Source organism: Gordonia sp. QH-12 (assembly GCF_001578675.1).
Taxonomy (GTDB): domain Bacteria; phylum Actinomycetota; class Actinomycetes; order Mycobacteriales; family Mycobacteriaceae; genus Gordonia; species Gordonia sihwensis.
In genome coordinates this window covers 113,960-169,949 of the sequence record NZ_KQ969286.1, presented here as the reverse complement: position 1 = coordinate 169,949, position 55,990 = coordinate 113,960, and the positions used below count along the sequence as shown (strand labels likewise).

General features: G+C 69.0%; 56 protein-coding genes (2 of these 56 cut by a window edge). 24 read left to right on the top strand and 32 right to left on the bottom strand.

From position 1 onward, the window contains the following. The 5 genes in view from Y710_RS06585 to Y710_RS06565 are tightly spaced (at most 2 nt apart) and all read right to left on the bottom strand, a layout consistent with a single transcriptional unit that may run on beyond the window. Nucleotides 1-253, bottom strand: the 5' portion of a protein-coding gene (locus tag Y710_RS06585; protein WP_062366846.1) for a MaoC family dehydratase. The gene continues 200 nt to the left of window position 1, outside the view; 253 of the gene's 453 nt are visible here — the first part of the coding sequence; its start codon is at nucleotides 251-253; the stop codon falls past the left edge of the window. Nucleotides 254-255: 2 nt separating this feature from the next. Next, nucleotides 256-1,011, bottom strand: coding sequence for a 3-oxoacyl-ACP reductase FabG (gene fabG, locus Y710_RS06580; protein WP_006896312.1), 756 nt, complete (start codon nucleotides 1,009-1,011; stop codon nucleotides 256-258). After that, a complete protein-coding gene (locus tag Y710_RS06575) occupies nucleotides 1,008-2,084 on the bottom strand; it encodes an NADPH:quinone oxidoreductase family protein (RefSeq protein WP_045538179.1) in 1,077 nt (358 codons plus the stop codon). The genes fabG and Y710_RS06575 overlap by 4 nt, the downstream gene beginning before the upstream one ends. Further along, nucleotides 2,081-2,911: an SDR family NAD(P)-dependent oxidoreductase gene (locus Y710_RS06570; protein ID WP_045538180.1), complete on the bottom strand. Its 831-nt coding sequence runs from the start codon at nucleotides 2,909-2,911 to the stop codon at nucleotides 2,081-2,083. The genes Y710_RS06575 and Y710_RS06570 overlap by 4 nt, the downstream gene beginning before the upstream one ends. Beyond that, nucleotides 2,911-3,678: an SDR family oxidoreductase gene (locus tag Y710_RS06565; RefSeq protein ID WP_062366844.1), complete on the bottom strand. Its 768-nt coding sequence runs from the start codon at nucleotides 3,676-3,678 to the stop codon at nucleotides 2,911-2,913. Before Y710_RS06565 ends, Y710_RS06570 begins: the two co-directional genes overlap by 1 nt. A 164-nt stretch (nucleotides 3,679-3,842) precedes the next feature. Here Y710_RS06565 and Y710_RS06560 point away from each other — a divergent pair, with 164 nt between their 5' ends. Then, nucleotides 3,843-4,466, top strand: coding sequence for a TetR/AcrR family transcriptional regulator (locus Y710_RS06560; protein ID WP_045538181.1), 624 nt, complete (start codon nucleotides 3,843-3,845; stop codon nucleotides 4,464-4,466). A 124-nt stretch (nucleotides 4,467-4,590) separates the two neighbouring features. Continuing rightward, nucleotides 4,591-4,776, top strand: a complete 186-nt coding sequence (locus tag Y710_RS06555) for a DUF7455 domain-containing protein (RefSeq protein ID WP_045538182.1) — start codon at nucleotides 4,591-4,593, stop codon at nucleotides 4,774-4,776. A gap of 50 nt (nucleotides 4,777-4,826) precedes the next feature. Here the strand turns inward: Y710_RS06555 and Y710_RS06550 are convergent, their stop codons facing one another. Next, nucleotides 4,827-6,575 carry a DEAD/DEAH box helicase gene (locus Y710_RS06550; RefSeq protein WP_006896305.1) on the bottom strand — a complete coding sequence of 583 codons (1,749 nt, stop codon included), beginning with the start codon at nucleotides 6,573-6,575 and terminating at the stop codon, nucleotides 4,827-4,829. A 188-nt stretch (nucleotides 6,576-6,763) separates the two neighbouring features. On the opposite strand from Y710_RS06550, the gene Y710_RS06545 reads away from it, so the two are divergent. Continuing rightward, nucleotides 6,764-7,873 carry a YihY/virulence factor BrkB family protein gene (locus tag Y710_RS06545; RefSeq protein WP_062366838.1) on the top strand — a complete coding sequence of 370 codons (1,110 nt, stop codon included), beginning with the start codon at nucleotides 6,764-6,766 and terminating at the stop codon, nucleotides 7,871-7,873. Nucleotides 7,874-7,880: 7 nt separating this feature from the next. On the opposite strand, the gene Y710_RS06540 is transcribed toward Y710_RS06545, so the two are convergent. Next, nucleotides 7,881-8,111: a DUF3039 domain-containing protein gene (locus Y710_RS06540; protein WP_006896303.1), complete on the bottom strand. Its 231-nt coding sequence runs from the start codon at nucleotides 8,109-8,111 to the stop codon at nucleotides 7,881-7,883. Nucleotides 8,112-8,146: 35 nt separating this feature from the next. Here Y710_RS06540 and Y710_RS06535 point away from each other — a divergent pair, with 35 nt between their 5' ends. Continuing rightward, on the top strand, nucleotides 8,147-8,563 hold the full coding sequence (locus Y710_RS06535) for a DUF3099 domain-containing protein (protein WP_062366836.1): 417 nt from the start codon (nucleotides 8,147-8,149) through the stop codon (nucleotides 8,561-8,563). Nucleotides 8,564-8,566: 3 nt separating this feature from the next. On the opposite strand, the gene Y710_RS06530 is transcribed toward Y710_RS06535, so the two are convergent. Further along, nucleotides 8,567-8,878 (bottom strand): helix-turn-helix domain-containing protein, encoded by a 312-nt coding sequence (locus tag Y710_RS06530; protein WP_006896301.1) that lies wholly within the window; start codon nucleotides 8,876-8,878, stop codon nucleotides 8,567-8,569. Nucleotides 8,879-8,956: 78 nt separating this feature from the next. Here Y710_RS06530 and map point away from each other — a divergent pair, with 78 nt between their 5' ends. Beyond that, on the top strand, nucleotides 8,957-9,742 hold the full coding sequence (gene map / locus Y710_RS06525) for a type I methionyl aminopeptidase (protein WP_062366893.1): 786 nt from the start codon (nucleotides 8,957-8,959) through the stop codon (nucleotides 9,740-9,742). On the opposite strand, the gene zapE is transcribed toward map, so the two are convergent. Further along, nucleotides 9,729-10,793 (bottom strand): AFG1/ZapE family ATPase, encoded by a 1,065-nt coding sequence (gene zapE / locus Y710_RS06520; protein ID WP_062366895.1) that lies wholly within the window; start codon nucleotides 10,791-10,793, stop codon nucleotides 9,729-9,731. The genes map and zapE overlap by 14 nt on opposite strands. 60 nt (nucleotides 10,794-10,853) lie before the next feature. Between zapE and Y710_RS06515 the strand changes: the two genes are divergently transcribed. Next, nucleotides 10,854-11,444 carry a TetR/AcrR family transcriptional regulator gene (locus Y710_RS06515; protein ID WP_006896298.1) on the top strand — a complete coding sequence of 197 codons (591 nt, stop codon included), beginning with the start codon at nucleotides 10,854-10,856 and terminating at the stop codon, nucleotides 11,442-11,444. A gap of 120 nt (nucleotides 11,445-11,564) precedes the next feature. Next, nucleotides 11,565-12,563 (top strand): sigma-70 family RNA polymerase sigma factor, encoded by a 999-nt coding sequence (locus Y710_RS06510; RefSeq protein ID WP_006896297.1) that lies wholly within the window; start codon nucleotides 11,565-11,567, stop codon nucleotides 12,561-12,563. Nucleotides 12,564-12,627: 64 nt separating this feature from the next. Here Y710_RS06510 and Y710_RS06505 read toward each other — a convergent pair whose 3' ends face one another. Continuing rightward, a complete protein-coding gene (locus Y710_RS06505) occupies nucleotides 12,628-15,288 on the bottom strand; it encodes a bifunctional acetate--CoA ligase family protein/GNAT family N-acetyltransferase (protein WP_231875692.1) in 2,661 nt (886 codons plus the stop codon). A 124-nt stretch (nucleotides 15,289-15,412) separates the two neighbouring features. Next, a complete protein-coding gene (locus Y710_RS06500) occupies nucleotides 15,413-16,657 on the bottom strand; it encodes an acetoin utilization protein AcuC (protein ID WP_006896295.1) in 1,245 nt (414 codons plus the stop codon). Between the two features lie 125 nt (nucleotides 16,658-16,782). Between Y710_RS06500 and Y710_RS06495 the strand changes: the two genes are divergently transcribed. Then, nucleotides 16,783-17,463, top strand: a complete 681-nt coding sequence (locus tag Y710_RS06495; RefSeq protein WP_006896294.1) for an iron-dependent transcriptional repressor DtxR — start codon at nucleotides 16,783-16,785, stop codon at nucleotides 17,461-17,463. An 11-nt stretch (nucleotides 17,464-17,474) separates the two neighbouring features. Here Y710_RS06495 and Y710_RS06490 read toward each other — a convergent pair whose 3' ends face one another. Both Y710_RS06490 and Y710_RS06485 read right to left on the bottom strand, forming a co-directional pair. After that, entirely contained in the window at nucleotides 17,475-18,587 is a 1,113-nt protein-coding gene (locus tag Y710_RS06490) for a DUF4192 domain-containing protein (protein ID WP_062366832.1), read from the bottom strand. 110 nt (nucleotides 18,588-18,697) lie between these two features. Further along, nucleotides 18,698-19,330: a hypothetical protein gene (locus tag Y710_RS06485; RefSeq protein ID WP_062366891.1), complete on the bottom strand. Its 633-nt coding sequence runs from the start codon at nucleotides 19,328-19,330 to the stop codon at nucleotides 18,698-18,700. A 142-nt stretch (nucleotides 19,331-19,472) separates the two neighbouring features. On the opposite strand from Y710_RS06485, the gene Y710_RS06480 reads away from it, so the two are divergent. Together Y710_RS06480 and Y710_RS06475 are read left to right on the top strand one after the other, a co-directional pair. Continuing rightward, entirely contained in the window at nucleotides 19,473-20,489 is a 1,017-nt protein-coding gene (locus tag Y710_RS06480; protein ID WP_006896291.1) for a proteasome assembly chaperone family protein, read from the top strand. Continuing rightward, nucleotides 20,486-22,630 (top strand): DEAD/DEAH box helicase, encoded by a 2,145-nt coding sequence (locus Y710_RS06475; protein WP_039867356.1) that lies wholly within the window; start codon nucleotides 20,486-20,488, stop codon nucleotides 22,628-22,630. Before Y710_RS06480 ends, Y710_RS06475 begins: the two co-directional genes overlap by 4 nt. Here Y710_RS06475 and Y710_RS06470 read toward each other — a convergent pair. After that, on the bottom strand, nucleotides 22,614-23,600 hold the full coding sequence (locus Y710_RS06470; protein WP_039867354.1) for a hydrogen peroxide-inducible genes activator: 987 nt from the start codon (nucleotides 23,598-23,600) through the stop codon (nucleotides 22,614-22,616). The genes Y710_RS06475 and Y710_RS06470 overlap by 17 nt on opposite strands. 138 nt (nucleotides 23,601-23,738) lie before the next feature. On the opposite strand from Y710_RS06470, the gene Y710_RS06465 reads away from it, so the two are divergent. Together Y710_RS06465 and Y710_RS06460 are read left to right on the top strand one after the other, a co-directional pair. After that, a complete protein-coding gene (locus tag Y710_RS06465) occupies nucleotides 23,739-24,326 on the top strand; it encodes a peroxiredoxin (protein ID WP_006896288.1) in 588 nt (195 codons plus the stop codon). Between the two features lie 55 nt (nucleotides 24,327-24,381). Continuing rightward, the gene (locus Y710_RS06460; protein WP_006896287.1) at nucleotides 24,382-24,921 is read left to right on the top strand and encodes an alkylhydroperoxidase, AhpD family; all 540 of its coding nucleotides are present in this window, start codon (nucleotides 24,382-24,384) and stop codon (nucleotides 24,919-24,921) included. A gap of 280 nt (nucleotides 24,922-25,201) precedes the next feature. Here Y710_RS06460 and Y710_RS06455 read toward each other — a convergent pair whose 3' ends face one another. Next, nucleotides 25,202-26,434 carry an aminotransferase family protein gene (locus Y710_RS06455; RefSeq protein ID WP_006896286.1) on the bottom strand — a complete coding sequence of 411 codons (1,233 nt, stop codon included), beginning with the start codon at nucleotides 26,432-26,434 and terminating at the stop codon, nucleotides 25,202-25,204. Between the two features lie 40 nt (nucleotides 26,435-26,474). Beyond that, the gene (locus tag Y710_RS06450) at nucleotides 26,475-26,936 is read right to left on the bottom strand and encodes an SRPBCC family protein (RefSeq protein ID WP_039867352.1); all 462 of its coding nucleotides are present in this window, start codon (nucleotides 26,934-26,936) and stop codon (nucleotides 26,475-26,477) included. A gap of 36 nt (nucleotides 26,937-26,972) precedes the next feature. Here Y710_RS06450 and hrpA point away from each other — a divergent pair, with 36 nt between their 5' ends. Beyond that, on the top strand, nucleotides 26,973-30,677 hold the full coding sequence (gene hrpA / locus Y710_RS06445; protein ID WP_062366830.1) for an ATP-dependent RNA helicase HrpA: 3,705 nt from the start codon (nucleotides 26,973-26,975) through the stop codon (nucleotides 30,675-30,677). Between the two features lie 53 nt (nucleotides 30,678-30,730). On the opposite strand, the gene nrdR is transcribed toward hrpA, so the two are convergent. After that, nucleotides 30,731-31,180, bottom strand: coding sequence for a transcriptional regulator NrdR (gene nrdR / locus Y710_RS06440; protein WP_006896283.1), 450 nt, complete (start codon nucleotides 31,178-31,180; stop codon nucleotides 30,731-30,733). A 22-nt stretch (nucleotides 31,181-31,202) separates the two neighbouring features. Further along, a complete protein-coding gene (locus Y710_RS19055; RefSeq protein ID WP_231875689.1) occupies nucleotides 31,203-31,823 on the bottom strand; it encodes a LysM peptidoglycan-binding domain-containing protein in 621 nt (206 codons plus the stop codon). Nucleotides 31,824-32,006: 183 nt separating this feature from the next. Here Y710_RS19055 and lexA point away from each other — a divergent pair, with 183 nt between their 5' ends. Next, entirely contained in the window at nucleotides 32,007-32,666 is a 660-nt protein-coding gene (lexA, locus tag Y710_RS06430) for a transcriptional repressor LexA (RefSeq protein WP_231650344.1), read from the top strand. A gap of 26 nt (nucleotides 32,667-32,692) precedes the next feature. Here lexA and Y710_RS06425 read toward each other — a convergent pair whose 3' ends face one another. Beyond that, on the bottom strand, nucleotides 32,693-34,411 hold the full coding sequence (locus Y710_RS06425) for a putative PEP-binding protein (protein ID WP_006896279.1): 1,719 nt from the start codon (nucleotides 34,409-34,411) through the stop codon (nucleotides 32,693-32,695). A 139-nt stretch (nucleotides 34,412-34,550) separates the two neighbouring features. Between Y710_RS06425 and Y710_RS06420 the strand changes: the two genes are divergently transcribed. The 4 genes from Y710_RS06420 (at nucleotide 34,551) to Y710_RS06405 (ending at nucleotide 38,739) form a co-directional block, all read left to right on the top strand. After that, complete coding sequence (locus tag Y710_RS06420) at nucleotides 34,551-35,321, top strand: DeoR/GlpR family DNA-binding transcription regulator (protein WP_006896278.1); 771 nt, start codon at nucleotides 34,551-34,553, stop codon at nucleotides 35,319-35,321. Then, nucleotides 35,318-36,265 (top strand): 1-phosphofructokinase family hexose kinase, encoded by a 948-nt coding sequence (locus tag Y710_RS06415; protein ID WP_006896276.1) that lies wholly within the window; start codon nucleotides 35,318-35,320, stop codon nucleotides 36,263-36,265. Before Y710_RS06420 ends, Y710_RS06415 begins: the two co-directional genes overlap by 4 nt. Before the next feature lie 96 nt (nucleotides 36,266-36,361). Then, nucleotides 36,362-38,425: a PTS fructose transporter subunit IIABC gene (locus Y710_RS06410; protein ID WP_006896275.1), complete on the top strand. Its 2,064-nt coding sequence runs from the start codon at nucleotides 36,362-36,364 to the stop codon at nucleotides 38,423-38,425. 56 nt (nucleotides 38,426-38,481) lie between these two features. Then, nucleotides 38,482-38,739, top strand: a complete 258-nt coding sequence (locus Y710_RS06405; RefSeq protein ID WP_006896274.1) for an HPr family phosphocarrier protein — start codon at nucleotides 38,482-38,484, stop codon at nucleotides 38,737-38,739. 13 nt (nucleotides 38,740-38,752) lie between these two features. Here Y710_RS06405 and hflX read toward each other — a convergent pair whose 3' ends face one another. From hflX to Y710_RS06385, 4 genes are all read right to left on the bottom strand, one after another. Then, nucleotides 38,753-40,231 carry a GTPase HflX gene (hflX, locus tag Y710_RS06400; RefSeq protein ID WP_045540414.1) on the bottom strand — a complete coding sequence of 493 codons (1,479 nt, stop codon included), beginning with the start codon at nucleotides 40,229-40,231 and terminating at the stop codon, nucleotides 38,753-38,755. Between the two features lie 63 nt (nucleotides 40,232-40,294). After that, nucleotides 40,295-41,209: a diaminopimelate epimerase gene (gene dapF / locus Y710_RS06395; protein ID WP_006896272.1), complete on the bottom strand. Its 915-nt coding sequence runs from the start codon at nucleotides 41,207-41,209 to the stop codon at nucleotides 40,295-40,297. Further along, a complete protein-coding gene (miaA, locus tag Y710_RS06390; RefSeq protein WP_006896271.1) occupies nucleotides 41,209-42,117 on the bottom strand; it encodes a tRNA (adenosine(37)-N6)-dimethylallyltransferase MiaA in 909 nt (302 codons plus the stop codon). The genes dapF and miaA overlap by 1 nt, the downstream gene beginning before the upstream one ends. After that, nucleotides 42,114-42,926, bottom strand: a complete 813-nt coding sequence (locus tag Y710_RS06385; protein WP_039867390.1) for a class III extradiol ring-cleavage dioxygenase family protein — start codon at nucleotides 42,924-42,926, stop codon at nucleotides 42,114-42,116. The genes miaA and Y710_RS06385 overlap by 4 nt, the downstream gene beginning before the upstream one ends. A gap of 201 nt (nucleotides 42,927-43,127) precedes the next feature. On the opposite strand from Y710_RS06385, the gene Y710_RS06380 reads away from it, so the two are divergent. Beyond that, complete coding sequence (locus Y710_RS06380; RefSeq protein WP_006896269.1) at nucleotides 43,128-44,507, top strand: DUF349 domain-containing protein; 1,380 nt, start codon at nucleotides 43,128-43,130, stop codon at nucleotides 44,505-44,507. A gap of 60 nt (nucleotides 44,508-44,567) precedes the next feature. Here the strand turns inward: Y710_RS06380 and Y710_RS06375 are convergent, their stop codons facing one another. Beyond that, the gene (locus tag Y710_RS06375; protein WP_231875688.1) at nucleotides 44,568-45,296 is read right to left on the bottom strand and encodes an Rv2732c family membrane protein; all 729 of its coding nucleotides are present in this window, start codon (nucleotides 45,294-45,296) and stop codon (nucleotides 44,568-44,570) included. After that, on the bottom strand, nucleotides 45,272-46,837 hold the full coding sequence (miaB, locus tag Y710_RS06370; protein ID WP_006896267.1) for a tRNA (N6-isopentenyl adenosine(37)-C2)-methylthiotransferase MiaB: 1,566 nt from the start codon (nucleotides 46,835-46,837) through the stop codon (nucleotides 45,272-45,274). The genes Y710_RS06375 and miaB overlap by 25 nt, the downstream gene beginning before the upstream one ends. Nucleotides 46,838-47,000: 163 nt before the next feature. Between miaB and Y710_RS06365 the strand changes: the two genes are divergently transcribed. From Y710_RS06365 to Y710_RS06350, 4 genes are read left to right on the top strand one after another with little or no spacing between them, the layout of a single operon-like run. Next, entirely contained in the window at nucleotides 47,001-47,729 is a 729-nt protein-coding gene (locus Y710_RS06365; protein WP_045540090.1) for an amino acid ABC transporter ATP-binding protein, read from the top strand. Between the two features lies 1 nt (nucleotide 47,730). After that, nucleotides 47,731-48,750, top strand: a complete 1,020-nt coding sequence (locus tag Y710_RS06360) for a glutamate ABC transporter substrate-binding protein (protein ID WP_006896265.1) — start codon at nucleotides 47,731-47,733, stop codon at nucleotides 48,748-48,750. Next, on the top strand, nucleotides 48,751-49,434 hold the full coding sequence (locus tag Y710_RS06355) for an amino acid ABC transporter permease (RefSeq protein WP_006896264.1): 684 nt from the start codon (nucleotides 48,751-48,753) through the stop codon (nucleotides 49,432-49,434). After that, nucleotides 49,431-50,330: an amino acid ABC transporter permease gene (locus Y710_RS06350; protein WP_006896263.1), complete on the top strand. Its 900-nt coding sequence runs from the start codon at nucleotides 49,431-49,433 to the stop codon at nucleotides 50,328-50,330. The genes Y710_RS06355 and Y710_RS06350 overlap by 4 nt, the downstream gene beginning before the upstream one ends. Nucleotides 50,331-50,339: 9 nt before the next feature. Here the strand turns inward: Y710_RS06350 and Y710_RS06345 are convergent, their stop codons facing one another. From Y710_RS06345 to pgsA, 7 genes are all read right to left on the bottom strand, one after another. Beyond that, nucleotides 50,340-50,849 (bottom strand): regulatory protein RecX, encoded by a 510-nt coding sequence (locus tag Y710_RS06345; protein ID WP_006896262.1) that lies wholly within the window; start codon nucleotides 50,847-50,849, stop codon nucleotides 50,340-50,342. Between the two features lie 7 nt (nucleotides 50,850-50,856). After that, nucleotides 50,857-51,900, bottom strand: a complete 1,044-nt coding sequence (gene recA, locus Y710_RS06340; RefSeq protein ID WP_006896261.1) for a recombinase RecA — start codon at nucleotides 51,898-51,900, stop codon at nucleotides 50,857-50,859. Nucleotides 51,901-52,113: 213 nt separating this feature from the next. After that, nucleotides 52,114-52,308, bottom strand: coding sequence for a DUF3046 domain-containing protein (locus Y710_RS06335; protein WP_006896260.1), 195 nt, complete (start codon nucleotides 52,306-52,308; stop codon nucleotides 52,114-52,116). A 58-nt stretch (nucleotides 52,309-52,366) separates the two neighbouring features. After that, the gene (locus tag Y710_RS06330) at nucleotides 52,367-53,545 is read right to left on the bottom strand and encodes a glycosyltransferase (RefSeq protein ID WP_006896259.1); all 1,179 of its coding nucleotides are present in this window, start codon (nucleotides 53,543-53,545) and stop codon (nucleotides 52,367-52,369) included. 50 nt (nucleotides 53,546-53,595) lie between these two features. After that, nucleotides 53,596-54,420 (bottom strand): PspA/IM30 family protein, encoded by an 825-nt coding sequence (locus Y710_RS06325; protein WP_006896258.1) that lies wholly within the window; start codon nucleotides 54,418-54,420, stop codon nucleotides 53,596-53,598. 48 nt (nucleotides 54,421-54,468) lie between these two features. Beyond that, complete coding sequence (locus Y710_RS06320) at nucleotides 54,469-54,804, bottom strand: helix-turn-helix domain-containing protein (RefSeq protein WP_006896257.1); 336 nt, start codon at nucleotides 54,802-54,804, stop codon at nucleotides 54,469-54,471. Between the two features lie 175 nt (nucleotides 54,805-54,979). Then, entirely contained in the window at nucleotides 54,980-55,573 is a 594-nt protein-coding gene (gene pgsA, locus Y710_RS06315; RefSeq protein ID WP_006896256.1) for a CDP-diacylglycerol--glycerol-3-phosphate 3-phosphatidyltransferase, read from the bottom strand. A gap of 74 nt (nucleotides 55,574-55,647) precedes the next feature. Between pgsA and Y710_RS06310 the strand changes: the two genes are divergently transcribed. Further along, on the top strand, nucleotides 55,648-55,990 hold the 5' portion of the coding sequence (locus Y710_RS06310; RefSeq protein WP_006896255.1) for an amino-acid N-acetyltransferase. Its footprint extends 191 nt past the window's final position; 343 of the gene's 534 nt are visible here — the first part of the coding sequence; it begins with the start codon at nucleotides 55,648-55,650; the stop codon falls past the right edge of the window.

The window sequence follows — 55,990 nt, the reverse complement described above, 5'->3', positions numbered from 1 at the left end:
TCGTGGTTCCGACCGCACGCCAGGCGCTCTGGCGCAGCACCGGAATCAACGACAGGGTCAGATAGCCGTGTGCGATGGTGGTGCCGAAGGGTCCCTTCGCGGCCCTCTCCTGGTCGACGTGGATCCACTGGTGGTCACCGGTGGCGTCGGCGAACAGGTTCACCTTCTCCTGAGTCACCTCGTACCAGTCGGAGTAGCCCAGATGCGTTCCGACGGCGGCGACGAGGTCTTCGGCACTGTTGATCTCGATCATCGTCAGGCCTTCGGTCCGCCGGCGACGTAGATGACCTGACCGGAGACGAAGCCGGCGCCTTCGCTCGCGAAGAAGCTCACGGTGTGCGCGATGTCGGCGGGCTCGCCCACGCGCTGGACCGGGATCTCCTTGGCCGCGGCGGTCTTGAAGTCGTCGAAGGAGACGCCGATGCGCTCGGCGGTCGCTGCGGTCATATCGGTCGCGATGAATCCCGGAGCGATCGCGTTGGCGGTGACGCCGAAGCGGCCCAGCTCCAGCGCCAGGGTCTTGGTGAAGCCCTGCATCCCCGCCTTGGCCGCCGAGTAGTTGGCCTGGCCGCGGTTGCCGAGCGCCGAGGTGCTCGACAGGTTCACGATGCGCCCCCAGCCCTCCTTGGTCTGGTACTGCTGCACCTCGCGCGACATCAGGAAGGCACCGCGCAGGTGCACCGCCATCACCGAGTCCCAGTCGGAGACGCTCATCTTGAACAGCAGGTTGTCGCGGATGATGCCCGCATTGTTGACCAGGATCGTCGGCGGCCCGAGTTCGGCCGCGACCCGGCTGACGCCGGCCTCCACCTTGACTTCGTCCGAGACGTCGACGCCCACACCGATCGCTCTGCCGCCGGCGGCGGTGATCTCGTCGGCGACGCTCTGGCAGGCCGCTTCGTCGAGATCGAAAACGGCCACGGCGTGACCGTCGTCGGCCAGACGGCGCGCCACCTGGGCACCGATGCCTCGAGCGGCGCCGGTCACGATCGCAATGCGCTGGGTGGTCATAGAGTTCTCTCCTTCGAGGACGTACTTGATTCGGATGTGCGGGATTCGGGTGTGCGGGATCGGGCGGAGCGGCCGGTGAGTCCGCTCGGCGTGGCCTGATACGCCACGCGTCCGACGGTATTGCCGTCGGCGAGCCGTTGCAGGCCGTCGGGGATTTCCTCCAGTGGCAGCCGCTCACTGACGAGGGGCGCGATGGCTCCGGAGTCGGCGAGCGCGGTGAGCTCGGCGTGGCATTCGCGGACGAGGTCGGGCGCGTACCTGTTGTACAGACCCCAGTGCAGACCGACCACCGAGTAGTTCTTGATGAGCGCGTGGTTCAGCGCCGTCTCGGTGATGGTGCCGCCGGCGAAGCCGATCACCAGGATCCGCCCCTCGAATGCGATGCACTTGGTGGACCGCAGGTAGGTGTCGCCGCCGACGGGATCGTAGATCACGTCGGCGCCGCGACCGCCGGTTTCGGACTTGACGACCTCGACGAAGTCTTCCGCGTGCCGGTCCACCACGACATCGGCGCCGAGCTCGCGAGCGACCCCGGCCTTGGCCGATCCGCCGACCACGCCGATCACCTTCGCGCCGGCGGCCTTGCCCAGTTGAATCGCGGCACTGCCGACCCCGCCGGCCGCGGCGTGCACCAGCAGGGTCTCCCCCGGTTGGAGCCGGGCTCGACGGTGCAGTCCGAACCAGCCGGTCTGGTACCCGATGAACAGCGACGAGGCCTGCGCATCGTCCAGGGACTCCGGCGCCGGGAAGGTCTCGGCGGCGGCCATCACCGCGTACTCGCCGAAACCGCCGTACGGCAGCACCGCGCCGCCGAGCACCCGGTCGCCGACCGACAGCCCGGCGACGCCCTCACCGAGCGCGGTCACCTCGCCGCACAGTTCCACTCCCGGGGTGAACGGCAGTTCCGGCCGCACCTGATAGAGCCCGCGGCACATGAGGACGTCCGGGAAGTTCGCCGCGGAGGCGAGCACCCGCACCACCAGCTGCCCAGGTCCCGGCTCCGGGAGGTCGACGTCGGCGAGGTGCAGCACCTCAGAGGGCTCGCCGAGCCGTTGCACCCGCCACGCCTTCATCGCGGCTCTCCCTCGGACCGGGCCGAGTCGAGCCTGCGCTGCAGTTTGTTCATGCCCGCGAGCCAGCGGTCGGTGTCGCCGGCCCTCGCCCGGTAGTAGCCGGACACCTCGGGGTGCGGCAGGATCAGGAAGTCGTCGCCGTCGAGGGCCGCCTCGACCGCCGCCGCCACGTCGTCCACGGAGAGTGCGACGTCATGGCTGAGCAGTTCTTCGAGGGGCCCGGACTGATCGAGCATCCGGGTGCGCACGCCCTGCGGACAGATCGCCTGCACCACGACGCCTCGATGCCGATAGGTCGCCGACAGCCATTCGGCGAAGGCGACGGCGCCGTGTTTGGTCACCGAATACGCGGGAGCGCCGAGCATGGTCAGCAGCCCGGCCGCCGAAGCGGTGACGACGAACCGTCCGCCGCCGCGCTCGATCCACTCCGGGACGAGCCGGCGCGCCGCGTGCACGTGCGCGAGCACGTTGACATTCCACGAGAGCTCCCAGTCGGCGTCGTCGGCCTCGAGCCCGCGCCCTCGGTCGACTCCCGCGTTGGCGAACCACGCGTCGATCGGACCGTAGGCTTCGCGGGCCGTCGCGATCAGGGCGTCCACGCCGTCCTGCGACGCGGCGTCGCCCGGTGCGGCCACCGCGGTTCCGCCCGCGCCCGCGATCGACGCCACCGTGCGTTCGGCGCCCTGCGCATCGAGATCGGCCACCACCACCCGAGCGCCCCGCGCACCCATTGCGACGGCGAGCCCGGCGCCGATGCCGTTGCCCGCTCCGGTGACGACGACCGTCTTACCGGCCGGATCGAAGGCCGCCGGGTCCGCGCCGCTCATCAGGCGCCGCCGCCGAGGAGCACGCCGCCGTCCACGACGAGCGTCTGTCCGGTCATCCAGCCCGCGTCGGCCGACAGCAGGAAGGCCACCACCGAACCGATGTCGTCCGGCTCCCCCAATCGCTTGAGCGGGTACGCCGAGGCGACCTGCTCCTCGCGACCCTCGTAGAGGGCGGTGGCGAACCGCGTCTTCACCACCGCCGGAGCCACCGCGTTGACCCTGATGTTCGGTCCGAGCTCCCACGCGAGCTCTTCGGTGAGATGGATGACCGCGGCCTTCGACACCCCGTAGAAGGCGATGCCCGGTGCGGGGCGCAGACCCGCGATGGAGGCGACGTTGACGATCGCACCGCCGTGCTCGCCCTGCCAGGCCCGGTTGACCGCCTGCGCCCAGCGCAGCGCCGAGATGACGTTGACGTCCATGATCTTGCGTGCGGCCTCGGGATCGATGTCCATCAGCGGTCCGTAGACCGGGTTGATACCGGTGTTGTTGACGAGCAGATCCGCACTGCCGAAGCGCTCGACGGTCTTCGCCACCGCATCGGCCTGATGGTCGGGGTCGTCGCCGCGACCGGGTACCGCGAGTGCCACGTCCGCACCGCCGAGCCGTTCGGCGGCGTCGTCGAGGGCCTCCTTCTTGCGAGCGGTGATCGTGACCTTGGCGCCTTCGGCGATCAGCCGCTCGGCGATCGCGAACCCGATGCCGCGGCTGGCGCCCGTCACGATGGCCGTCTGGCCCTTGAAGCGCTGAGGATCGATCTGTGCCACGGAGTCTCCTTGTCATGAACTGCGGTGAACTCTGACTAAGCGCTTGCTTAGCTGTTACGATCCACCTTGCACCACGGTGAGACATCCGTCAACCGGTCTCGCCGGATGCGGCCCGGCTCATATCCGAGACCGTGCGGCAGCGACCCGGCACACAGGAGGCGAGCGTGAACGACGAGAGCATTCCGTCCCGATCCGAGCTCACCCGGCGGCGTCTGCTCGACGCCGCATTGGAGGCCTTCGCCGAACGCGGCTTCCACGGCACCACGACGCGCGACATCGCGTCGGCCGCCGGCATGAGTCCGGCGGCGGTGTACGTCCACTACCGCAGCAAGGAAGACTTGCTCTTCGAGCTCTCGCACACCGGCCACCAGGCCACCCTCGCGACCGTCGAGCAGGCCGACGACCCCGGTGCGGACCCGGCAGAGCGGCTCGCCTCGGTGATACGCGCATTCGCCGAGTGGCACGCGAGGGGACACACCAGCGCACGGATAGTGAACTACGAACTCACGAGTCTGACTCCCGAACACCGCCGCGAGATCGTCGAACTCCGCCGCGACATCACTCGGCGCGTGCGGGCGATCGTCGACGCCGGGATCGCCTCGGGCGCGTTCGACGTCGACGATCCCCACACGACCACGAACTCGCTCCTGTCGATGGGGATCGACATCGCTCGCTGGTACTCCGAGTCCGGCCCGCTCGACCCGAGCCGGCTCGGCGACTTCTACGCGGGCATCGCCCTCCGCGTGGTCGGCGCCGCTCCGGTGCGCGCCGATCGGCCCGATCCGTAGTCCGAATGAATTGATTTGCGACACACCGAGGCCAACCGGGAACATTCAGGGGCCGGTAATCGTCTGACAGAGTGAAGGACGACGAACCGATTCGCGGTTCGCCGGCTATGGGACGGAGGACGACATGAGCGACATCGCCACGACCGCACCCGCGAGGACGCCGCTGACTGCCGCAGACCGCTGCGATCGCTGCAGCGCCGCTGCCAAGGTGCGCGCCACCCTGCCGACCGGTGGAGAGCTGCTCTTCTGCCTCCACCACTACAACGATCACGAGGCCCGCCTCGTCGAGATCGGGGCGGTGGTCGACTGACCGCCGCGCCGGTCACGGCCGGCTGACTCCAGGCTCGAAGCCCTGCGAACCTACCAGGTTCGCAGGGCTTTGATCCTTTCGCGCAACTGTTCGGCGGTCGCCATCGCCGTCGGCGGACCGCCCAGGCGAGTGCGCAGCTCGTTGTGGACCTGGCCGTGCGGCTTGCCCGTCCGGTGGTGATGGAGCGCGACGAGGGTGTTCAACTCCTTGCGCAGGGCGTGCAGGTTCTCCCCCGTCTGCCGTTCAGCGGCGTTCGGAGCGGCCTGCGCCTGAGCGTCGTCGGCGGGACGCGCCTTGGCCGCGGCCGACCGTCGTGTCACCTGGTCGGCCTGCCGCTGCTGCAGCAGCGTTCGCACCTGGTCGGCGTCCAGCAGTCCGGGAAGTCCCAGATAGTCCGACTCCTCGTCGGAACCGACGAGTGTCGTGGTGCCGAACGAGGAACCGTCGTAGATCACCTGATCCAGTTCGGCGTCGGCGTGCAGCGATTCGAAGGTCTTCTCGTCCTCGCCCGGCTCGTCCTCGCGCTTGTTGGCCTGAGCCAGGAGCCCGTCCTCGAGTCCGTCCGACTCACGATGCGGCTTGCCCAGCACGTGATCGCGCTGCGCCTCGAGCTTGCTCGCCAGGTCGAGCAGCACCGGCACGGAGGGCAGGAAGACGCTCGCCGTCTCCCCCGGGCGCCGCGACCGCACGAATCGGCCGATCGCCTGCGCGAAGTACAGCGGAGTCGACGCATTGGTCGCGTACACCCCGACCGCCAGCCGCGGCACGTCGACGCCTTCGGACACCATGCGCACCGCGACCATCCACTCGTCCTGACTCGCCGAGAACTCGGCGATCCGGGAGGACGACTTCGGATCGTCGGACAGGATCAGCGCGGGCTTCTTGCCGGTCATCGACAGCAGGAGCTCGGCGTAGTCGCGCGCGGTCTGCTGGTCGGTCGCGATCACCAGTCCGCCCGCGTCCGGCACACCCGAGTCCCGCAGCTTCATCAGCCGACGGTGGGCTGCCGAGAGGACCGCGGGGATCCAGTCGCCGTGGGGGTCGAGCGCGGTGCGCCAGGCGCGCGAGGTCTGCTCGGCCGAGAGCGGCTCACCGAGCCGGGCGGTGAACTCCTCACCCGCGCTGGTCCGCCAGCTCGCCTGACCGGAGTATGCGAGGAAGACCACTGGCCGGACCACGCCGTCGCGCAGGGCGTCGGCGTAGCCGTAGGAGTGATCGGCCTTCGAGCGCTGCCCACCGCCCGGCTCCGGTTCGTAGGTCACGAACGGGATCGGGGAATCGTCCGAGCGGAAGGGTGTTCCGGTCAGCGACAGCCGCCGTTCCGCATCGCTGAACGCCTCCCGGATCCCGTCGCCCCACGATTTCGCGTCGCCGCCGTGGTGGATCTCGTCGAGAATCACCAGCGTCCGGTACTGCTCGGTGCGGACGCGGTGGCGGGACGGGTGCGCCGCCACCTGTGCGTACGTCAGGACCACACCGTCGAAGTCCGAGCTGGTCGACCCCGTCGAGTTGGAGAAGTTCGAGTCCAGCGCGATGCCGACGCGCGCGGCCGACTGTGCCCACTGGTGCTTGAGATGCTCGGTCGGCGCGACGACGGTGATCCGTTCCACGGTCCGGTCGGCCAGCAGTTCCGAGGCCACGCGCAGCCCGAAGGTCGTCTTTCCGGCACCCGGCGTCGCGACGGCGAGGAAGTCCTTCGGCCGTCTGGTCAGGTATTTCGTCAGCGCCCGCCGCTGCCAGGCGCGCAGCGGCGCGCCCGATCCCACGCGCCGAGCAGTCTCACCGTCGACCTCGTCCACCCCGTCACCGATTGTCGTCCCGGACCCGACTTCTGTCTCCGTGCTGGTCACCCTGCTCCTGCACCCTCCTCGCGAGAAAACCTCCACGAGTCTATCCCGGCCGCCGGACATCCTCGCGGTCGCCGCCGCACGCCTGCGCGCCACGCCCGCCGGCGGGGCGCTCGTTCCGGGCGTGGCGCCCATCCGCCATGCTGGTAGGCATCGACACCGAGCACCACGCGCCCACCGACGGCGAGGAGAACGCGAGTCAGGACGACCGGCAGAGCCGGGCGAGCCTGCCCGAAGTGATACGTGGAATCCCTCGTCTGGCGTGGCGGACGACGGTCAAGTCCTGGGACGACTCGATCATCGGCTGGGCCGCGCAGGCGGCGTTCTGGCAGGCTCTGTCGCTCCCCCCGCTGTTGCTCGGCGTACTGGGCAGCCTCGGATACATCGCCGACTGGTTCGGCCCCGACACCGTGCAGATCATCACGGAGCGCATCATCTCGTTCTCCGAACACGCCTTCACACCGAACGTGGTCGACGACCTCATCGCTCCGACCGTCGAGAACGTCCTCGGGCGGGGCCGAGTGGCGATCATGTCGGTGAGCTTCGTGATGTCTCTGTGGGCGGGATCGTCGGCGATGTCGTGCTTCGTCTCCTCGATCGTGCACGCACACGGACAGCACGAGATCCGCCACCCGGTGTGGCAGCGCATCTTCGCGCTGCTCATCTACATGGTCTTCCTGGTCTCCGGCGTCCTGGTGCTGCCGCTGGTGGCACTGGGGCCGACGTATCTGCACCAGATCCTGCCCGACGCGTGGGATCCGGCGATCTCCGATCTGGTCGACTGGGGCTACTTCCCGTTCGTGGGGGTGCTGTTGATCGGCGCGCTGGTGACGCTGTACCGGTTCGCGCTGCCGCATCCGGCGCCCTGGCACCGGCTGCTGCCGGGCGCCCTGTTCGCGGGTGTCTTCTTCTGGGTCGCGACGTACGTCCTGCGCTTCTACCTGACCGCGCTCACCCGCGCCGGCTACACCTACGGCGCCCTCGCGACGCCGATCGCGTTCCTCCTGTTCACCTTCTTCCTCGGCTTCGCGATCGTCGTAGGAGCCGAGTTGAACGCCTCGATCGAGGAACTGTGGCCGGCGCCGCGCGGCGGCGGGGTGGTGCGCAGCTGGGTCACCAGCCAGACCACCGAACTGACCGACACACTGCGCAATCGCGCACTGAACGGCCGCGCGTCGGGCGACGGCCGGGGCAGGGACGACGGCCGGGACGGGGACGATCCCGACGGACCCGCCCCGACCGCCCGCTGAGAATCGGTTACTTCTTCATCTTCTGGTAGATCTTCTTGCACTTCTCGCAGACCGGCGAGCCGGGTTTCGCGGACTTGGTGACCGGGAAGACCTCACCGCACAGGGCGACCACGTGAGTACCCATGACCGCGCTCTCGGCGATCTTGTCCTTCTTCACATAGTGGAAGACTTTCGGAGTGTCATCGTCCTCCTCAGTGCGTTCATCGATGTCCGGGCGTTCGATCGTCTGAGTAGCCATGACTCCATTGTGGACCACTGTGCAACCATGGAGGTATGGCGGAACGACGAGGACGCGATGGTGACGGCGACAGCTTCCTGATCACCAGCGCTGAACCCGACCGCGACGCCGTCTTCCGCGCCCGCAAGCGCCGCTATTTCCTGATGATGTCGATCCGTATCCCCGCACTGATCATCGCGTCGATCGTGTACGGCGTCACGCAGAACGGCTGGATCGCACTGGCGATCATTGTCGCGTCCATCCCGATTCCGTGGATCGCCGTTCTCAAGGCCAACGACCGGGAACCCCGCAAGCACGGCGAGGTGCCGATGTATCACTACGGCAGCACCCGCTCCGTGCAGCCGGAGATCGCGCCCGAGCCGCATCGCGATCGCTACGACGACCGGTCGCACCGGATCATCGAATCCGAGGTGGAGGGACGTCCCGATCCCGAGCACCCGGAACGCGAGTAGGGCTCAGCCCACCGCGCGTTCGTCGCGTCCGCCGCCGATACGGTCGCCGTCCACTCGGTCGCCGTCCACGCCGTCGGCCAGCCAGGTCGCGACCGCATCGTCGACCGGCATCTCCAGCGCCGCGCACAGCCCGACGACGGTCCCGAAACTCGGGCTCGGCATCCGGCCGGACTCGAGCTTGCGCAACGTCTCCGGCGAGATCCCGGCTGCGGCCGCCACCCGCACGGGATCGCGGTCGGCCCGTGCGGAGCGGAAGAGGACTCCGAGGCGTCTGCCTGCGGCGAGTTGCTCGGGAGTCAACGGGAGACGAACCATACCCGCAGCTTAGCGGTATTCGAATACCGCGGGGCTGCTACAGTGTCGGTATTTAAATACCAACGCTGGGAGATGACGATGATGGAGCTCAAAACGCCGGATGAGATCGGGAAGATGGCGGTCACCGGCGCGTTCGTCGCCGAGGTCCTCACCGACCTCTCACGTCTCGCGCGCCCGGGCGTCGACGTGATGGATCTGGAACATCACGCACGACGGCTGATCGCCGATCGCGGCGCGGTCAGTTGCTATTGGGACTACTCCCCCTCCTTCGGCCGAGGACCGTTCCGCAACGTCGTCTGCCTGTCCGTGAACGACGCCGTGCTGCACGGCCTGCCCGCCCCGCACGTCCTCGCACGCGGCGATCTCCTGACCATGGATTTCGCCGTCTCGATCGATGGCTGGACTGCAGATTCGGCGATCACCGTTCAAGTCGGCTTCGACGACGACGTCGATTCCCGCACCGACGATCCCGACGCACGACTGATCGACTCCACTCGCCGTGCTCTCGAGGCCGGCATCGCGGCCGCCCTTCCCGGAGGCCGACTCGGCGACATCTCCGCCGCCATCGGCGCCGTCGCCGCCGCCGACGGCTACCGCGTGAACACCGACTTCGGCGGCCACGGTCTCGGCCGCACCATGCACGAGGATCCACATGTCCCGAACGTCGGACGCGCCGGCCGCGGCCTCCGATTGAAGCCCGGAATGGTACTGGCTCTCGAACCGTGGTGGGCTGCGGGAACCGATGAGATCGTCTACGACGCCGACGGCTGGACGATCCGCTCGGCCGACGGGAGCAACACCGCGCACTCCGAGCACACCGTGGCGATCACCGAGGACGGACCGACCGTCCTCACCGCTCGCTGACAGCCGCCGTGTCCACAGTGTCTGCAGTCTCCACAGTGTCTGCAGTCTCCACAGTGTCTGCAGTCTCGACAGTGCATGCAGTCTCCACCGTCGCTGCAGTCTCGACCGTCCACGCCGACATTCGGCTGACGGCGCGAGCGGCGTCGGGCAGCCGAGAACGCAGCAGGTCCGCGAGTTCGCCGGGCCCGAAGCTCGCGACGACGGTCAACTCCACGTCGCGATCGTGGGCGACGTCGAGCAGTGCCGCCCACCGGGCGAGCGCGTCGGGGCCGGCGACGCACTCGTCGGGCATCGTCACCCGCCAGCGCGGAAAGCGCTCGGCCAGCGACAGGTAGTCCGATACATGGGCGGGGACCTCGCACAACTCGCCGAACCCGAACTCCACCGTCCCCTCTTCGTCCATCTCTTCGCCGGAGGGGACCGGGCGGCCGCCCCCGGCGCGTCGCACGGATCCCGCACCGCAGATCGTCCAACGCCCCCGACGGAAGCCGCCGGCGGCGAGGACGACCGCCGCACCCGCCTCCCGCAGATCGCGGCCGTCGTCCAGGGTCGCGACGGTGAAGATGTCTTCGATCGTCGCGATGGTCGGCTCGAATGCAGAGTGGAACAACGGGTTCGGCATCAGCTCGGCGGGCGCGCGATTCGAGGTCACGATGATACGGATCCGGCGGCGGTGCAACTCACGCAGCACTCGGTCGAGCAGCACTCCGTCGGCCGGGTCGTGGACGGTGAACTCGTCCAGGCAGACCGCCCGCGCCGAACCGACCAGTGCGGACACGCTCGGGGCGAGCCCGCCGGTCGCACCGATACCGTCGTGCAGATCCCGGAAGAACTCGTGCAGATGCCATCGGCGCGCACCGAGTGCCGCGATCACGGCGTCGACGAGCCAACTCTTACCGCGGCCGGGCGGACCGTGGAGGTAGACGTTCTCCTCACCGGACAGCAACCGCAGCACGGCGAGTTGTCCATCGGTGAGACGCAGCCCTTCCCGTGCCGCGCGCTGATGCACTGCCGCACGGACCGCGGCGCGGCGCTCCCGGTCCGCACGCATCGCTCGCTGCTCTCGCCACTTCCACATAACGAACGCTCTATGTTCGTAGAGGGTGATTCAATGAGTGCCGTGCCCGATCTCACTCCCAGGACCGATCGCCGTGAGGCGATCTGCGAGGCCGCGCTCGACCTCGCCGCCGCCGGAGGCAACCGCGCGGTGACCCACTCGGCCGTCGACCGGACTCTCGACCTGCCCAAGGGATCGACGTCCTACTACTTCCGCACCCGTGCAGCACTCCTCGGCGGCGCGATCGCGCATCTGACCCGGACCTCGCGCGCCGCCTTCCACCGCGTGTCGGCGACCGCCGAGTCGTCGGGCACGTCACCGGGCACGGTCATCGCCGACTATCTTCACCATCTGACCGGCGTGCGGATGCGCGATGTGCGTGCCCGTTACGCCCTCGCCCCGGACGCCGCCGAAGCCGGCACGGCGACGGCGCTGAGCGAGTGCCTCTTCTCCCGGTCCGCAGCCATCGCGCTCTTCGCCGCCCGTTCCCGTGTCTCTCGCGAGCGGGGTGCGGACGATCTGGCCGAGGATCTGATGGTGTTCTGCGAGGGCGTCACGGCTCTCGCCTACTTCTCCGGCACGGTGCGCGATGCGCGGGAACTTCGGGATGCGATCGGTCGTTACTTTCCTGACCTGGTCCAATGAGCCGATTCCACCGCGCAGCGGTAGACTAAGCAACTTCTCAGCAACCACGGGGAACCTTTCCGGCACCCGCGACGTTGGACCTGGTGAACGCACTGATGAAACGCATCTCCAGGAGGTCGCATGGCTCACTCGACGATTGCCCGCCCGTCCGAAGCTCGTTCCACCCGTACTCGCCCGGCTCTCACCGAGCAGGATCTGGATGCGCAGTCACCCTCGGCCGACCTCGTCCGCGTCTACCTCAACGGCATCGGCCGCACCGCTCTGCTGACCGCTGAGCAGGAGGTCGACCTGTCCAAGGCCATCGAGGCCGGGCTGTATGCGAAGCATCTCCTGGCCACCAAGAAGCGCCTCAGCCCGGCAAAGAAGCGCGATTACGCCATTCTCGTCCGCGAGGGCGAACAGGCTCGCGCGCATCTGCTCGAGGCGAACCTGCGCCTGGTGGTCTCCCTGGCCAAGCGCTACACCGGCCGGGGCATGCCGCTGCTCGACCTCATCCAGGAGGGCAACCTCGGTCTGATCCGCGCCGTCGAGAAGTTCGACTACGCGAAGGGCTACAAGTTCTCGACCTACGCGACCTGGTGGATCCGCCAGGCGATCAGCCGCGGCATGGCTGATCAGAGCCGCACCATCCGCCTGCCCGTCCACCTCGTGGAGCAGGTCAACAAGCTGGCCCGTATCCGCCGCGAACTGCACCAGCAGCTCGGCCGGGAGGCCACCGACGAGGAACTGGCCCTGGAATCGGGCATCCCGGCTGAGAAGATCGCCGATCTGATGGACCACAGCCGCGATCCGGTGAGCCTGGACATGCCCGTCGGCAACGACGAGGAGGCGCCGCTCGGCGACTTCATCGAGGACGCCGAGGCCACCTCGGCCGAGACCGTCGTCATCGCGAACCTCCTGCACTCCGACATCCGCTCGGTGCTCTCGACGCTCGACGAGCGGGAAATGCAGGTCATCACGATGCGGTACGGCCTCGAAGACGGTCAGCCGCGCACGCTCGACCAGATCGGCCGCGCCTTCGGGCTCTCGCGCGAGCGTGTCCGCCAGATCGAGCGCGAGGTCATGACCAAGCTGCGTCAGGGCGACCGCGCCGAGAAGCTCCGCGCTTACGCGAGCTGATCCGATGAGGGACCGCGCCGCGGTCCCGCCCCAGACCGGCGGCTGCGGTCGATGATCCCCCGAGTCAACCCAGCCGCCTCGGCCCGGTGTCCGCGAGTGTGGGCACCGGGCCGACATCTATGTGCGACCCCAGGACCGAGATCCCGTCGGGCGAGGCGAGGATCGGGTCGAGCGTGAGCTCGCGGATCTCGGGGACGTCGTCGATCAGCGCCGACACCCGCTGGAGCAACTCCACCAGCGCGTCCGGATCGGTGTGGTCCTCGGCCAGCAGCGTCCGGACACTCGGCTCGTCGACCAGTTCCCTGGCATCGTGCTCAGTCAGCGGGATCGACCGGAAGCTCCGGTCACCGAGCGCCTCGAACAGCCGTCCGGAGAGGCCGAACGACATCAGCGAACCGAACGACGGACTGTCGGAGACGCGGAGGTACATCCCGACGCCTTTCGGCGCCATCCGCTGCACCTGGAGCGACGAGTCGCCGGTGAGGGTCTGCAGTTCGTTGAACGCGGTGATGACCGCGGTCGCGTCGGACAGGTCCAGCCGGGCGCCCTCCCGGTCCACCCGACCGACCCAGGCCGGCGAGGTGGACTTCACCACGACCGGGAATCCCAGCTCACGCGCCGCCGCAGACGCCTCGTGCATCGTCCGGACGTCCCGGAACGGAACCACTTCGATGCCGAAGTGCCCGAGCACGTACGACCCCTCGCGCGGAGTGAGCGAGCGCGGGCCGTCGGCCATCGCCTCTCGCACGAAGCTGCGCGCGTCCTCCGGCCGCGAATCCGGGATGGGTGCGGGCGCGGCGGCCGGCCGCGACCGCCACCGGGAGTAGCGCCACGCCTGCGCCAGCGCGCTCGCAGCGCGCTCGGGCGTCGGGTACGACGGGATCGACCCGCGCACGGGCAGCCCGTCCGGTCCGGTGCGCGACAGACCGGGCGGAACACCCTCCACCGCGAGGAAGGTCGTCACGACCGGTTTGGTCGGAACATCGCCTCCGTCGGCCGGGCGGGTCGCTTCCAGCAGGCCCAACGCGTAGTCGGACGAGTCGACGGCCACCGGCGGGACGAACACCACGATCACCGCGTCGATCGCGTCGTCGTTCATCGCCTCGGCGACGGCGGCCGACAGTGCGTCGTGTGTCACGGCCGGCCCCAGATCCACGATCGAGACCACTTCGAGGCCCGAGCTGCGGGCGGTGTTGGCAGCCAGGGACGCGATGACCGACGAGTTTCCGAGGATGGCCGTCCGGGGACCGTCGGGCAGCGGCTGGTAGGCCAGCACGGTAGCGGAGTCGAAGAGCTCCGCGATCGTCTCGACCTGGATCACCCCGGCCTGTTCCAGCACCATCTGCGCCACGCGGTCGTCGCGCACCGGACCGGTGCGCTGGGCGTGTACCGGCGACATCGCCCCGCTGCCCGACTTGATCGCGACGATCGGCTTCTTGGACGCCACCCGGCGGGCGATCCGCCCGAACTTGCGCGGATTGCCGAAGCTCTCCAGGTACAGCAGCACCACGTCGGTGTCGTCGTCGGTGTCCCAGTACTGGAGCACGTCGTTCCCGGACACATCGGCGCGGTTGCCCGCGGAGACGAACGTCGACAGGCCGAGCCGGCGGTGGGCGGCGGTGTCGAGGATCGCGATGCCGAGCGCACCGGACTGGCAGAAGAATCCGACGCGGCCCGCCCCCGGAATGCGAGGAGCCAGTGACGCGTTCAGCGCGATGTCGGGATGGTTGTTGACCACACCGAGCGCGTTGGGCCCCACCAGGCGCATCCCGTGGGCGCGGACCTGTTCGGCGAGCCGCTTCTCGTTCTCCAGCCCGGCCTCGCCTTTCTCACCGAAGCCCGCCGACACCACCACCAGGGTCCGCACGCCTTTGGCGAGACAGTCGTCGAGCACTTGGTCTATGCGCGCGGCAGGCACCGCGATGACGGCCAGATCCACCGGGTCGGGGATGTCGCGCACCGTCGAATAGGAGCGGATCCCGCGCACCGACGGCGGTGCGGTGCGCGGCGGTCGTCCGGGACCGCGGCGGGGCTGGGCGTCGTCCGGTTCGGACGCCACCGCCGAACCGTTCACCGGGAACACCGGCCCGGTGAAGCCGGCCGCGAGCACATTCGCCAGCAACACGTTGCCGACCTTCTTGGGGTCGGCGGAGGCACCGATGACGGCCACCGACGAAGGACGCAGCAGATTCGCGATGCTGCGTGCCTCCGAGGCACGCTCGCGGGCGTTGCGCACCGCCGTCAGCGCCTCGGTGGGATCGATCAGGAACTCGACGTGCACGGTGCTGCCGTCGAAGGCCCGGCTGATCTGATATCCCGCATCACGGAAGACGGCCACCATGTTGGGGTTCTCCGACAGCACCTCCGCCTCGAACCGGGTGAAGCCGTTCTCCGCCGCCGCACCCGCCAGGTGCTCGAGCAGGATCGGACCCAACCCACGGCCCTGGTGATCGTCGGCGACCACGAAGGCCACCTCGGCGGAGGTCGGTTTACCGTCCGCCGCGAGCCCCTCGTACAGCCCCATCGCGATCACCCGGTCGCCGAGGAAGGCCAGCAGGGCGACGCGGTTGCGGTAGTCCACCGTCGTCATGCGCACCACTTCACGCGGCGGGAGCGTCGGCGTCGGACCGAAGTACCGCATGTAGCGGGTGCGTTCGCTGAGACCGTTGTGGAACTCGACGAGCAGGTCGGCGTCGGCGGGCATGATGGGCCGGATGTGAACCACGCCTCCGTCCGAGGCGAGGACGTCGGCGCTCCACTGCCGCGGGTACTCGCGCGGGAGCGCGTCCTCGGTCGTCGGCGTGTCCTCCGTATCGCTCGCGGTGTCCGTCGATCCGGTGTCGGGCGTGTCAGTCACGAGGATCCTCCGGGTCCAGGCCGTGCAGCGGGAACACCGCTCGGCGGGTGGCGATGATGGCTTTGTCGGTCTGCCGCTGGGCGGTCTCCGAGACGCCGTCGGGTGGTTCTGCGCTGCCGTCGCCGTCCCAGCGGACGAAGTCGGTGACGCCGCCGTCTCCCATCGTGGCCTCCGGCGGCCGCGCGTAGTCGGGGTGAACCGTCTTCGCCAGATCCTGCGCGCCGGCGAGCCAGTCGTCCCCGATGCGGGTCTGCGCGGGCACGTCGCGATCGAGCGCCGCGCCGATCAGATGCGTCCAGCTGCGCGGGACCACGTTGATCACGCCGTATCCCCCGCCGCCGACGGCCAGCCAGCGTCCCTCGCAGTACCGGTCGGCGAGTTCGCGCAACGCCCGGACCGCGGCGGCGTGGCCGTCGACGGTCAGTGCCAGGTCGGTGAGCGGGTCGTCGCGGTGGCTGTCGACACCGATCTGCGTCACCAGGATCTGCGGCTTGAACGCCTCCACCATCGACGGAACGACGGCGTGAAAGGCGCGCAGCCACAACGAGTCCGGCAGCCCGGGCATCAGTCCGACGTTCACCGCGGTGCCCGTGGCCGGTCCCTCGCCCACTTCGGTGGCCCAGCCGGTGCCGGGCCACAGCGTCGCGGGGTGCTGATGCAGCGACACCGTCATCACCCGCGGGTCGCCGATGAACTCGGCCTGCACGCCGTCTCCGTGGTGCGCGTCGACGTCGATGTAGGCGATCCGGTCGTAGCCGTGCTCGAGCAGCCAGCGGATCGCGATCGAACAGTCGTTGTAGATGCAGAAGCCGGCGGCGTGGCCCTTCATCGCGTGATGCATGCCGCCGCCGATGTTGACCGCTCGGCGCACACTTCCGGACGCGATCGCCGCGGCCGCGGCCACCGAGCCGCCGACCAGCATCGCTCCCGCATCGTGCATGCCCTCGAAGATCGGGTTGTCCGCGCTGCCGAGGCCGAAGAGACGCTCGAGGACCGGGCCGTTGAGCGAGGCGGTGCCGTAGCTGACGGCCCGGACCGCGTCGACGTAACCCTGCGTGTGGACGGTGGTCAGGAGCCCGTCGTCCACCGGCAGCGGCTCGATCGTGTCCACGTCGTCGAGCACACCGAGGCTGCGCGCCAGCGACATCGTGAGGGCGAGGCGCACCGGACTCATCGGGTGGGTGTAGGCCCACTTGTACTCCATGAAGTGCTCGCTCCAGATGATCGCCGCACTCATCGCCTCGCCTCTTTTCGCATCACCCTGTCACGCTAACGGTTTCACGCCACTCGGGGACTGCATCAGGTGCCCCTGACGCCCTGCCTTACAGGTAACCTGAACTGAGGCGAAAGGACTGAGGCTTCGTGAACGATCTTGTCGATACCACAGAGATGTATCTGCGGACGATCTACGACCTTGAGGAGGAGGGGATCATCCCGCTGCGCGCTCGCATCGCCGAGCGCCTGGAACAGAGTGGACCGACGGTCTCGCAGACGGTGGCGCGCATGGAGCGCGACGGGCTCCTGCGCGTCGCAGGCGATCGGCATCTCGAACTCACGGACAAGGGCCGCAATCTGGCCATCTCAGTGATGCGCAAGCACCGATTGGCCGAGCGGCTGCTGGTGGACGTGATCGGTCTGCCGTGGGACGAGGTGCACGACGAGGCCTGCCGCTGGGAACACGTGATGAGCGAGAACGTCGAGCGGCGCATCGTCGAGGTCCTCGACAACCCGACCACGTCGCCGTACGGCAATCCGATTCCCGGGCTGGAGCAGCTCGGGGTCGAGGCCAGTGCGCGCGAGGACACCTCGGTGCGGCTCGTCGACCTCCCCCAGGGTGAGAGCACTGTCGTGATCACGCGTATGTCCGAGCACGCGCAGGCCGACCCGGAGTTGATCTCCGAGCTGCGGCAGGCCGGCGTGGTGCCGAACGCGCGCGTGTCGGTGAACGTGACACCCCGTGCGGTCATCATCAACACTCCCGGACACGAGGGGCTGACGCTGTCCTCGGAGATCTCGCACGCGATCTTCGTCAACAAGACCTGATCACCGCACGGTCAGCCGGCCGGCTCGTGCACCGGGGCGGGCAGAGGGCCGCCGAGGCTCTCGGCGATCTCGTATGCGAGTTCGGCGAGTCCGCGCAGTTCCCTCGGTCGCATGCCGTTGATCAGTGCGGTGTCGAGCAGGTTCGCGAGATGGTAGTCGGGGTCGGCGTCGTGCGCCACGCCGAACGCCACGCCCGCGTACGCGCCCTCCCCGGCCATGTAGTGCAGATGCCCGAGCAGTGTGGCCGCCGCCGCGCGGGCATGGCCGTCGAGCCGTCTGGTCAGGGTGCGCCACAGATCCTCCGCCGCGCCGCGCTGTTCGGTGAGCGAGAGTCCGAGCAGCGCGTCGCGCACATGTACCGACATCAGCGCTTCGGCGAGGGTGTTCACGTCCGCGCACGTCAGATCGGTGTCGCCGGCGCTGAAACGGGCCAGCGTTCCCAGCGCGAATGCGAGCCCCTGCGCGTCGACGCGGCCGGGTTCGTGCCGCACCGGAACCGGTGACACGCCGCGGCAGCCCGCCCGGGCGCAGTGCGGTTCCGGCGACAGCAGCGCAAGCATCTCCGACCGCCGCGCCAGAATCCGTCTGCCGGAGTGGACCGCGCGCTCCAGCGCGGTCGGCGAGGCGTTGGGGTCCGACAGCACTCCGGTGGCCGGCACCGCCGCGGTGAACGGATAGGGCGCCGCTCGGCCCCCGGCCGGTCGCCACACGGTGTGCCACCGGCTGCCCGAGGCGGCCTGTGCCATCGCGAACGCCGCGGACAGTCCGCCCGCGGGGCCGAAGCCCTTGTTCGCAGCCGCCGCGACGGCGCGGTAGCGGTCGTCGTCGGGCGGGTAGCGGTCGTCGACGATCACCGCGACGGTGCCGATGGCCCCGTAGGAGGCCGCGAGCGTCCCCAACCGGATGAACAGTTGCCGCATGCCGGCGGACGGCGAACCGTTCTTGGTCAGGCACAGATCGTGCCGCATGGTCGCCACGACAGTGCGGTCGGCACCGAACACCAGCAGCACGATCGACTGTTCGGGCACGAAGCCGAGCAGTCCCGGGACCGCGGCGAGCAACTTGTCGGGATCGGAGCGACCGTCGGTGTGGCCGCCTGCGGGAATGCTGAGTGAATTGGTCATGCACCCACGCTGGCCTCGACGCGGCCGGCCGGGAAGACCCCGCCGGCCGATGTTGACCGACAAGGCGTCGATGCACAGATCGACCTGGGCGTATGCCCGTCGGTGGTGCGTCAGCCGCCGAACGCGCGTGTCCGTGCGGCGTCGAACAGCGTGCGAGTGGCGCCCAGTTCCTCGGCGCCGAGATCGTCGCCGCCCGGACGCCGATTCTGCACGTAGACGCGGATGTCCCCCTGCTGCGCCACGAACTCGGTCACCGAACTCGTCGGCGGCGGCGCGGGCTGATCGGCCGGTCCCATTCGGATGCGGCGCTCGAGCCGGACTCCGGGAACACCGCCGTCGACGGGAGTGACCTCGGTCGCCACCGACGTGCCGACCGTTCCGCCGAGAGCGAACTCCCCGCACCGGCGGACCCGCGCAACGAAGTCGTCGAAGCTGTCGGTGGCGCGCACCACCATCGTGGTCAGCGTCCCCTGCGCGGGCCCTCCCGGCCCCACGAGCACCCTCGCCGTCGGCGCATCCACCGGCGCCGGAGTGCAGTCGGCCGGGGTGTTCTCACCGCGGAGCGGACGGAACGTGATGTCCGCCAGGATGCCCGGGACCTGGGCGGACGGGACCGGCTGCCCGGGGCCGTAGGGGAACGCCGAACTCGGTACCGACTTCGACGAGAGGTCCAGTGACGGGACTGCCTCTCCCGTCACGGCGCACGCCGACGCCGCCCCGGCCACCATCAACAAGGCAGCCACAGACTTCACTCCAGCAACAAGTCGCACACCACCACTGTGCCATCCGCGCGGCCGCGACACGGGAATGACCCGCCGCGGAGCCGTGTTGAACGCGATGAGTCCCGTACGGGACAATGAGATGTTCCATTCGAAGGGAGAGACCATGGACGAGCGGCAGGACGACCCCCGCAAGCTCTACGATCTCGAGTTCCCGGCTCCCGCCGTGTACGGCGCCGACGGCGACGGACCGGTGCTGATCCACGCCCTCGAGGGCTACGCCGACGCCGGACACGCCGTCGCGCTGGCCGCGACGCACCTGCGCGAGGCCCTCGACTCCGAACTGGTCGCGACGTTCAACACCGACGAGTTGATCGACTACCGGTCGCGGCGGCCGATGATCTCCTTCAGCGGTGTGGAGTTCGACGGGATCGACATGCACAAGCTCACCGTCCACGCGGTGCGCGACAACGCCGGGGTTCCGTTCCTGCTGTTGGACGGACCCGAGCCCGACCTGCGCTGGGAGCAGTTCACCACCGCGATCACCGCACTCGCCGAGCGGTTCGGCGTCTCGCAGGTGGTCGGTCTGAACTCGATCCCGATGGCGGTTCCGCACACGCGGCCTGCCTCGATCACCGCGCACGGCAACGATTCGGACGCTCTCGGCGACCTGAACCGCTGGGGCAACCCGATGAAGCTGCCCGCCAGCGCGTCGATGCTCCTCGAACTGCGGCTCGGCCAGGCCGGCTACCGCACCGCGGGCCTGTCCGCGCACGTTCCGCACTACCTGGCGCAGGCCAACTATCCCGGCGCGTCCGCCGCACTGATCCAGGCGATCGGAAAGGTCGCCGGTCTCGATCTGCCGGTCGCGGCGCTCGAGAACGCCGCGGAGCAGATGCGCGAGCAGATCGACGGCGAGGTGGCCTCCAATGCGGAGGTCGCGGCCGTCGTCACGTCGCTGGAGAACCAGTACGACGCCTACATGCGCGCGAAGAACGAGCAGGCCTCGCTGCTGGCCGCCGACCAGGACGTCCCCTCGGGCGACGAACTGGGTGCGGAGTTCGAGCGGTTCCTGGCCGAACACGCCGCGGAGTTCGACGGACTCGGCGACGGCGCCTTCCCGGAGCCGGACGACGAGAGCGACACCGGACCCGACGACACACAAGGACGTGATCCGAGCTGACGACGCCGGCCACGGAACCGAGCGACACCGTTCCGCTGACGCCCACCACTGACGAAGATCTCGCATTCGAGAGGTTCACGACGTGGTGGGCGTCTCGCGGGCTCGACCTGTACCCGCATCAGGAGGAGGCGCTCCTCGAGCTCGTCTCGGGCAGCAACGTGATCCTGGCGACGCCGACCGGATCGGGCAAGTCGCTCGTCGCCTCCGGCGCCATCTATTTCGCGCTCTGCCGGGGGCGGCGCGCGTATTACACAGCGCCGATCAAAGCCCTGGTCAGCGAGAAGTTCTTCGATCTGTGCGATCAGTTCGGTGCCGCCAATGTCGGTCTGCTCACCGGCGACGCGTCGGTCAACGCCGACGCGCCGATCGTGTGCGCGACCGCCGAGATCGTCGCCAACATCGCCCTGCGCGACGGCGCCGGATCCGACGTCGGCGTCCTGGTGGCCGACGAATTCCACTATTACGGCGAGTCCGACCGCGGCTGGGCCTGGCAGGTCCCCCTGATCGAACTGCCGGATCCGTCGCCCGAGACCGCTGTCGACCGGCAGCCGCAGTTCCTGCTGATGTCGGCGACGCTGGGCAGCATGGACTTCTTCGTCGACGACCTCACTCGCCGCACCGGCCGCACCACCGTGCCGGTGACCGGTGCGCAGCGGCCCGTGCCACTGCAGTACCGATACGCGATCACCCCGATCCACGAGACGATCGCCGAGCTGATCGACGCCGGCCGGGCGCCGGTCTACGTGGTTCATTTCACGCAGCAGCAGGCCGTCGAACGCGCCCAGGCGCTGCTGTCGGTGAAGATCTGTGACAAGGAGGAGAAGGCGGCCATCGCCGAGGCGATCGGCGACTTCCGGTTCCAGACCGGCTTCGGTGGCACCCTGTCGAAACTCCTGCGGTCGGGCATCGGCGTGCATCACGCGGGCATGCTCCCCCGCTACCGGCGGCTCGTCGAACGGCTGGCGCAGGCCGGCCTGCTGAAGGTGGTCGCCGGAACCGACACCCTCGGCGTGGGCATCAACGTACCGATCCGCACCGTGCTGTTCGCGGGCCTGACCAAGTACGACGGCCACCGGGTGCGCCGGCTGCGAGCGCGGGAGTTCCACCAGATCGCCGGCCGTGCCGGCCGGGCGGGTTTCGACACCGTCGGCTACGTGGTGGCCCAGGCACCCGAACACGACGTCGAGAACGCGCGCGCCGTGGCGAAGGCGGGCGACGACCCCAAGAAGCTGCGGAAGGTGGTGCGCCGCAAAGCCCCCGAGGGGTTCGTCAGCTGGGGCGAGAAGACCTTCGAAACGCTGATCGACGCTCCCGACGAAGAGTTGAAGTCGCATTTCCGGATGACCACCGCGATGCTGATGGAAGTGCTCGAACGGCCCGGCGACTGCTTCGCGGCGCTGCGGCATCTGCTCGAGACCAACCACGAACCGCGCTCGCGGCAACTGCGCCACATCAAGCACACCATCGCGCTGTACCGCGACCTGTGCGAGACCGGGATCGTGACGAAGCTCGACCGGCCCGCGGCGGACGGGAAGCACGTGGAACTCTCCATCGACCTGCCGGAGAACTTCGCCCTCACCAATCCGCTCTCGGCGTTCGCGGTCGCCGCGTTCGAACTCCTCGACACCGATTCGGACACCTACGCGCTCGATGTGATCTCGATACTCGAATGCACCCTCGACGATCCGCGCCCCGTGCTCGTCGCGCAGCGCAAGCAGGCGCGCGACGCCGCCGTCGCCGAGATGAAGGCCGACGGGATCGAGTACGAGGAGCGCATGGAGCGACTCGAGCAGATCACGTGGCCGCAGCCGCTCGCCGAGGAGATCGGTTTCGCATACGAGACCTATCGCCGGGGCCATCCCTGGCTGGCGAACACTCCCCCGTCGCCCAAATCCGTCCTGCGGTACATGCGGGAGCGGTCGATGACCTTCACCGAGCTCATCTCCGACCTAGGGCTCGCGCGCAGCGAGGGCGTCGTCCTGCGGTACCTGACCGACTGCTACCGCGCACTGAACAGCGGGTTGCCGATGTCGGCGGTCACCGACGAGATCGAGGACATCACCGACGAACTCGGCGATCTGATCCGCGACGTCGACTCCAGCCTCATCGACGAGTGGGAGCAGCTCACCGCTCAGGTGTGAGGTCGACGGCGGTGCCGTCGGTGCCGCCGGACCGCGTGCCCGCCGGGGTCACCGCGCCTCCGTCGGCCACCAGTTCGGCGATGTCGGCGGCCAGCGCGCGGTAGGCCTCGCCCCGGCCCGACGACTCCCGGTACACGAGGCCGATCGTGCGGCCGGGCCGCGGACGCGCGAACTCGGCCGTGGCGAGTCCACCCGCCGCGGTCTCGACGGCCACCGCGGTCTGCGGGATCAGCGTCACTCCCAGACCGCCTTCGACACACTGCACGGCGGTCGTGAGCGACGCGGCCCGCGTCTGACGCAGATCGGGTGAGACGCCGGCGAGCTGACACACCTCGAGAGCCTGGTCGCGCAGGCAGTGTCCTTCGTCGAGCAGCAGCAGCGGAAGATCCTCCAGCATCTTCGGCGACAGCCGCTTCCGTCCGGCGAGCGGATGTCCTTGCGGCAGCGCGAGGACGAAGTCCTCGGCGTACATCGGGATCTCGCCGATCCCCGGTGCGCCGGCGGGCAGGGCGAGGACCGCCGCATCGAGGGCTCCGTCGCGCAATTGTCCGAGCAGACGGTCGGTCTGATCCTCCACCACCAGCAGATCGAGCGCCGGTCGGCGCTCGGCGAGCCCGTGCAGCACCCGGGGCAGGATGTAGGGCGCGATCGTCGGGATCAATCCCAACCGGAGAGTCCCCGACAGCGGGTCGAGGTCGCCGGCGGCATCGAGCAGGAAGTCGTCGACGGCGTCGCACACCGCGATCGCCGACCCGAGCAGCCGGCGGCCCTCCGCCGTCAGCATCACCCGCCGGGTGGTCCGTTCGACGAGCCGGAGTCCGAGCCCCGCCTCCAGTCCGGCCAGCGCCTGTGACAGCGAGGGCTGACTGACCCCGAGTTCGGCTGCGGCGGAGCCGAAGTGCAAGTGCTTCGCCACGGACACGAACGCCCTCAGTGCGGTGATGGGCGGCTGATAACTTTGATCGGTCATGCCTATCAATATAGTGACTACTATCGCATTTGCTTTTCACTGGGTTTCGGGCAGAATGGACTCCAGGCGGGAAACCGACCGTTTCTCCGCCGGAATCTTCTCTCCCGCAACATGAATCCGAATTGAAGGAGTACACACATGGCTCTGCTCACCATCGGCGACCAGTTCCCGGCCTACAACCTCACCGCCGTCATCGGCGGCGACCTCTCGAAGGTCGACGCGCAGCAGCCGGACGACTACTTCACCACGGTCACCAGCGACGACCACGCGGGCAAGTGGCGCGTCGTCTTCTTCTGGCCGAAGGACTTCACCTTCGTCTGCCCCACCGAGATCGCCGCCTTCGGCAAGCTGAACGACGAGTTCGCCGACCGCGACACCCAGGTGCTCGGCGCCTCGATCGACTCGGAGTTCGTCCACTTCCAGTGGCGCGCCCAGCACGAGGACCTCAAGACCCTCCCCTTCCCGATGCTCTCGGACCTCAAGCGCGAGCTGGTCGAGGCCACCGGCGTCCTCAACGCCGACGGCGTCGCCGATCGCGCCACCTTCATCATCGACCCGAACAACGAGATCCAGTTCGTGTCGGTCACCGCGGGCTCGGTCGGCCGCAACGTCGACGAGGTCCTGCGCGTGCTCGACGCCCTGCAGTCCGACGAGCTGTGCGCCTGCAACTGGCGCAAGGGCGACCCGACCATCAACGCGGGCGAGCTCATGAGCGCGGGCGTCTGATTCCGGCCGTTCCCGGATCTCCCACGCCACCTCACACTCGAAGGGATCGAGCGATATGAGCATCGACAACCTGAAGAACGCACTCCCCGAGTACGCCAAGGATCTCAAGCTGAACCTCTCCTCGATCAGCCGCACCACGGTGCTGAACGAGGAGCAGCTGTGGGGCACGCTGCTGGCCACCGCCGCGGCGACCCGCAACGCCACCGTGCTGCGTGAGATCGCCGACGAAGCCGCCGACAACCTGTCGGCGGAGGCGTACAACGCCGCCCTCGGCGCCGCCTCGATCATGGGCATGAACAACGTGTTCTACCGCGGCCGCGGCTTCCTCGACGGCAAGTACGACGACCTGCGTCCCGGTCTGCGGATGAACATCATCGGCAACCCGGGCGTGGACAAGGTGAACTTCGAGCTCTGGTCGCTGGCGGTGTCGGCGATCAACGGCTGCGAGCACTGCGTCGGCGCGCACGAGAACGTCGTCCGTGAGGGCGGGCAGGACCGCGAGGTCGTGTTCGAGGCCCTCAAGGCCGCGTCGATCGTGGCCGGCGTCGGCCAGGCGATCACCTCCGCCGAGGCACTCGCCGCCGCGGGAGTCTGACGGACTGCCGCCCGCACCACTGCGGGCCACATGCGGGCAGGCCCCGAGCGCGTGAACTTCACGCGCTCGGGGCCTGCCGTCATTTCAGGTGGGCAACCGCCGTCTGACGTCAGTCAGTCGGTCAGGCGGCGGCCACCTCCTCAGTCCTGAAATTCACCATTTCTCGGACCACCTCCTTCCCTGTTGACGAGCAGAACGCTACGCCGATGCCCGGAGCGGCCGCAACGGGTTTTCCGGGGAGGCTTCGGGGTATCGATGTGGTGGCCGTCGATATCGGTGGCTACAGCTCCCGCACGGCTTTCGCCACCCGATCGGCGAGCTCCCCCACCTCGTCCGCGGTCATGATGAACGCCGGCGAGATCTGCAGTGCGCCCTGACCGGCCACCCGGCCGCTGACACCGTGCTCGCGCAGCTTCGTCACGGCGGCCGCTCCCTTCGACGGGTCGGCGAGCTGTACCGCCGTCACTGCTCCCAGACCGGTGCGGACCTCGCCGACCTGAGACAGCTCCGCGAGCGGCGCGAACGCCGCGGCGAGGTCGGACTCGAGACGGCTCGCCGTCTCGAGCAGTCCCTCGCGCTCGATGATGTCGAGGTTCACCAGTGCGGCCGCTGCCGCTGCGGCGTGGCCGCCGTAGGTGTATCCGTGGCGCCACCACGTGCCGCCGGCGAAGAACGGCGCCGCCACCCGCGGCGCGACCACCAATGCGCCCATCGGCACATACCCGCTGGTGAGTCCCTTGGCCGTGGTCATCATGTCGGGATCGAGACCGAATCGGGAGGAGGCGAACCACTCCCGGGCCCCGATACGGCCGAACCCGGTGACCACCTCGTCGGCGATGAACAGCACGTCGTGGTCGCGGCAGATCTCGCGGACTTCGCGCAGGTAGCCCTCCGGCGGCGGATACACTCCGCCCGCGCCCAGGATCGGCTCGGCGATGAAGGCCGCGATGCGATCGGCTCCGATCCGCTCGACCAGCCCCAGGAGACTCTTCGCGTCATCCCACGCGACGGTCTCGGTGTCGGACATCAACTCGCCGTAGCCCTCGCCGTTGGCGTCTATGCCCGCGAGCGAAGTGCCCGCGACGTGCATCCCGTGATACGCCCGGCTGCGTCCGACGACGATCGTCTTGTCGGGCGCGCCCTGCTCGACCCAGTACCGGCGCGCCAGTTTGACCGCCGACTCGACCGAATCACTGCCGCCAGAGGTGAACAGCACCTTCGAACCCGGTACCGGCGCGATCGCGGCGATGCGCTCGGCGAGTTCGACGGTGATCTCCGACGCCACGTCGCCGAAGTTCGAGTAGTGCGCGAGCGTCGACAGCTGCCGCGCCACCGCGTCGGCCACCTCGGTGCGACCGTGACCGATGTTGGCGAACCACAGACCCGCGGTGGCGTCGATGTATTCCCTGCCGCTGTCGTCGTAGACACGCGTCCCGCGTCCGCGCGTCACGATGAACGGTCCGTCCGCGGTCACCGCACCCATGTCTGCAAAGCCGTGCCAGAGAGAACCCATGCCTTGAATATCGCACTTCACCCCGGGTTGCGCTTCCCTCTCAGCCGGACTCCGCGAGCCGGGCGAGACGGTCGATCGACGACGCCAGCCGTTCGCTCGTCGTCGCCCTGGCGCGGGCTTCGCGCTTGGGGTCGTGCAGTTCCGTCCAGTCGTACGTGTGCACCACACGGGTGCCGTCGGCGTGCTCGAAGAGTTCCCAACGCCAGAGATGGCCGGGCGGATTCTTCCCCACCTCCGACGGCAGCCACGCGATGAGACGTCCCTCGTCGAACTCGACGACGTGATTCTCGCGCACCGCACCGGGTTTGGTGAGCCGCATGGTGAAGACGTCGCCGACGCGGCGCACCCGCCGGCCTCGCTCGGCCGCGGTGAGGTTGTCGTTGCCGTCCCACTCGGGCTGACGGGCGGGGTCCGCGATGAGCTCGAAGATCCGGCTGCGCGGTGCGGCGACGATCCGCTCGGCGGAGACGACGCGTGCGGAGGACTCTGTTCCGGGTGTCATCACCGCATTGTGGCCCACCGTAGAATCAATGTCATCATGCCTTCCGCGATCCCGTCTCCGGACCTGTCCGCCCTGACGATCTCCTATCCGCCGGAACTCCCGGTCAGCGCCTGCCGCGACGAGATCGCCGAGGCCGTCTCCGCACACCAGGTGGTCGTGATCGCGGGCGAGACCGGTTCGGGCAAGACGACCCAGTTGCCGAAGATCTGCCTCGAACTCGGCCGCACCTCGATCGGTCATACGCAGCCTCGGCGGATCGCGGCGACGTCGGTGGCCCGGCGGATCGCCGACGAGTTGGGCACCGAGATCGGCGGGACCGTCGGGTATCAGGTGCGCTTCTCCGACAAGGTCGGCAAGGACACCCGCATCAAGGTGATGACCGACGGCATCCTGCTGCGCGAGATCGGCCGGGATCCGCGGCTGTCCGGTTACGACACGATCATCATCGACGAGGCGCACGAGCGCAGCCTCAACATCGACTTCCTGCTCGGCTATCTCAAGCAGTTGCTGCCGACCAGACCGGATCTCAAGCTCATCATCACCTCGGCGACCATCGAGCCCGACCGCTTCGCCCGGCATTTCGCCACCACCGCGGACACGGTGCCGATCTTGGAGGTCTCGGGGCGGACGTACCCGGTCGAGATTCGGTATCGGCCGCGCGAGAGCGACGACTCCGACCACGACGACCTCGATCAGATCGCGGCGATCGACGCGGCGGTCGGCGAGCTGTGGTCGCACGCCCCGGGCGACATCCTGGTGTTCCTGCCGACCGAGCGCGACATCCGGGACACGGCCGATGCCCTCCGCCGACGCAGCGCGGCCGAGATCGTTCCGCTGTTCGCCCGGCTGTCGGTCGGTGAGCAGCAACGGGTGTTCGCCCCGTCCAACGGTCGGCGGATCGTGCTGGCCACGAATGTCGCCGAGACGTCATTGACCGTTCCCGGCATCCGGTACGTGATCGATGCGGGTACGGCTCGCATCTCCCGCTATTCGACCCGCACCAAGGTGACTCGTCTTCCCGTGGAACGGGTCTCACAGGCCAGCGCCCGTCAGCGCGCGGGTCGCTGCGGCCGGGTGGCGCCGGGCATCTGCATCCGCCTGTACTCGGAAGACGATTTCGACGCTCGTCCGGAGTACACCGACCCGGAGATCCTGCGGAGCAATCTCGCCGCCGTCATCCTGTCGATGCTGTCGCTGCGGCTGGGCGACATCAACGACTTCCCGTTCGTGCAGGCGCCCGACCCGCGAGCGGTCCGCGACGGCATGGCACAGCTGTCCGAACTGGGAGCGGTCACCGGCACCGATTCCGCGTCCGCGCGGCTGACCAAGATCGGCAAGCAGCTCGCGCGGCTGCCCGTCGACCCGAGGTTGGGCCGGATGCTGGTTGCCGGACACGACAACGGCTGCCTCGATCACCTGCTCGTCATCACTGCGGCGCTGGCCCTGCCCGACGTTCGGGAGTTCCCCAGCGACAAGCGGGAGGCCGCCACCGCCGCCCATCGCCGGCACGCGGTGCCGGGGTCGGAGTTCCTCGGGCACCTCAAGCTCTGGGAGTATCTGACGGCCAGGCGCGCGGAACTCTCAAGCAGCCAGTTCCGCAAGATGTGCGAGCGAGAGTTCCTGCACTTCCTGCGGATCCGCGAATGGATCGATCTGCACCGGCAGCTGCGGCGCACCGTCAGCGACCTCAAGTGGCAGATCCCGGACACCGAGGTGGACCCGGCAGCCGTTCATCGCAGCGTGCTCTCCGGCCTGCTGACCAACATCGGTGCGCGGCAAGGCGACTCACGCGACTATCTGGGCACCCGAGGCACGAAGTTCGCGATCTTCCCCGGATCCTTCCTCGCGAACAAACCGCCCGCCTTCGTCGTGGCCGCCGAACTCGTCGAGACCTCGCGCCTGTTCGCACACACCGTGGCCTCGATCGATCCGGCCTGGGTCGAGGAGTTGGCCGGCGACCTGGTGACGCGCACCTACTCCGAGCCGCACTGGTCCACCCGCCGCGGCGCGGTGATGGCGTACGAGAAGGTCAGCCTGTACGGAGTTCCCCTGGTGGTACAGCGCCGCGTGAACTACGGGTCGATCGACCCGAAGACCTCGCGCGAGATCTTCATCCAGGAGGCACTGGTCGCCGGACGCTGGCGTAACCGTCATGCGTTCTTCGCCCACAACGCCGAGCTGCTCCGCGACGCGTCCGAGACCGAACATCGCGCGCGGCGTAGGGACCTGCGCATCTCCGACGACGAGCTCTTCGAGTTCTACGCGGCGCGCATACCGTCCACCGTGGTGTCGACACGGCATTTCGACTCGTGGTGGAAGAAGGCGGGCCGCACCGATCCGGCGCTGCTCAACCTCCGGCCCGAGGACTTGCTCGGAGACGACGTCCCCACGGCCGCCGACTATCCGGCCGCCTGGCAGCAGGGCGAGACCCGCCTGGAGCTCCGCTACCACTTCGAGCCCGGCGCACCCGATGACGGCGTGACCGCGATCATCCCCGAGCCGCTCCTGGCACATGTGCGAGACACCGGATTCGACTGGCTCGTACCCGGGATGCGCGCCGAACTCGCGACGCAGCTGATCAAGTCGTTGCCCAAGGGCCTGCGCAAGTCCATGTCCCCGGCGTCCCGGTACGCCGAACTCGCTCTCAGCCGACTCTCGGTGCGCAGCGAGCCACTGCTCACCGGCCTGGCTCGCGAGCTGTCGTCGATCAGCGGGGTCACCCTGGCTCCGCGCGATTTCAATCCGTCGGCACTCCCCCCGCATCTGCGGATGCACTTCGCAGTCACCGGCACAGACGGCGCGATCATCGCGCGCGGCGACCGGCTCGCCGCGCTTCGCACCGACCTGTCTGCCGACGCCGACCGCGACCGCCGTGCGCCCCTGCACCGCGAATGGACCGCCGACGGTCTGGGCACCCTCGCCGACTCCGAGACGGCGACCGTTGCGGGACAGACGATCACCCGCTATCCCACGCTCGCGACCGTGCCGGGACAGGGCGTACGCATCGCGAAGGCCGCCACCTCCACCGAGCGCGACGCCGGCATCGCCGCCGCCGCCGGAGAACTCCTGCGACTCGCGATCGCGCCGCCCAGCCGCAAGCTGGCGTCGACTCTGCCGCCGCCGGCCAAGCTCGCGCTGAGCCAGAGCCCGTATCCGGACGTGGACGCGTTGCTGGCCGACTGCACGGCACGGGCGGTCACCGACACCCTGGCACGGGAGCCGGAGTTGGCCGCCCTGCGCAGTCCCGGTGACTTCGGCGCGCTCTCGGCGCGGCTGGGGCCGGTGATCCGGTCGCGCGCACCCGAGTACTTCGACGCCGCCGTCGCGGCGCTCGCCGAATACTCCCCGGTGCGCCGGGCCGTCGACGCCCGGTCCGGGACTCTCGCCGCCGACGACGTCTCCGATCAGGTCAACGATCTGATCTTCGACGGCTTCGTCGGCGCGACGGCATTGGAGCATCTGCGCTCGCTGCCGCGCTATCTGACCGCCGCGCGGCTGCGCCTCGAGTCCCTCAACACCGCCGCCGGCCGGGACAACGAGGCGATGGGCGCCATCGACAGGGTGGTGGCGGTCTGGAATAGGCGCCTCGCCCAGCTTCCGGCCGCACGCCACGAGGCGCTGAACGAGTTGGTGCAGTGGCGCCTGGAGGAACTCCGCGTGAGCCTGTTCGCTCAGCAGCTCGGCACCAACGGTCCAGTCTCCGAGCAGCGGATAATCAAGGCGATCGACAAGTTCAGCTGACTGCTCGGGGCGGTGGCTGACTGCTCGGACCGGTGGCGCCGGTGCCGTGAGTGTCAGTGACGGTCGCGGCGCAGCGAATCGATCTCGCGCTGGAAGTCGTCGGCCGACTCGAACGACCGGTAGACCGAGGCGAACCGCAGATAGGCCACCTCGTCGAGGTCGCGCAGCGGACCGAGGATCGCGAGACCGACCTCATTGCTCGGTATCTCGGCCGAACCCGACGAGCGCACGGTGTCCTCCACCTGCACCGCAAGCTTCGCCAGTGCGTCCTCGTCCACCTGACGGCCCTGGCAGGCGCGGCGCACGCCCTGCATCACCTTCTCGCGACTGAAGGGCTCGGAGATGCCGTTGCGCTTCACCACGGACAGCACAGCCGTCTCGACCGTGCTGAACCGCCGCCCGCATTCATTGCACGACCTGCGGCGACGGATCACCTGGCCGTCGTCGGCGACTCGGGAGTCGACGACACGGGTGTCGTCGTTCTTGCAGAACGGGCAGCGCATGCCATGACAATACCCGCCCGCCTCAGCCGTACTGCGGGGCGATAAGCGCTTGTCCGACATGCAGTCCCGATGTCTCGAGGCCGTTCAGGTCGCGCAGCTGGGCGATGACGCCCGCGGACGGCAACTCCGGAGCGATCCGCTCAGCGAGCGCGGTGAGCGACTCCCCCGACCGGACGTACACCACGTGCGTCGCCGCCGGCGACTCCGGCGTCGCCGCATCCTGGTAGCCCGCTCCGACGAGGGCGAGCAGCCACACCATGCCGGCGAGGGTGCCGCCGACCACCGCGGCCCCGGCCCACCGGCGCCTGCGGTACACCGCGGGCGACAGCGCGGTCCGGCCGGCCGGCGGCGCATCGAACATCACTCGCCGGTCCGCGACCGGGCGACGCCGCTCGGGGCGGCCGGTCGGGAAGCACGTTCCGCTCGAGTCGCCTCGCCCCGCTCCGCGTACTCCCCGATCACGGACCAGCGAGCCACGGACCACCGGGATGTCGCAGGTCATCGCCGACGCAGTGGAGTGCACAGCAGTGGAGTGCACAGCAGTGGAGTGCGCAGCAGTGGAGTGCGCAGCGGTGGAGTGCGCAGCGGTGGAGCGCACAGCGGTGGCGCGTCCGGTCGGGGCGGGTGCCGTCCTCGTGCTCATGACTCGTCTCCAATCGATCGCGTGTTCGAAGAACTCTTGTTCGATAGTTAACACGAGGGGTCCGACAAACGCCGACACGCGTCGAACAATTGTTTGAGTTTTGTGACCTACTCAACTAGCCTTTGGACCATCGATCGAACACAGCTGACGAAAGGCCCGACCGTGACCGACACGCCCGATCCGATGCTCTCCACCGCGACGCTCGAGGCCTCATTGACCCAGCGTCAGCGCGAGGTGCTCGAGGTCATCCGTCAGTCGGTCCGCGAGCGCGGCTACCCGCCGAGCATCCGTGAGATCGGCGAGGCCGTCGGACTCACCTCCACGTCGTCGGTGGCCCATCAGCTCCGCACGCTCGAGCGCCGCGGCCTTCTCAAGCGCGATCCGCACCGTCCGCGTGCGGTGAACGTTCGGGACGATCAGCGGACACCGCCCTCGGGCGGTGCCGAGGCCGACGGAGAGTCACTCCCCACGCCGACCTTCGTTCCGGTGCTCGGCCGGATCGCCGCCGGCGGACCGATTCTCGCCGAACAGGCCGTGGAGGAGGTCTTCCCGATGCCGCGCGAACTGGTCGGCGACGGTTCCCTGTTCATGCTTCGCGTGGTCGGCGAATCGATGATCGACGCGGCGATCTGCGACGGCGACTGGGTGGTCGTGCGCCAGCAGAACGTGGCGGAGAACGGTGACATCGTCGCCGCGATGATCGACGGCGAAGCCACCGTGAAGACCTTCAAGCGCACCGACGGTCACGTCTGGCTCATGCCGCACAACGAGCATTTCGAGCCCATCCCCGGCGACGACGCCGCCATCCTCGGCAAGGTCGTCACGGTGATGCGCCGTATCTGAGGCGCCCGGCCGGCCTCAGCGGGACATCACACCTCGCCGGCCAGAACCGCGCGAACCGCCTCGCGCGCCTGTGACGGACTCGTCGCGGCGATCGCGGCGGACGCCGCATCGCGGCACTGATCCATGGTGACGGTACCCAGCTTCAGTCCCACCGCGGCCGACGCCGCAGGCGCGGACGACAACGACGTCACACCCATCCCGACCAGCACACATGCCAGCAACGGATCGGCAGCCGCCTCGCCGCATACGCCCACGGGCTTGCCCTGGTCCCGACCGGCGTCCCCGACCCGCTGTATCAGCGCGAGTACCGCCGGCTGCCACGGGTCGGTGAGCGCCGCCAGCTCCGGCGACATCCGGTCCGCCGCCATCGTGTACTGGGTCAGGTCGTTGGTGCCGATCGAGACGAAGTCCACTTCGGCGAGGATCGCGTCGGCGAGGATCGCCGCCGACGGCACCTCGATCATCACCCCCGGCACCAGACCGCGTTCCCGAACCCGCGCGGCGAATTCGCGCGCCTCGTCGACCGTGGCGATCATCGGTGCCATCACCCACGGCGTCGCACGGCCGTCGTCGCGCGCCGCCTCCGCCAGCGCATCGAGCTGGTTGTTGCGGATGTCCGGATACGTCTGCACGATGCGGTTGCCGCGGACTCCCATCGCCGGATTCGGCTCGTCGGAGTGGGCGACGAACTTCAGTGGCTTGTCCGAGCCCGCGTCGAGGGTGCGGATCACCACCTTGCGCCCGGGAAAGGCGTCGATCACCTCCCGGTAGAGCTCTACCTGCTGGGCGACGGTGGGCTCGGCCGCGCGGTCCAGGAAGGCCAGTTCGGTTCGGAACAGTCCGACGCCCTCCACCGGCGCCTGCGCCGCCGACCGAGCGGACACGCCGTCGGCCACGTTGGCCAGGATCGCGACCGCGTGCCCGTCCGCCGTGCGGCCCGGCCCGCGCCAGGCCGCCGTCTCGGCCGCCCGCGTCGCCGCGGCCGTCACGGCGTCCGAGATGAGTCCGGCGTCCGGGGCGGCCCCCACCGTTCCCGCGTCCCCGTCCACGTAGCCCATGGCTCCGGAGGGGATCTCATCGAGTTCAGCGGCGGCGACCACGCACGGAATACCGAGTTGGCGAGCAATGATCGCCGTGTGGCTGCTGGGGCCGCCGAGCCGCATGCCCAGCCCGATGACGCGTGCCGGGTCCAGACCCGCGGTGTCGGCGGGCGCGAGGTCGTCGGCGAGCAGAATCGACGGTACGTCCGGCACGGGGATGCCCGGCTCCGAGAGCCCGAGGAGTTCGGCGACGACGCGGTCTCGGACGTCCAACAGATCGGTGACCCGTTCAGCCATGAGGCCGCCGAGCTTGGTGAACATCTCCACGAACTGCTCGGTGGCCGCGATCGCGGCGAGCGGCGCTCGAACGCCCTGCGCAATCGACTTGCCCGCGGCCGTCGCCCACCCGCGATCGCGCGCGAGACCGGCCGTGGCAGTCAGGACCTCGGCCGCGACGCCGGTGCTGTGGGAGGCCCGGTCGGCCAGCCGGTCGGCCACCACTCCGGCGGCGGCGGTGAAACGCTCCATCTCTGCGTCGCGGAGCTCCTCCGGAACGGGAGAGTCGTCGATGGCGTCGAAGCCGGGTCGCGGTGCGGGTCTGATGATCGGTCCGTACGCGAGGCCACCGACCACCGGAGTACCGGAGACGATGACGTCGGCGCGGAACGGGTTCTCGGCAGGCACGGGAGAAGTCACCTCGGTCATGTGAGAAAGATTACAGAAAGTCCTTGACGTGTCAACACGTACCCATGTAAACAAAGATGCGTAACCAACCAAATCAACACAGATCCACATCTTTGCACGATCCCCATCGTTGCATGAGATCGGACAGTCGGGAGAGCAGATGTACGCGGAGGAACGCCAGTCGGCGATCGCGAACGAGGTCCGCCTGCGCGGCCGCGTCTCCGTAGCCGATCTCGCCGCGCGCTTCTCCGTGACCGGCGAGACCGTGCGCCGCGACCTGGCTATTCTCGCTCGCAGCGGCCATCTGGTGCGCGTCCACGGCGGAGCCGTACGCCTCGACGTCGCCGCAGTGGTCGACGAACCTGATCTGGTGGTTCGGGAGGAGACCCACCGAGGCGAGAAGAGCGCCATCGGTGCCGCTGCGCTGGCATTCCTGCCCGCCGACGGCGGTTCCATCGTGATCGACGCCGGGACCACCACTCTGCAGTTGGCTCTATCCATCCCCGTCGACGCCCGCTTGACCTGCGTCACCAACAGCGTGCAGATCGCCGAGGTGGTGGCGGAGTTGCCCGGCTCCGGGGTGCTGCTGACCGGCGGCAGACTCCGGCCCAAGACCGGTGCCTCCGTCGGCGCCGACGCGATCGAGCGACTCTCGCGCATCCGTGCGTCGGTCGGCTTCCTCGGCACCAACGGTCTGTCGCTCGAGCACGGTCTGTCGACACCCGACGCCGACGAGGCCGCCACCAAACGCGCCATGATCGCGGCCTGCACGACGACGGTGGTCCTCGCCGACTCGTCCAAGATCAACCGGGAGGAACTGATGAGCTTCGGAACCCTGGAGGACGTCGATGTCCTCGTGACCGACGCCGGGATCGACTCGGCCTTCGCCGACGAACTGCGCGCCCACGAGATCGAGGTGGTGATCGCATGATCGTCACCGTCACCGCCAATCCGAGCACCGACCGTACGATCGAGCTCGCCGGACCGCTCCGGAGGGGCGAGGTGCACCGTGCGGCCCGCGTCGTCGACCAACCGGGCGGCAAGGGAATCAACGTCGCACGGGTGGTGCGGGCCGCCGGCCTTCCCACACTGGCCGTCCTGCCCGCCCGCGCCGACGACCCGTTCATCGACAGCCTGCGCGCCGTGGCCCTTCCGCACCAGGCGGTGTCGGCGGACGGGACGGTCCGGACCAACCTGACCGTCGCCGAACCGGACGGCACCACCACCAAGATCAACGACGCCGGAACGGCCGTCTCCGCCGAGGCCGCGGCCGCGCTGCGCACCACGATCATGGCCCGTGCCGAGGGAGCGGACTGGCTCGCTCTGTGCGGCTCGCTGCCGCCCGGCCTCCCCGACGACTGGTACGCGCAGGTACTCGCCGCGACGGCGTCGCTGCACTGTCGGGTGGCCGTCGACACGTCCGGCGCACCCCTGGCCGCGGTGGCCGCCGCCCGTCCGGCACTGCTGAAGCCGAACTCCGATGAGCTCGCCGAACTCACCGGCGACGATCCGGCCGGCATGGAGAGGTCTGCGGCGCAGGGTGATCCCAGCGTCGCAGCGGCCGCCTCCCGAACACTCGCCGACCGGACCGGCGGGACGGTGCTGACCACGCTGGGCGCGGCCGGCGCTCTCCTGACCACCCCGGACGGCATATGGTTCGCCACCGCGCCGGCTGTCGCGGTCCGCAGCACCGTCGGCGCGGGCGACGCCTCACTCGCCGGTTATCTGATCGCGCACCTGCGCGGTGCCGACGAGGCCGGGCTCCTGCGCAGTGCCGTCGCTCACGGCTCGGCGGCCGCAGCACTGCCGGGCACCACGCCGCCCACTCCGGATCTGCTCGACGAAGCGGGTGTGTCCGTCTCCCGGCTGTCCTGATCCGTCCGCGAAGAACCCCGACACCCAGAATCTCCGAGTCCCCGAATCCCCGACCCCCAGAATCCCGACCCCCCCAGAATCACCGAGGGAGCCATCATGTCCCAACAGATCATCACGCCGGAGCTGGTCCTGCTCGACGGTGACGCCGGCGCTGATGCGGACAGTGTCATCGCCGCGCTCGCCGGTCTGGTCGCAAACGCCGGCCGCTGCACCGACCCGGCCGAGCTCGCCGAGGCCGCTATGGCACGCGAACGCAAATCCGCGACCGGGCTTCCCGGAGGCATCGCGATCCCGCACGCACGCGTCGCCTCCGTCACCACCGCCACCCTCGCCATGGCACGCCTGACGCGAAAGGCAGAATTCGGTGCTCCGGACGGGCCCGCCGACATCGTCTTCCTGATCGCGGCACCGGAGGGAGCCGCCGGCGAGCACATGAAGGTGCTCAGTTCGCTGGCGCGCGCCCTCGTGCGGCCCGACTTCGTCGCCGCCCTGCGCGCGGCGCCCGACGCCGCCGCCGTCGTCGATCTGGTCAACGAGGCCGTCGAGGGCAAGCCGGCCCCTGCCCCGGCCGCAGCGACCCCCGCAGCGACCCCGGCAACTGAGACCCCGGCAACTGAGACCCCGACCACCGAATCCCCAGCGGCCGAGCCCGGGACCACTCGGATCGTCGCCGTCACCGCGTGCCCCACCGGGATCGCGCACACCTACATGGCCGCCGACGCCCTCAAGCTCGCCGCCGAACGCGCCGGCGTGGAGTTCGCGGTGGAGACCCAGGGGTCGACCGGTTCGACGCCCTTCGCCCCCGATGTGATCGCCGCCGCGGACGTGGTGGTCTTCGCGACGGATGTGGGCGTCAAGGGCCGCGACCGGTTCGTCGGCAAGCCGGTGGTCGCCTCCGGCGTCAAACGCGCGATCAACGAACCCGATGCGATGATCGCCGAGGCGGTCCGCACGGCGCGAGATCCCCGGGCCGCCACCGTCGCCGGGGATGCGAACGCCGGCGCGCAGGCGCCCGCGGCCTCCCGTGTGGGCATCGGAGGTCAGCTCAAGCAGGCTCTGCTGACCGGTGTCAGCTACATGATCCCGTTCGTCGCCGCGGGCGGTCTGCTGATGGCGCTCGGCTTCCTGCTGGCCGGCTACGAGATCGGCAGTTCGACGGTGCAGGAGGGCACCTCGGACGGACTGTACTACGCACTGCACTACAGTCTCTGGGATCTGCCGCCGGGCGGGCTCATGCAGTATCTCGGCGGAGTGAGTTTCGCGATCGGCAATCTGGCGATCGGGCTCATGGTGGCGGTCCTGGCCGGCTACATCGCCTACGCGATCGCCGACCGGCCCGGTCTCGCTCCCGGATTCACCGCGGGTCTGATCGCCGTCGCCGTGAACGCCGGCTTCATCGGCGGTCTCGTCGGTGGTCTGCTGGCCGGCGTCGTCGCCCTCTGGCTCTCCCGGCTGCCGCTGCCCCAGTGGGCGCGCGGACTGCAACCGGTCGTCATCATTCCGCTGGTGGGCACGCTCGTCACCGGCTTCATCATGTTCGCTCTGCTGGCCCGTCCGCTGTCGTGGATCAACACCTCGCTCGAGGACTGGCTCAACTCGATGTCCGGCAGTTCCAAGGTGATCCTCGGCATCGTGATCGGCCTGATGATGTGCTTCGATCTGGGCGGACCGGTCAACAAGGCGGCGTACGCCTTCGGCGTCGCCGGCCTCGGACTCGCCGGCGCGGGCGTCGCACAGTGGGAGATCATGGCCGCGGTGATGGCCGCAGGCATGGTTCCGCCGCTGGCGATGGCGCTGGCGACCACCCTCCGACCGTCGACGTTCACCGAACCGGAGCGCGAGAACGGCAAGGCCGCCTGGCTGCTGGGCGCGTCGTTCATCTCCGAGGGCGCGATCCCGTTCGCCGCCGCCGATCCGTTCCGCGTGATCCCGTCCATGATGCTGGGCGGTGCGGTCACCGGAGCGCTGTCGATGGCGTTGAGCGTCCAGTGCCGGGCACCCCACGGGGGCGTGTTCGTCCTCTTCGCGATGAACGGCACGTGGTGGAAGTTCCTGATCGCTATCGTGGCGGGCGTGATCGTCTCCGCCGTCGCCGTCCTCGCCGCCAAGCAGTACCAGCCCAGCCGGGAGCGCACGCCGATCCCCGCCGAGGCCGCCTGAAACACCCGGGCCCGAGCACGCAGCTCGGGCCGTCACACCGAAAGAAAGGCACGTCCATGCCCAGCACCACCGTCACCGTCGGATCGGCCGTCGGTCTGCACGCTCGTCCCGCCGCCATCATCGCCGACGCGGCCACCGCTCTCGGCGTCCCGGTGACGCTCGCCGCCGGCGGTGATCCGGTCGACGCGGGCAGCGCGCTGATGATCATGACCCTCGGCGCGGAGAAGGGCGCCTCGGTCACCGTCGAAAGCGACGACCAGGCCGCGGTCGATCAGATCGCGGCACTGGTCGCCAAGGATCTCGACGCCGAGTAGCCGGGCGAGACCGTCAGGCGACGGTCAGATCGCTGTACTCGGCCGCGAGCGCAGAAGGCATCCGCACATGCAGGCGGGTGCCTTCGGCGTTGTGCTCCGTGTCGAGCACGTGCGCGTGCTGGTGGAGCCGGGAGATCACCTCTCCGCGGGCGAACGGCACCTGCAGGACGGCGTCCACATCGTCTCGCTGCAGGAAGTCGGTGATCGCGGCGAAGAGCCCGTCGAGCCCCTCACCGGTCCGGGCCGAGACGAACTGCGCATCCGGATACTCGGCCCGCAGCGCCGTCATGGTCACGCCGTCGACGGCGTCGATCTTGTTGACGACCAGCATCTCCGGCGGCGCGGGGCGGTCCTCTTCGGCGAGCACCTCCCCCAACACCTGGCGGACGGCCGAGATCTGGTTGGCCGGGAACGGGTCTGACCCGTCCACCACGTGGACGAGCAGATCGGCGTCGACGGCCTCCTCCAGTGTCGACCGGAACGCCTCGACCAGCTGGGTGGGCAGATGCCGGACGAAGCCGACGGTGTCGGTGAAGACCACCTCGTGCCCGTCGGCGAGCTGCGCGCGGCGGGTGGTCGGATCGAGCGTCGCGAACAGTGCGTCCTGCACGAGGACTCCCGAGCCGGTCATCGCGTTCACCAGGCTCGACTTGCCGGCATTGGTGTAGCCGACCACCGTCAGGGCCGGTACACCGCCCCGGCGGCGCGCCGCGCGCTTCACCGTCCGAGCCGTCTTCATCCCGCGAATCTCCTTGCGCAGCTTGGCCATTCGCTCGCGGATCCGCCTGCGGTCGGTTTCGATCTTCGTCTCACCGGGGCCACGCAGGCCCACGCCGCCGTTGCTGCCGGCGCGGCCACCTGCCTGGCGCGACATCGACTCGCCCCAGCCGCGCAGCCGGGGAAGCATGTACTCCATCTGCGCCAGCGCCACCTGCGCCTTGCCCTCACGCGAGGTGGCGTGCTGGGCGAAGATGTCGAGGATGAGCGCGGTGCGGTCGATCACCTTCACCTTGACGACCTTCTCCAGCGCCGTCAGCTGGGCGGGAGTCAGCTCACCGTCGCAGATCACGGTGTCGGCTCCGCTGGCGACCACCACTTCGCGGAGTTCCTCGGCCTTGCCGGAGCCGAGATAGGTGGCCGGATCAGGTTTGCCACGGCGCTGGATCAGGGCGTCGAGCACCTGCGATCCGGCAGTCTCGGCGAGCGCGGCGAGTTCGGCCATGCTGGCGCGGGCCGCGGCGACGCTCCCGGTGGTCCAGACGCCCACGAGGACGACCTGCTCCAACCGGAGGCGGCGGTACTCGACCTCGGTGACGTCCTCGAGTTCGGTCGACAGGCCGACGACGCGTTGCAGCGAGGCACGCTCGTCGAGCTGGAGTTCGCCCACCGTGGGTTCGCCCGGGCGTCCACGCTCCGAGAGCCCCGGGACCTCCTCGGCGGACCGGTCGTCGGCGGATTCGTCCAATGCAGATTCTTTGGTCAGTTCAGTCATATGTACATCCATTGTGCCCCCGACCGGCACCGGAACGCATCCGGATTTCCCGCGGGTGCCCGCTCAGTCGGCCCAGCCCGCGACGAGCCGGCCGCGGGCCACCAGCCGAGACGGGCCGCGCAGGACGGCCGAGCCGTCGCCGACAGTGACCAGCACGTCGCCGCCCGGCACTGTGACCGCGACCGACCCCGAGTCTCTGCCGGCCCCCGACAGCGCAGCCGCTGCGGCGGCCACCAGGCCGGTACCGCACGATCGGGTCTCCCCGACGCCCCGCTCGAACACTCGCATGTGCGCATGGAAGTCGGCCTCGTCGGCCGGGGTCGGGCCGCCCGGGGTCAGCGGGGTGAGGATCTCGACGTTCGCCCCGTCCGGAAACAGCGCCGAGTCCAGCTCGGCGCCGGTGGTGAGATCCAGTGTCGCGAGCCGTTCGGGCGTCAGTCCGTCGACCACGCAGGCCAGGTGAGGGTTGCCGACGTCGACGGCCTCGCCCGTCAGCGTCGTACCCGCGATGCGGACCTCGCTCGGACCGCGCAGCGCCACCGGTCCCATCGAGACACTCACGTCGGCGTCGGCGTCGTCGGCCGAGTGCACGGTGACCGGACGGGCCCCGGCGCGCGAACCGACGGTGAACGCATCGGTGTCGACGAGCCCTTCGGTCCGGCAGTAGTGCGCGAACACGCGCACACCGTTGCCGCACATCTCCGCGATCGAACCGTCGGCGTTGCGATAGTCCATGAACCAGTCCACGCCCGAAACGCCCTCGGGTAGCCGTTCCAGCACCTGTTCGGCCACCAGCGATCCGGCGGTCGCGACGCGCAGAACGCCGTCGGCACCGAGTCCCCGCCGGCGGTCGCAGAGGGCGACGACGAGGTCCTCGGTCAGTTCGATCTGTGCCTGAGGATCGGGCAGGATCACGAAGTCGTTCTGGGTGCCATGCCCTTTGACGAAGGTCAGCGCCGGAGAGTTCTTCACTCCCATCAGGCTACGCGGAGCGCGCGGAGCGCATTCTCCAGCAGGGCGGGATCGGCGGCGTCGAGCCACACCGCGCGCGGGTCGCGCCGGAACCACGACCGCTGCCGGCGCACGTACCGTCGCGTGCCGAAGAAAGTACGCTCCTGCGCCTGATCGAGGTCGTAGACGCCGTCGAGATACTCGATGACCTGTGCATAGCCGATCGCCCGCGAGGCCGTCCGTCCCTCCCGCAGGCCGCTCTCGCACAGTGCTCGCACCTCGTCGACAAGGCCGGCGTCGAACATCGCCGCGGTGCGCAACCGGATCCGCTCGTCGAGGGCCTCCTTCTCTCGGTCGAGGGTCAGGATGCGGGTCCCCCACCGCGGTTCACCGATCGACGGCGCCGACGCCGCGAACGGCTCCCCGGTGATCTCGACCACCTCGAGGGCGCGCACGATGCGCCTGCCGTCCGAGTCCAGGATGGTGGCCGCGGCGGCCGGGTCGACCTCGGCCAGCCTGCGGTGGAGAGCCAACGGCCCGATCTCGGTGAGCAGCGCCTCGTACTTCGCCCGCACCGCGGGATCGGTCGACGGGAACTCCCAATCGTCGAGCAGGCCCTGGATGTACATCATCGACCCGCCGACGATGACCGGCAGCCGGCCCGATGCGAGAAGCGCTTCGACGTCTGCCGTCGCCGCGGACTTGTAGCGGGCGACGGTGGCGGTCTCGGTGACGTCGAGGACATCGATCTGGTGGTGCGGTATCCCCCGCCGTTCGGCGACGGGAAGCTTGGCGGTGCCGATGTCCATCCCGCGGTACTGCTGCATCGCGTCGACGTTGACGATCTCGCCGCCGAAGTGTTCGGCGAGATCGAGGGCGAGTTCTGATTTGCCGCTGGCCGTCGGGCCGATGACGGCGATGGGTGCGAGGGTCACCGCGGCGCCCCCGGCGACCAGACGGCGACGGTGTAACCGACCCCGAACGGGGCATCGCGATACAACACCTCTGCCGCTGCGACATCAGACACAGCGACATCGGCCGCGGGACCGCCGCAGGCGGCCGCCAGGACCTGCCATGCGGCCCTGCCTCCGACTCCCTCCGCGGCGCACGCGTCCGCGTCGAGGGCGGCCAGTGCGCCGGTGTCCGCGCGGGCGAGCGCGTCGTCGATCCGCCGCTGAAGCGCGATCGCCGAGGGCCGCTCGCCGCCGCCCGGAGCGCCCGGCGACAACGCGGTGCAGCCGTCGGCCACCACCAGAAGTCCCACCCGGTCGCCGCTGTCGGGATCGCCGCTGTCGGGATCGTCGCTGTCGGGATCGCCGCCGTCGGACAGGGCGCGCGCGAGTTCCAGTCCGGCTGCCGCGCACTGGTCCGGCGACCACTCCGGATCCACCACCCACGGCGTCACCGTGATCCGCTCTCCGCCGCCGTCGGCCTCACCGCGGACCCACCCCGCGATCAGCATCGACAGGGGCAGCGGCGCGCCCTCGGTCGGCGGACCGCCGAGTCGTACCGGGTGCGGCACACCGTATCCGCCGAAGTCGCCGCAGCTGCGGTAGTCCGTGGCACCGGCGGAGCCGGCGCGATCGGCTGCGCCGAGTGCGATCCACCGATCGGCCGCGCTGCCGAGCCGCTTCGCCACCGCACGCACGGCCGCGCGTACGGGTTCGGTGTCGGTGGCGGCCGGACCGGCCAGTTCGGGGACGAGCAGCGGAGCGCTCGGGACTATCGCAACCAGGGCTAGCACGGTCTCGACGCTACCGGTGCGCGCGCGGAACATCGGTTCGGGCCCGGCACCGGCGGCGTCCCGGCCTCGATGTGGGAGGCAATGTTGCAGGCCGCGCCCACAACCGTCGCCGTGCCTGCTTGAATGAACCTCGTAGTGAATGAACCACGCAGTGATCTGGCAGCCGTGACGCGCGGCGAAGACGATTCAAGAGGTACACGCATGATCAACTCGCCCGACTCGAGCAACCCGGCCTCGAACGGCCCGTCGGCCCCCAAGCCCGGCCCGAAGCCGGGACCGAAGCCTGGCCCTCGGCCGCGTCCGGTCCCCCGGCCCGCAGTCGGCGGCCCGACCCCGGCGGTACCGGTCCATCCGGTGCCGGTGGGTGATCCGAACGAGTTCGGCCGGATCGATTCGAGCGGTGCGGTGTGGCTCAAGACTGCGAGCGGCGAGCGCCAGATCGGCTCGTGGCAGGCCGGGACCGTCGAAGAGGGCCTCGCGCACTTCTCCCGGAAGTTCGCCGACCTGGCCACTGAAGTGGAGATCCTCGAGGAGCGTCTCACCGCCCGTTCCGGCGACCCCAGGAAGACTCAGGCGTCGGCGGCGCATCTGCTCGCCGAACTCCCCGACGCACAGGTCATCGGTGACGTCGACAGCCTGGCGGCCCGTCTGGAGGTGATCGTCTCCGGCGCCGACGATGTGGCGCAGGAGGTCAAGGACCTGCGCGAGTCGGCCCGTGTCTCGGCGATCGAACGCAAGGAGGCGCTGGCGGCCGAAGCCGAGCACATCGGGAGCGAGAGCACCTCGTGGAAGGCGGGCGGCGACCGGCTCCGGGCGATCCTGGACGAGTGGAAGACGATCAAGGGCATCGACCGCAAGACCGACGATGCGCTGTGGCGGCGTTACTCGAAAGCGCGGGACGCGTTCAACCGGCGTCGCGGTGCGCACTTCGCCGAACTCGACCGCGAACGGGCGGGAGCCAAGGCGCGCAAGGAGGAACTGATCGCCGAAGCCGAGGCGCTGTCGGACTCCACCGACTGGGGCCCCACGGCGGCCAAGTTCCGCGAACTCCTGGCCGAATGGAAGGCCGCCGGTCGCGCACCGCGCGACACCGACGAGGCGCTCTGGCTCCGGTTCAAGGCCGCACAGGATGTCTTCTTCCAGGCCCGCAACGCGGTGAACTCCGAGCGTGACGCCGAGTTCGCGGAGAACGCGAAGGCCAAGACCGCACTGCTCGACGAGGCCGAGGCGAAGATCGATCCGGCGGCCGATCTGGAGACCGCGCGGCGCGAGTTCCGTACCTTCCGCGAGAAGTGGGACGAGATCGGCAAGGTCCCGCGCGAACAGATGCACAGACTCGAGAGCCGTGCGCGGGCGCTCGAGAAGCGGCTGCGCGACGCCGAGGACGCCGACTGGGCACGCACCGACCCGGAGGCGCAGGCGCGCGCCGCGCAGTTCACCGAGCGCGCCGACAAGCTCGACGAGCAGGCCGAGAAGGCCGCCGCCGCGGGACGCGACCGTGAGGCCGCGGAGCTGCGGCAACAGGCCGCGCAGTGGCGCGAGTGGGCCAGCGCGGCCCACTCGGCGCTCACCGATCGCTGACGCCCACCAGGTCCCGACGGCCCGGGCGCGGTGCGTTCGCACCGAGCCCGGGCCCGGAACTCAGTCCTCCGACGCGGTCCCCTCAGGAGTCTGGTCGCCCCGAGGCTGGTCGCCCTGCGTGTGGGCATTCTCCGCCGAGTCCGCTTCCGCAGAATCCGCTTCGTCGGCTCTCGCGGCCTTCGCGCTGGGCGCCACCGGTCGCTGGAGCGACAGTCCGAAGGCTTCGCGGTTGGCGGCCTCGGCGCGACGTTCCTGCTCCAGCGCGAGGTGGTAGGAGTTGCGATTCCACACCACTCGGGCCCAGTGGAACACCAGAACGATCGCGACGGCCCAACCCAGCAGCAGACCCGCGCCGGCACCCGACGGCGACGCCGTCTCGTCGACTCCGACGGTGTTCCGGGTCCAGATCGCGAGCATGCCCGCCACCGCGTCGACCGCGGTTCCGGCCAGCGCGATCCAGGCGAGCACCCAGCGACGGGTGATCAACGCGAGCGTCGAGAAGCCGATGCCGAAGATCGCCAGCATGTAGACGAAGATCTCCGACGGCAGCTTGATGTGCTCGGCGGTGGCCTTGTCGGTCATCATCAGCACGTCGAGACCCGTGGCGTCGCCGGCATGCGGCAGAACCAGCGAGACCATTGCGAGCAGCACGCATACGGCGACCACCACGGCCCGGGCACCGGGGTCGATCTCCCCCGCGACCTTCTTCTCGGTCTTTCGGAGCTCGTGCTCGTATCGAGTGAAAGTATCCAGATCGTTCTTACTCATGAACAGCCTCCAGTTCCGCATGCGCTCGTCGGCTCAGGAACGGACTGCACTCCGATCGACGGCATCCCGAGCCCGACGCCGACGGGTGGTGTGGTGGGCAGGGTGCCCGCCTCGTGCGCATCGCCGGCGCGGGTACGACGGTGCGAGAGCACCCCGGCGTCGGCGATCAGATGATGGGGGGCGGCGTCGGTGATCACGGTGGTCACGACATCACCCGGACGGATGCCGCCGGTCCGACCGTCCGCATCGCCGGTCGATAGGAAGTGCACCAGACGTCCGTCGCGGGCGCGTCCGGTCATCCGCCCGGTCGAGGAGCTCTTGCGTCCCTCGTCGGCGACGACGAGCAGTTCCGCCTCGGTCCCGACCAGCGCCGTGTTGCCCTCCAGACAGATCCGCTCCTGGAGCGCGATCAGCCGCTGGTACCGCTCGGTCACCACCTCCGGCGGAACCTGATCGGGCATGGTGGCGGCCGGGGTGCCCGGTCGCGGCGAGTACTGGAAGGTGAACGCGCTCGAGAAGCGCGCCCGCTCCACCACGTCGAGCGTCTCCGCGAAGTCCTCTTCGGTCTCGCCGGGGAAACCGACGATGATGTCGGTGGTGATGGCGGCGTGCGGCATCGCGTCGCGGACGCGGTCCAGGATGCCGAGGAACTTGGTTCTGCGGTAGCTGCGTCGCATGGCCTTGAGGACTCGGTCCGAGCCGGACTGCAGCGGCATGTGCAGCTGCGGGCAGATGTTGGGGGTCTCAGCCATCGCCGCGATGACGTCGTCGGTGAACTCCGCCGGATGCGGCGAGGTGAAGCGCACCCGCTCCAGTCCCTCGATGCCGCCGCACGCGCGCAACAGATCGGCGAACGCCCCGCGGTTGCGCGGGATGTCCGGATCCGCGAACGACATCCCGTAGGCGTTGACGTTCTGGCCCAGCAGGGTCACTTCGAGCACGCCCTGGTCCACCAGTGCCTGCACCTCGGCGAGAACGTCGCCCGGACGCCGGTCCACCTCCTTGCCGCGCAGCGACGGCACGATGCAGAAGGTGCACGTGTTGTTGCAGCCGACCGAGACCGACACCCATCCCGAATACGCCGAATCACGGCGCGCGGGCAGGGTGGACGGGAATCGTTCGAGCGAATCCAGGATCTCGACCTGCGCCTCGTCGTTGTGGCGGGCCCGTTCGAGCAGCACCGGCAGCGAGCCGATGTTGTGGGTTCCGAAAACGACGTCCACCCAGGGTGCGCGGCTGCGGACGGTGTCCTTGTCCTTCTGCGCCAGACACCCGCCGACGGCGATCTGCATCCCGGGTCGCCGCGCCTTCACCGGCGCCAGATGCGACAGATTGCCGTAGAGCTTGTTGTCCGCGTTCTCACGCACCGCACAGGTGTTGAAGACCACCAGATCGGCGTCGTCGCCGTCGTCGGCGGCCACATAGCCCGCGTCTTCGAGGAGGCCCGCGATCCGTTCGGAGTCGTGCACGTTCATCTGACATCCGTAGGTACGGACCGAATAGGAGCGCGGCGCCGTCGCCGCATCCTCGGTCGTCGTCTCTCCCAGGGCCTCAACACTCACATCTCAAGGTTACGTGGCGGGGCAAATCCGTCCGCGTCACACGTACCGCATCGCCGGCATGTCCGGTTCCGCGCGGCGACACGCGGGAACATGCGAAAGAACCCGTGCGGCGACGCGCGTCACAACTAGTTTGTTAGTCATGCCCGACACGAACGTCACACCGATGATCTCGATGAAGAACGTGCAGAAGCACTTCGGCGACCTCCATGTGCTCCGCGACATCGACCTGGAAGTGCCCCGCGGTCAGGTGGTGGTCGTCCTCGGCCCCTCCGGCTCGGGCAAGTCCACCCTCTGCCGGACCATCAATCGACTCGAGCCGATCGACAGCGGCGAGATCCGGGTGGAGGGCGAACTGCTGCCCGCGGAGGGCCGCGACCTGGCCCGGCTCCGCGCCGACGTGGGCATGGTCTTCCAGTCGTTCAACCTCTTCTCGCACAAGACGATCCTCGACAACGTGACGCTCGGACCGATCAAGGTGCGCAAGGCCTCGAAGGCGGATGCCCGCAAACGTGCGGAGGAACTGCTCGACCGCGTCGGCATCGCCGCTCAGAAGGACAAGTACCCGGCTCAGCTCTCGGGCGGTCAACAGCAGCGCGTCGCCATCGCCCGCTCGTTGGCGATGGACCCGAAGGTGATCCTGTTCGACGAGCCGACCTCGGCCCTGGACCCGGAGATGGTCAGCGAGGTCCTCGACGTGATGGTCGCCCTCGCCAAGGAGGGCATGACGATGGTGGTCGTGACGCACGAGATGGGCTTCGCCCGCAAGGCCGCCGACCGCGTGATCTTCATGGCCGACGGTCAGATCGTCGAGGACACCGATCCCGAGACGTTCTTCACCGCGCCGAAGTCCGACCGTGCGAAGGACTTCCTGTCGAAGATCCTGGGAGGCTGACATGGCGACCACTTCCCTCAGACGCCCGTCACGCCGACGCCGCGCACTGCCGGCGCTGATCCTCGCGATCGCCCTGACACTGCCCGCCGTGGCCGCGTGCGGCAGCACCGAACCGCGCGACCTCGTCGAGTCGATCAAGTCCGGCAAGGTCGTCCTGGGCACCAAGTACGACCAGCCCGGGCTCGGTGTGCAGCAGCCCGACGGTTCGGTGGTCGGTTTCGATCCGTCGGTCTCCGAGTACGTCGTCGACCACATCGCCGACCGGCTCGGCGTACCGCATCCGGAGATCACCTGGCGCGAGACACCCTCCGCTCAGCGCGAGACCCTCATCGGCAACGGTGAGGTCGACATGATCGCCGCGACGTACTCGATCAACGAGGCGCGCGCGAAGAAGGTGGCCTTCGCGGGCCCCTACCTCGTGACCTACCAGGGGCTCCTGGTCCGCAAGAATGACTCGTCCCTGAACTCGCTGATGGACCTCAACAACGGCAAGAAACTGTGCTCGGTGAGCGGTTCGACACCGGCGCAGAACGTGAAGGCTCAGCTGCCGGGCGTCCAGCTCCAGGAGTACGACTCCTACTCCTCGTGCGTGGAGGCGCTGCGCCGTGACAAGGTCGACGCGCTCACCACCGACGAGACGATTCTGGCCGGGTACGCCAACCGCTACCCCGGCGAGTTCAAGCTCGTGTCGATGACCTATCCCAAGGACGCCTGCGTCGGCGGGAAGCTCAAGAAGAAGGGCCAGCCGTTCTCGACCGAGCGCTACGGCATCGGCATGGCGAAGAACTATCCCGACTCGGTCGCGAAGGTCAACGAGGCGCTCGAAGCGATGCTCGCCCCGCTGCCCGGCTCCGACCAGTCCGTCTGGAGCCGGGATCTCCGCGACGCGCTCGGCAACGAGACGATCGATTCGTGGATCGCCCGCGCCGACGCGCCGGGATCGCAGTACAAGCTCTTCCCGGACGTCGGGAATCTCGACTTCCTCACCTCCCCGTCGACGCCCTGCGAAGGAGATGCGTAGATGTCCGACCTATGGCAGAGCATGGGTCCGCAGATCTGGCCCGCGTTCTGGATCACCATCAAACTCACTGTCTATTCGGCGATCGGCGCACTGATCTGGGGTGTCCTGCTGGCCGCCATGAAGGTCTCGCCGGTTCCGGTGATGCGCGGCTTCGCGACCGTGTACGTGAACGTCGTGCGCAACACCCCGCTCACCCTGATCGTGCTCTTCTGCTCCATCGGCCTGTACCAGAACCTCGGTCTCACGCTGGCGACGGAGAGCTCGAACTTCATCGCCACCAACAACTTCCGGCTCGCGGTGCTCGCGTTCGTCCTGTACACGGCGACGTTCGTCTGTGAGACCCTCCGCGCCGGGTTCAACACCATTCCGATCGGACAGGCCGAAGCCGCTCGATCGCTCGGGCTCACCTTCACCCAGGTTCTCGGACTGATCATCCTGCCGCAGGCGCTGCGCACCGTCATCGCGCCGCTCGGATCGGTGCTGATCGCGCTCACCAAGAACACCACGATCGCCTCGGTGATCGGCGTCGCGGAGGCCTCACTGCTCATGAAGTCCGAACTCGAGACCCACGGCGACCAGATCCTGCTGATCTTCGCCATCATCGCCATCGGATTCATGATCATCACCCTCGCGGAGGGTGCGGTCTTCGGATGGGCCGCCAAGCGATGGGCGGTCAAGCGATGAGCGATCAGTCGACCGTCCTCTACGACGCGCCCGGGCCGCACGCCCGGCGCCGCAACCTGATCACCGCGGTCGTCTTCGTCGTGATCCTGATCGCGATCGCCGCGTACATCATCAAAGTGCTGGCCGACAACGGCCAGTTCGAATCGGACATGTGGCGACCGTTCACCGTCGCCGGGACCTGGACCACCTGGCTGCTGCCGGGTCTGTGGGGAACGATCAAGGCGGCGTTCGCCTCGATCATCCTGGCGCTGGTGGTCGGTACGCTGCTCGGCATCGGACGATTGTCGGACCACCGGGCGGTGCGTGCCGTCTGCGGTCTGATCGTCGAGGTCTTCCGTGCGATCCCGGTCCTGATCCTGATGTTCTTCGCGTACTACCTGTTCGCCAAGTACGCGGTCGTGCCGTCGTCACAGCTCTCGTTCGCCGCCGTGGTCTTCGGTCTCACCCTGTACAACGGCTCGGTGATCGCGGAGATCCTGCGGGCGGGAATCCAGTCGGTTCCCAAAGGACAGTCCGAAGCCGCCCTGTCGATCGGCATGCGCAAGTCGCAGATGATGCGGATGATCCTGCTGCCGCAGGCGGTGACCGCGATGCTGCCCGCGTTGATCTCGCAGATGGTGATCGCGCTGAAGGACAGCGCTCTGGGCTACGCCTTCGGATACATCGAGGTGGTGCGGTCGGGCATCGTCTCGGCGTCGTACTGGGGCAACTACCTGCCGTCACTGCTCGTGGTGGCGGTGATCATGATCGCGATCAACTTCTGTCTGACGGGCCTGGCGAACTACCTCGAACGCCGTCTGCGCAGCGGCCGGCGCCGGACCGCGGCTCCCGATCCGGATGTCGCCGATCTGGAAGCGATGGAGAACATCCCCGGCTTCACCGGTATCGGCCGGTGAAGCCGGGAGTCAGGCGGAGTGTCGAGCGCGGTCGAGGACTTCCTTGACCACCGATCCGACCATCTCCGGCGGATAGCCGCGGCGACCCAGGGCCCCTGCGAGCCGCCGATACGCCTTGGCCCGGATCTCGCGGTCACCGAGTTGTTCGCCGGAGACGTTCAGCTTCTTCTCCGCGAGCCGGACGGCGATCTCCCGCTCGTCCTCGGGATCGATCTGGTCCAGTGCCTGCGCCGCGGTCTCATCGTCGATCCCCTTGGTCCGCAGTTCGCGTTTGAGAGCCAGCCGCCCGCGACCGGAGTGCGCATGCCGCGATCGAACCCATTCGGCGGCGAAGTCGGCGTCGTCGAGCAGCTTCCACTCGTCGAGCCGGCGCAAAGTCTGCTCCACCTCGTCCGGGGTGAAGCCGCGTGCGTTCAGACGGTCACGCATCTCCGCCCGGCTCCGGGCCCGGGTCCCCAGGAGCCGCAGCGCAGCATCCCAGGGCGACGGGCCGGACCGGGCCGCCGTATCGTCGGACATAGGTGGATCAGAAGTCGACGGGCTCGGGGGCGATCTCGTCGGCGTCCGCGGCGGGACGACCGATGCCGAGCTTGTCCTTGATCTTGCTCTCGATCTCGTTCGCGACATCGGGATTGGCGATGAGGAACTTACGGGCGTTCTCCTTGCCCTGCCCCAGCTGATCGCCCTCGTAGGTGAACCACGAACCCGACTTGCGGATGAAGCCCTCGGCCACGCCGAGATCGATCAGCGAACCCTCGCGGCTGATGCCGTGCCCGTACAGGATGTCGAACTCCGCCTGCTTGAACGGCGGCGCCACCTTGTTCTTGACGACCTTGACGCGCGTCCGGTTGCCGACCGCGTCCGTGCCGTCCTTGAGCGTCTCGATCCGCCGGACGTCCAGTCGCACAGACGAGTAGAACTTGAGGGCCTTGCCGCCGGTCGTGGTCTCCGGCGAACCGAACATCACACCGATCTTCTCGCGCAACTGGTTGATGAAGATCGCGGTGGTGTTGGAGTTGTTGAGACCGGAGGTCATCTTGCGCAGGGCCTGGCTCATGAGCCGTGCCTGCAGTCCGACGTGGCTGTCGCCCATCTCGCCCTCGATCTCCGCCTTGGGCACGAGCGCCGCCACCGAGTCGATCACCAGGATGTCGAGCGCACCCGAGCGGATGAGCATATCCGCGATCTCCAGTGCCTGTTCTCCGGTGTCCGGCTGCGAGACCAGCAGCGCGTCGATGTCGACACCCAGCTTCGCCGCATACTCGGGATCGAGTGCATGTTCGGCGTCGATGAACGCGGCGATGCCGCCTGCGGCCTGAGCGTTCGCGACGGCGTGCAGGGCGACGGTGGTCTTACCCGAGGACTCCGGGCCGTAGACCTCCACGATCCGGCCGCGCGGGAGGCCGCCGATGCCGAGTGCGATGTCGAGGGCCACCGAGCCGGTCGGGATGACCTCCATCGGCGGGCGGGCGTCCTCACCCAGACGCATCACCGAGCCCTTGCCGAAATTCTTGTCGATCTGAGCCAGCGCCAGATCCAGTGCCTTCTGCCGATCAGTCACGGGTGCCATCGGTCTCTCCTCCGGGTGCTCTGCTGTATTGGAACGTTGCTGTGGATACGAACGTCTTCCGCTTTCGTGACCACACGGTAGGAGACGGGTGTGACATTTCCGCCCGGGCCCGTTCGTACGGTCATTAAATTGGACGCACCAGAGCGCGCTCCGGTTCCATTACAGGATAGCGAACAGATGTTCGACGGCAATCCGACACGCCGGATCCGGCGATCACCAGCGTTCCGGCGGTACGTCGAATTCGCGGCAGAGTGCCCGCCACACCAGCTTCGGATCCACTCCCTGCTCGATGGCCTCCCGGCCCGTGCGGCCGCCCAGTTCCATCAGCACCAGATCGGTCAGCAGACCGTCGGCCCGCTTTCTGCCGAACTCTGCCTCGGTGAGTTCGGCGAACTCCGTCAGACGCATGGTTCCATTCTCCACGATCGCCGGACCGCCGCCACCGACGGTCCGGACGTGCAGGTGTTCACCTCGGCCCGGTCCATCGCCGATACGCGGCGTGCGCGACCCGCACCGGATCGACGACGCCCGAGACGGTGGCGGCGACCCGCCGGGCGGCGTCGGCGTGACGCCGATCGTCCAGCACTCCGGCGATCGCCTCCGCCAGTGCGGCGGTGGTGGCCGGGCGCACCAGCCGTCCGCAGCCGATCCGCGCGACCCGGTTGGCGAGCTCCCACTGATCACCGCCGCCGGGCACGGTCACCACGGGCACTCCCGCGAGCAGCGACTTCGCGAGCATGCCGTGACCGCCGCCACAGATCACCAGGTCGGCGTCCGGGAGGAGTTCGTCCTGACGGCCCGTCGCCGCGACCAGCCGGTCGGGCAGCACCTCGGCATGCGGTGGCTGCAGGGCGGAGTACACCACCCGCAGCGGTCGCGTGGACTGCAGGTCGGCGAGCGCGGCCAGTGCCGCGGCGCCGAGATCGCCCGCCCCCGTGGCCGCCGTGGACGGCGCGACCACCACGAGCGGGCCGTCGCCCTCGGGCCGAACGAAACAGTCGTCGGTCGGTTCGAACAGCAACGGTCCGATCAGGTGGGTGCGCTCAGGCCAGTCCGGGCGGGGAACCTCCAGTCCGGGCAGGGTCGCGACGAATCGTGCGAGGGGCGTCGACTCATCCGGGAGGCCGATGCTCCGTCGGGCGCCGCGGCGCTGCCGACGGCCCTTGGCCACAGCGGGTGCGGCGCTCGCACGCAGGAGCGCGTCGCGCAACCGCCCGCCGATTCCCTCGCCGGCGGCCAGTCCCGCGCCGATCGGCGGCAGGCCGGCCGACTGCTCGTAGAGCGGATGCGGCGAGAGCTCGATCCAGGGCAGACCGACCAGCTCGGCCGCCCAGGCCCCGGCCACCGTGATGACGTCGCTGACGACGAGGTCGAATCCGCCGGTCGCCAGTTCCGGAGCCAGGGCCGTCGCCATCCGCGCGGCCCGTACGCTCAGTTTGGCTCCGGCATCGTCATCGTCCTCATCGGGCAGAGCCGCCAGTCCCGGCAGCGGACGCACCTCGAGGCCCCGGCGCGCTGCCGCCGCGGTCCACCGCTCACCGGTGTAGACGACCACGCGGTCGCCTGCCGTACGCAGCGATGTGGCCAGGCCCAGCGCCGGAAATGCGTGTCCGGCGTCGGACCCGGCCACGATCGCGATGCGCAACGGGCCCGTCTCGGACCCGTCGTCACGGCTGCCGGAACTGTCGAGGGTGCTCAGTTCTGTTCCGGGGTCTGCGGGGCGGGCGCAGCGCCGCCCTGCTCCACCTGGCCCGCCGGGGCGCCCTGTGCGCCGGCGGTCTGCCCCGGCGCGAGCGATCCACCGTTCATGCTGGCCCGGATCTGCTCGAGCCGGGCGTGGCCGGCGAGCTGGACGCCCGCGGCCTCCACCTCCTGCATGCGTCCGGCGACGGTGCCCTTGGCGAGCTCGGCCGACCCCAGGGCATTGGCGTAGCGACGCTCGATCTTGTCGCGCACCTGCTCGAGGTTCGGCGTGTTGCCGGGAGCCGAGAGCTCGCTCATCTGGTTCAGCGAAGCACTGACCTGCTCCTGCATCTTCGCCTGTTCGAGCTGGCTCAGGAGCTTGGAGCGTTCGGCGAGCTTCTGCTGCAGCGCCATGGCGTTGCGCTCGACGGCCTGCTTGGCCTGCGCTGCGGCCTGCAGAGACTGATCGTGCAGCACCTTGAGGTCTTCGACGTTCTGCTCGGCCGTCACCAGCTGCGCCGCGAAGGCCTCGGCGGCGTTGGTGTACTCGCCCACCTTCGCACTGTCACCGGCGGCCGCGGCCTGGTCGGCGAGCGTGAGCGCCTGGCGCGCATTGCCCTGCAGCTTCTCGATCTCCTCGAGCTGGCGGTTGAGCCGCATCTCGAGCTGCCGCTGGTTGCCGATGACCGCCGCCGCCTGCTGGGAGAGCGCCTGGTGCTGCCGCTGCGCGTCCTCGATCGCCTGCTGGATCTGCACCTTCGGATCGGCGTGCTCGTCGATCTTCGAATTGCCCAGCGCCATCATGTAGTTCCAGAACTTCACAAACGGATTGGCCATCGGTCTTCCAAACTCCTCGTTGCGCGGGTCGCGTCGTCGTTCGATCGATCACGCGGCGGCAAGTGCCGCGGGCACACCCGCGTCGTCCACCGAATCTTCCTGGGGGGCAATGACTTCGACAAGGCTATCGGACGCTCCGACGGGCCGGCCCGCCGGCTGCATCAGGCCCGCGACCTGGAAGAGCACCTCGCCGATCGGCACGTCGAGCGCCTCGCAGATCGACGCCAGCAGCTCGCTGGAGGCCTCCTTCTGCCCGCGTTCGACCTCGGAGAGGTAACCGAGCGACACCCTCGCGTCGGTCGAGACTTCACGCAATGTGCGTCCCTGACCGTTCCGAACACGGCGCAGCTCATCGCCGATCGCCTCACGCAAGAGCAGAGTCACGCGCGGACCTCCTCACGATTCTCCAGGAGCCCGGGGGTCGGGCCGTCGATTCCATCAATAGCCTGTGCCGTCGACCCTAGCCGAATTCCCGACCGACCGCCGCCGACATACCGCACGCCGCGGCGCTCCCGCGCACGCCCGGCACACTCGGATCTCAACGCCGTGGGCCCCTGGTCTATTCCGCGCCGCGGCGCAGCACGACGGCCCGCCAGACGTAGTCGAGTCCGGTGACCACCGTCGCGACCAGCGCGGCTGCCATGATCGCCCACGCGGCGGTGTGCCACGCTCCCGAGAGCGGCAGCACGAACAGTCCGATCGCCACCGACTGAAGCAGGGTCTTGAGCTTGCCGCCCCGGCTGGCCGGGATCACTCCGTGGCGCAGCACCCAGAAGCGCAGCAGCGTCACTCCGATCTCCCGCGCCAGAATCACCCCGGTGACCCACCAGGGCAGCTCCGCCAGGATCGACAGGCCGATCAGTGCCGCGCCGATGAGCGCCTTGTCCGCGATCGGATCGGCCATCTTCCCGAAGTCGGTGACCAGGTTCATGCCGCGCGCCAGGCGGCCGTCGAGCTGGTCGGTGAACGCGGCGACCGCGAAGACCACGAAGGCCGCGATCCGCCAGCTCACCGATTCCCCGTCGTCGACGAAGAGCAGGACCACGAACACCGGGACCAGGACGATGCGGAACACCGTCAGTGCGTTGGCGATGTTCACCACGGGCACCGGGGCCGCATCCTCGCCGAACACACGGCGCACAGGCTCAGTCACGTGATCAAGCCTAACGTCACGCTTTTCTCAGACTCCCGAAGGGCGCGCTCGGACCTGCGGCTACTCTCGATGGCATGCTGAGCGAACAACCCGATTCCCGCACCGGCGAGCCCTCATCGGTCCTCGTCCGCCGTGCCCGGACATCGGATGTTCCCCGCATCAAGGAACTGATCGACATCTACGCCGGCAAGATCCTGCTCGACAAGAACCTGGTCACCCTCTACGAGTCGGTCCAGGAGTTCTGGGTCGCCGAAAACGGCGGAGAGGTGGTCGGTTGCGGCGCCCTGCACGTGATGTGGTCGGACCTCGGCGAGGTCCGCACGGTCGCCGTCGACACCGCGCACGCCGGTCGCGGCATCGGGCACAAGATCGTCGACCGGTTGATGGATGTGGCCCGCGAACTCGAATTGGAGCGGG

Coding starts and splice junctions, on each gene's coding strand:
- fabG (WP_006896312.1), bottom strand. CDS start 1,011: ATGACCACCCAGCGCATTGCGATCGTGACCGGCGCCGCTCGAGGCATC.
- Y710_RS06575 (WP_045538179.1), bottom strand. CDS start 2,084: ATGAAGGCGTGGCGGGTGCAACGGCTCGGCGAGCCCTCTGAGGTGCTG.
- Y710_RS06570 (WP_045538180.1), bottom strand. CDS start 2,911: ATGAGCGGCGCGGACCCGGCGGCCTTCGATCCGGCCGGTAAGACGGTC.
- Y710_RS06555 (WP_045538182.1), top strand. CDS start 4,591: ATGAGCGACATCGCCACGACCGCACCCGCGAGGACGCCGCTGACTGCC.
- Y710_RS06545 (WP_062366838.1), top strand. CDS start 6,764: ATGCTGGTAGGCATCGACACCGAGCACCACGCGCCCACCGACGGCGAG.
- Y710_RS06540 (WP_006896303.1), bottom strand. CDS start 8,111: ATGGCTACTCAGACGATCGAACGCCCGGACATCGATGAACGCACTGAG.
- Y710_RS06535 (WP_062366836.1), top strand. CDS start 8,147: ATGGCGGAACGACGAGGACGCGATGGTGACGGCGACAGCTTCCTGATC.
- Y710_RS06530 (WP_006896301.1), bottom strand. CDS start 8,878: ATGGTTCGTCTCCCGTTGACTCCCGAGCAACTCGCCGCAGGCAGACGC.
- map (WP_062366893.1), top strand. CDS start 8,957: ATGATGGAGCTCAAAACGCCGGATGAGATCGGGAAGATGGCGGTCACC.
- zapE (WP_062366895.1), bottom strand. CDS start 10,793: ATGCGTGCGGACCGGGAGCGCCGCGCCGCGGTCCGTGCGGCAGTGCAT.
- Y710_RS06515 (WP_006896298.1), top strand. CDS start 10,854: ATGAGTGCCGTGCCCGATCTCACTCCCAGGACCGATCGCCGTGAGGCG.
- Y710_RS06510 (WP_006896297.1), top strand. CDS start 11,565: ATGGCTCACTCGACGATTGCCCGCCCGTCCGAAGCTCGTTCCACCCGT.
- Y710_RS06500 (WP_006896295.1), bottom strand. CDS start 16,657: ATGAGTGCGGCGATCATCTGGAGCGAGCACTTCATGGAGTACAAGTGG.
- Y710_RS06490 (WP_062366832.1), bottom strand. CDS start 18,587: ATGACCAATTCACTCAGCATTCCCGCAGGCGGCCACACCGACGGTCGC.
- Y710_RS06480 (WP_006896291.1), top strand. CDS start 19,473: ATGGACGAGCGGCAGGACGACCCCCGCAAGCTCTACGATCTCGAGTTC.
- Y710_RS06470 (WP_039867354.1), bottom strand. CDS start 23,600: ATGACCGATCAAAGTTATCAGCCGCCCATCACCGCACTGAGGGCGTTC.
- Y710_RS06465 (WP_006896288.1), top strand. CDS start 23,739: ATGGCTCTGCTCACCATCGGCGACCAGTTCCCGGCCTACAACCTCACC.
- Y710_RS06460 (WP_006896287.1), top strand. CDS start 24,382: ATGAGCATCGACAACCTGAAGAACGCACTCCCCGAGTACGCCAAGGAT.
- Y710_RS06455 (WP_006896286.1), bottom strand. CDS start 26,434: ATGGGTTCTCTCTGGCACGGCTTTGCAGACATGGGTGCGGTGACCGCG.
- Y710_RS06450 (WP_039867352.1), bottom strand. CDS start 26,936: ATGACACCCGGAACAGAGTCCTCCGCACGCGTCGTCTCCGCCGAGCGG.
- hrpA (WP_062366830.1), top strand. CDS start 26,973: ATGCCTTCCGCGATCCCGTCTCCGGACCTGTCCGCCCTGACGATCTCC.
- nrdR (WP_006896283.1), bottom strand. CDS start 31,180: ATGCGCTGCCCGTTCTGCAAGAACGACGACACCCGTGTCGTCGACTCC.
- Y710_RS19055 (WP_231875689.1), bottom strand. CDS start 31,823: ATGAGCACGAGGACGGCACCCGCCCCGACCGGACGCGCCACCGCTGTG.
- lexA (WP_231650344.1), top strand. CDS start 32,007: ATGCTCTCCACCGCGACGCTCGAGGCCTCATTGACCCAGCGTCAGCGC.
- Y710_RS06425 (WP_006896279.1), bottom strand. CDS start 34,411: ATGACCGAGGTGACTTCTCCCGTGCCTGCCGAGAACCCGTTCCGCGCC.
- Y710_RS06420 (WP_006896278.1), top strand. CDS start 34,551: ATGTACGCGGAGGAACGCCAGTCGGCGATCGCGAACGAGGTCCGCCTG.
- Y710_RS06415 (WP_006896276.1), top strand. CDS start 35,318: ATGATCGTCACCGTCACCGCCAATCCGAGCACCGACCGTACGATCGAG.
- Y710_RS06410 (WP_006896275.1), top strand. CDS start 36,362: ATGTCCCAACAGATCATCACGCCGGAGCTGGTCCTGCTCGACGGTGAC.
- Y710_RS06405 (WP_006896274.1), top strand. CDS start 38,482: ATGCCCAGCACCACCGTCACCGTCGGATCGGCCGTCGGTCTGCACGCT.
- hflX (WP_045540414.1), bottom strand. CDS start 40,231: ATGACTGAACTGACCAAAGAATCTGCATTGGACGAATCCGCCGACGAC.
- dapF (WP_006896272.1), bottom strand. CDS start 41,209: ATGGGAGTGAAGAACTCTCCGGCGCTGACCTTCGTCAAAGGGCATGGC.
- Y710_RS06380 (WP_006896269.1), top strand. CDS start 43,128: ATGATCAACTCGCCCGACTCGAGCAACCCGGCCTCGAACGGCCCGTCG.
- Y710_RS06375 (WP_231875688.1), bottom strand. CDS start 45,296: ATGCGGAACTGGAGGCTGTTCATGAGTAAGAACGATCTGGATACTTTC.
- Y710_RS06365 (WP_045540090.1), top strand. CDS start 47,001: ATGATCTCGATGAAGAACGTGCAGAAGCACTTCGGCGACCTCCATGTG.
- Y710_RS06360 (WP_006896265.1), top strand. CDS start 47,731: ATGGCGACCACTTCCCTCAGACGCCCGTCACGCCGACGCCGCGCACTG.
- Y710_RS06355 (WP_006896264.1), top strand. CDS start 48,751: ATGTCCGACCTATGGCAGAGCATGGGTCCGCAGATCTGGCCCGCGTTC.
- Y710_RS06350 (WP_006896263.1), top strand. CDS start 49,431: ATGAGCGATCAGTCGACCGTCCTCTACGACGCGCCCGGGCCGCACGCC.
- Y710_RS06345 (WP_006896262.1), bottom strand. CDS start 50,849: ATGTCCGACGATACGGCGGCCCGGTCCGGCCCGTCGCCCTGGGATGCT.
- recA (WP_006896261.1), bottom strand. CDS start 51,900: ATGGCACCCGTGACTGATCGGCAGAAGGCACTGGATCTGGCGCTGGCT.
- Y710_RS06335 (WP_006896260.1), bottom strand. CDS start 52,308: ATGCGTCTGACGGAGTTCGCCGAACTCACCGAGGCAGAGTTCGGCAGA.
- Y710_RS06325 (WP_006896258.1), bottom strand. CDS start 54,420: ATGGCCAATCCGTTTGTGAAGTTCTGGAACTACATGATGGCGCTGGGC.